General features: G+C 66.2%; 50 protein-coding genes (2 of these 50 running past the window's edge). 28 read left to right on the forward strand and 22 right to left on the reverse strand.

All coding sequences use genetic code 11. The features are described from left to right. Positions 1-787, reverse strand: partial view of a magnesium transporter MgtE N-terminal domain-containing protein gene (locus ABD088_RS04820; protein WP_343900460.1) — the 5' portion only. Its footprint begins 503 nt before the window's first position; the window shows 787 of its 1,290 coding nt (coding positions 1-787); its start codon is at positions 785-787; the stop codon falls past the left edge of the window. Positions 788-914: 127 nt separating this feature from the next. Between ABD088_RS04820 and ABD088_RS04825 the strand changes: the two genes are divergently transcribed. After that, the gene (locus tag ABD088_RS04825; protein ID WP_343900462.1) at positions 915-1,799 is read left to right on the forward strand and encodes a general stress protein; all 885 of its coding nucleotides are present in this window, start codon (positions 915-917) and stop codon (positions 1,797-1,799) included. Here ABD088_RS04825 and ABD088_RS04830 read toward each other — a convergent pair. Then, the gene (locus tag ABD088_RS04830) at positions 1,796-2,464 is read right to left on the reverse strand and encodes a phosphoribosyltransferase (RefSeq protein ID WP_343900463.1); all 669 of its coding nucleotides are present in this window, start codon (positions 2,462-2,464) and stop codon (positions 1,796-1,798) included. The two genes, ABD088_RS04825 and ABD088_RS04830, sit on opposite strands and share 4 nt — an antisense overlap. Positions 2,465-2,513: 49 nt before the next feature. Then, a complete protein-coding gene (locus tag ABD088_RS04835; RefSeq protein WP_343900465.1) occupies positions 2,514-3,317 on the reverse strand; it encodes a hypothetical protein in 804 nt (267 codons plus the stop codon). A 123-nt stretch (positions 3,318-3,440) separates the two neighbouring features. Between ABD088_RS04835 and ABD088_RS04840 the strand changes: the two genes are divergently transcribed. After that, positions 3,441-4,985: an MFS transporter gene (locus ABD088_RS04840; RefSeq protein ID WP_372710665.1), complete on the forward strand. Its 1,545-nt coding sequence runs from the start codon at positions 3,441-3,443 to the stop codon at positions 4,983-4,985. 19 nt (positions 4,986-5,004) lie between these two features. Here the strand turns inward: ABD088_RS04840 and ABD088_RS04845 are convergent, their stop codons facing one another. Both ABD088_RS04845 and ABD088_RS04850 read right to left on the reverse strand, forming a co-directional pair. Next, a complete protein-coding gene (locus ABD088_RS04845) occupies positions 5,005-6,036 on the reverse strand; it encodes a zinc-binding dehydrogenase (RefSeq protein ID WP_343900466.1) in 1,032 nt (343 codons plus the stop codon). Positions 6,037-6,062: 26 nt separating this feature from the next. Then, positions 6,063-7,514 carry an MFS transporter gene (locus ABD088_RS04850; RefSeq protein ID WP_343900468.1) on the reverse strand — a complete coding sequence of 484 codons (1,452 nt, stop codon included), beginning with the start codon at positions 7,512-7,514 and terminating at the stop codon, positions 6,063-6,065. A gap of 102 nt (positions 7,515-7,616) precedes the next feature. Between ABD088_RS04850 and ABD088_RS04855 the strand changes: the two genes are divergently transcribed. From ABD088_RS04855 to ABD088_RS04870, 4 genes are all read left to right on the forward strand, one after another. Further along, a complete protein-coding gene (locus ABD088_RS04855; protein ID WP_343900469.1) occupies positions 7,617-8,537 on the forward strand; it encodes a helix-turn-helix transcriptional regulator in 921 nt (306 codons plus the stop codon). A gap of 206 nt (positions 8,538-8,743) precedes the next feature. After that, positions 8,744-9,547, forward strand: a complete 804-nt coding sequence (locus ABD088_RS04860; protein ID WP_343900470.1) for an SDR family oxidoreductase — start codon at positions 8,744-8,746, stop codon at positions 9,545-9,547. A gap of 45 nt (positions 9,548-9,592) precedes the next feature. Next, positions 9,593-10,024, forward strand: coding sequence for a cupin domain-containing protein (locus ABD088_RS04865; protein WP_343900472.1), 432 nt, complete (start codon positions 9,593-9,595; stop codon positions 10,022-10,024). 82 nt (positions 10,025-10,106) lie between these two features. After that, positions 10,107-11,102, forward strand: a complete 996-nt coding sequence (locus ABD088_RS04870) for a quinone oxidoreductase family protein (RefSeq protein ID WP_343900473.1) — start codon at positions 10,107-10,109, stop codon at positions 11,100-11,102. 92 nt (positions 11,103-11,194) lie between these two features. Here the strand turns inward: ABD088_RS04870 and hpaD are convergent, their stop codons facing one another. From hpaD to ABD088_RS04890, 4 genes are read right to left on the reverse strand one after another with little or no spacing between them, the layout of a single operon-like run. Then, complete coding sequence (gene hpaD / locus ABD088_RS04875) at positions 11,195-12,292, reverse strand: 3,4-dihydroxyphenylacetate 2,3-dioxygenase (protein WP_343900474.1); 1,098 nt, start codon at positions 12,290-12,292, stop codon at positions 11,195-11,197. A 35-nt stretch (positions 12,293-12,327) separates the two neighbouring features. Then, on the reverse strand, positions 12,328-13,830 hold the full coding sequence (gene hpaE, locus ABD088_RS04880) for a 5-carboxymethyl-2-hydroxymuconate semialdehyde dehydrogenase (protein ID WP_343900475.1): 1,503 nt from the start codon (positions 13,828-13,830) through the stop codon (positions 12,328-12,330). Positions 13,831-13,874: 44 nt separating this feature from the next. Continuing rightward, positions 13,875-14,534 (reverse strand): GntR family transcriptional regulator, encoded by a 660-nt coding sequence (locus tag ABD088_RS04885; RefSeq protein WP_343900745.1) that lies wholly within the window; start codon positions 14,532-14,534, stop codon positions 13,875-13,877. 10 nt (positions 14,535-14,544) lie between these two features. Further along, positions 14,545-16,086: a fumarylacetoacetate hydrolase family protein gene (locus ABD088_RS04890; protein WP_343900476.1), complete on the reverse strand. Its 1,542-nt coding sequence runs from the start codon at positions 16,084-16,086 to the stop codon at positions 14,545-14,547. Positions 16,087-16,238: 152 nt separating this feature from the next. Here ABD088_RS04890 and ABD088_RS04895 point away from each other — a divergent pair, with 152 nt between their 5' ends. From ABD088_RS04895 to ABD088_RS04905, 3 genes are all read left to right on the forward strand, one after another. Next, positions 16,239-17,504, forward strand: a complete 1,266-nt coding sequence (locus tag ABD088_RS04895) for an amidase family protein (protein ID WP_343900478.1) — start codon at positions 16,239-16,241, stop codon at positions 17,502-17,504. 71 nt (positions 17,505-17,575) lie between these two features. After that, the gene (locus ABD088_RS04900; protein WP_343900480.1) at positions 17,576-18,178 is read left to right on the forward strand and encodes a hypothetical protein; all 603 of its coding nucleotides are present in this window, start codon (positions 17,576-17,578) and stop codon (positions 18,176-18,178) included. Next, complete coding sequence (locus tag ABD088_RS04905) at positions 18,175-18,798, forward strand: RES family NAD+ phosphorylase (RefSeq protein ID WP_343900481.1); 624 nt, start codon at positions 18,175-18,177, stop codon at positions 18,796-18,798. The genes ABD088_RS04900 and ABD088_RS04905 overlap by 4 nt, the downstream gene beginning before the upstream one ends. 90 nt (positions 18,799-18,888) lie before the next feature. On the opposite strand, the gene ABD088_RS04910 is transcribed toward ABD088_RS04905, so the two are convergent. Genes ABD088_RS04910 through ABD088_RS04925 form a run of 4 tightly spaced genes read right to left on the reverse strand, consistent with a single transcriptional unit; the run spans position 18,889 to position 22,171 of the window. Further along, a complete protein-coding gene (locus ABD088_RS04910) occupies positions 18,889-19,728 on the reverse strand; it encodes an alpha/beta fold hydrolase (protein ID WP_343900483.1) in 840 nt (279 codons plus the stop codon). 2 nt (positions 19,729-19,730) lie between these two features. Further along, the gene (locus tag ABD088_RS04915) at positions 19,731-20,060 is read right to left on the reverse strand and encodes a biotin/lipoyl-containing protein (RefSeq protein ID WP_343900484.1); all 330 of its coding nucleotides are present in this window, start codon (positions 20,058-20,060) and stop codon (positions 19,731-19,733) included. After that, positions 20,053-21,123, reverse strand: coding sequence for an alpha-ketoacid dehydrogenase subunit beta (locus ABD088_RS04920; RefSeq protein ID WP_372710657.1), 1,071 nt, complete (start codon positions 21,121-21,123; stop codon positions 20,053-20,055). Before ABD088_RS04920 ends, ABD088_RS04915 begins: the two co-directional genes overlap by 8 nt. Next, positions 21,116-22,171 (reverse strand): thiamine pyrophosphate-dependent enzyme, encoded by a 1,056-nt coding sequence (locus tag ABD088_RS04925; RefSeq protein WP_343900485.1) that lies wholly within the window; start codon positions 22,169-22,171, stop codon positions 21,116-21,118. Before ABD088_RS04925 ends, ABD088_RS04920 begins: the two co-directional genes overlap by 8 nt. A 155-nt stretch (positions 22,172-22,326) precedes the next feature. Here ABD088_RS04925 and ABD088_RS04930 point away from each other — a divergent pair, with 155 nt between their 5' ends. Then, entirely contained in the window at positions 22,327-22,800 is a 474-nt protein-coding gene (locus tag ABD088_RS04930) for an Lrp/AsnC family transcriptional regulator (protein ID WP_343900487.1), read from the forward strand. 75 nt (positions 22,801-22,875) lie between these two features. Here ABD088_RS04930 and ABD088_RS04935 read toward each other — a convergent pair whose 3' ends face one another. Beyond that, the gene (locus ABD088_RS04935; protein WP_343900489.1) at positions 22,876-23,277 is read right to left on the reverse strand and encodes a VOC family protein; all 402 of its coding nucleotides are present in this window, start codon (positions 23,275-23,277) and stop codon (positions 22,876-22,878) included. Between the two features lie 340 nt (positions 23,278-23,617). Between ABD088_RS04935 and ABD088_RS04940 the strand changes: the two genes are divergently transcribed. The 13 genes from ABD088_RS04940 to ABD088_RS05000 all read left to right on the forward strand — a co-directional run bounded on the left by ABD088_RS04940 (position 23,618) and on the right by ABD088_RS05000 (position 40,940). After that, positions 23,618-25,009 carry an IS1182 family transposase gene (locus tag ABD088_RS04940; RefSeq protein WP_343900748.1) on the forward strand — a complete coding sequence of 464 codons (1,392 nt, stop codon included), beginning with the start codon at positions 23,618-23,620 and terminating at the stop codon, positions 25,007-25,009. 246 nt (positions 25,010-25,255) lie between these two features. Next, on the forward strand, positions 25,256-26,299 hold the full coding sequence (locus tag ABD088_RS04945; RefSeq protein ID WP_343900491.1) for an NAD(P)-dependent alcohol dehydrogenase: 1,044 nt from the start codon (positions 25,256-25,258) through the stop codon (positions 26,297-26,299). Positions 26,300-26,410: 111 nt separating this feature from the next. After that, the gene (locus ABD088_RS04950; protein ID WP_343900493.1) at positions 26,411-27,712 is read left to right on the forward strand and encodes an MFS transporter; all 1,302 of its coding nucleotides are present in this window, start codon (positions 26,411-26,413) and stop codon (positions 27,710-27,712) included. Positions 27,713-27,867: 155 nt separating this feature from the next. Continuing rightward, on the forward strand, positions 27,868-28,821 hold the full coding sequence (locus ABD088_RS04955; protein ID WP_343900494.1) for an AraC-like ligand-binding domain-containing protein: 954 nt from the start codon (positions 27,868-27,870) through the stop codon (positions 28,819-28,821). Positions 28,822-29,007: 186 nt separating this feature from the next. After that, entirely contained in the window at positions 29,008-29,916 is a 909-nt protein-coding gene (locus ABD088_RS04960) for an alpha/beta hydrolase fold domain-containing protein (RefSeq protein WP_343900495.1), read from the forward strand. A gap of 11 nt (positions 29,917-29,927) precedes the next feature. Further along, on the forward strand, positions 29,928-31,556 hold the full coding sequence (locus ABD088_RS04965) for a flavin-containing monooxygenase (RefSeq protein WP_343900750.1): 1,629 nt from the start codon (positions 29,928-29,930) through the stop codon (positions 31,554-31,556). 55 nt (positions 31,557-31,611) lie between these two features. Continuing rightward, positions 31,612-33,042, forward strand: a complete 1,431-nt coding sequence (locus tag ABD088_RS04970) for an aldehyde dehydrogenase family protein (RefSeq protein WP_343900497.1) — start codon at positions 31,612-31,614, stop codon at positions 33,040-33,042. 35 nt (positions 33,043-33,077) lie between these two features. Further along, a complete protein-coding gene (locus tag ABD088_RS04975; protein ID WP_343900499.1) occupies positions 33,078-34,604 on the forward strand; it encodes a GMC family oxidoreductase in 1,527 nt (508 codons plus the stop codon). 326 nt (positions 34,605-34,930) lie between these two features. After that, positions 34,931-35,689: an NUDIX hydrolase gene (locus ABD088_RS04980; RefSeq protein WP_343900500.1), complete on the forward strand. Its 759-nt coding sequence runs from the start codon at positions 34,931-34,933 to the stop codon at positions 35,687-35,689. 52 nt (positions 35,690-35,741) lie between these two features. Further along, positions 35,742-37,037: a quinolinate synthase NadA gene (nadA, locus tag ABD088_RS04985; RefSeq protein WP_343900501.1), complete on the forward strand. Its 1,296-nt coding sequence runs from the start codon at positions 35,742-35,744 to the stop codon at positions 37,035-37,037. 41 nt (positions 37,038-37,078) lie between these two features. Beyond that, positions 37,079-38,764 (forward strand): L-aspartate oxidase, encoded by a 1,686-nt coding sequence (locus tag ABD088_RS04990; RefSeq protein ID WP_343900503.1) that lies wholly within the window; start codon positions 37,079-37,081, stop codon positions 38,762-38,764. A gap of 11 nt (positions 38,765-38,775) precedes the next feature. Next, entirely contained in the window at positions 38,776-39,774 is a 999-nt protein-coding gene (nadC, locus tag ABD088_RS04995; protein ID WP_343900504.1) for a carboxylating nicotinate-nucleotide diphosphorylase, read from the forward strand. Continuing rightward, entirely contained in the window at positions 39,771-40,940 is a 1,170-nt protein-coding gene (locus tag ABD088_RS05000; protein WP_343900505.1) for a cysteine desulfurase family protein, read from the forward strand. Before nadC ends, ABD088_RS05000 begins: the two co-directional genes overlap by 4 nt. A gap of 51 nt (positions 40,941-40,991) precedes the next feature. Here the strand turns inward: ABD088_RS05000 and ABD088_RS05005 are convergent, their stop codons facing one another. Next, entirely contained in the window at positions 40,992-41,654 is a 663-nt protein-coding gene (locus ABD088_RS05005) for an Ltp family lipoprotein (protein ID WP_343900506.1), read from the reverse strand. Positions 41,655-42,019: 365 nt separating this feature from the next. Here ABD088_RS05005 and ABD088_RS05010 point away from each other — a divergent pair, with 365 nt between their 5' ends. Together ABD088_RS05010 and ABD088_RS05015 are read left to right on the forward strand one after the other, a co-directional pair. Then, on the forward strand, positions 42,020-42,244 hold the full coding sequence (locus tag ABD088_RS05010) for a hypothetical protein (RefSeq protein ID WP_343900507.1): 225 nt from the start codon (positions 42,020-42,022) through the stop codon (positions 42,242-42,244). Between the two features lie 34 nt (positions 42,245-42,278). Next, the gene (locus ABD088_RS05015) at positions 42,279-43,445 is read left to right on the forward strand and encodes a sensor histidine kinase (RefSeq protein ID WP_343900509.1); all 1,167 of its coding nucleotides are present in this window, start codon (positions 42,279-42,281) and stop codon (positions 43,443-43,445) included. Between the two features lie 43 nt (positions 43,446-43,488). Here ABD088_RS05015 and ABD088_RS05020 read toward each other — a convergent pair whose 3' ends face one another. Continuing rightward, a complete protein-coding gene (locus ABD088_RS05020) occupies positions 43,489-44,202 on the reverse strand; it encodes a response regulator (RefSeq protein ID WP_343900510.1) in 714 nt (237 codons plus the stop codon). A 188-nt stretch (positions 44,203-44,390) separates the two neighbouring features. Here ABD088_RS05020 and ABD088_RS05025 point away from each other — a divergent pair, with 188 nt between their 5' ends. Both ABD088_RS05025 and ABD088_RS05030 read left to right on the forward strand, forming a co-directional pair. Continuing rightward, positions 44,391-44,747 (forward strand): SPW repeat domain-containing protein, encoded by a 357-nt coding sequence (locus ABD088_RS05025; RefSeq protein ID WP_343900511.1) that lies wholly within the window; start codon positions 44,391-44,393, stop codon positions 44,745-44,747. Positions 44,748-44,964: 217 nt separating this feature from the next. Further along, positions 44,965-46,212, forward strand: coding sequence for a hypothetical protein (locus ABD088_RS05030; protein WP_343900513.1), 1,248 nt, complete (start codon positions 44,965-44,967; stop codon positions 46,210-46,212). A gap of 350 nt (positions 46,213-46,562) precedes the next feature. On the opposite strand, the gene abc-f is transcribed toward ABD088_RS05030, so the two are convergent. Then, a complete protein-coding gene (gene abc-f / locus ABD088_RS05035; protein ID WP_343900515.1) occupies positions 46,563-48,209 on the reverse strand; it encodes a ribosomal protection-like ABC-F family protein in 1,647 nt (548 codons plus the stop codon). Between the two features lie 147 nt (positions 48,210-48,356). On the opposite strand from abc-f, the gene ABD088_RS05040 reads away from it, so the two are divergent. After that, positions 48,357-52,034 carry an NACHT domain-containing protein gene (locus ABD088_RS05040; protein WP_343900516.1) on the forward strand — a complete coding sequence of 1,226 codons (3,678 nt, stop codon included), beginning with the start codon at positions 48,357-48,359 and terminating at the stop codon, positions 52,032-52,034. Positions 52,035-52,043: 9 nt separating this feature from the next. Here ABD088_RS05040 and ABD088_RS05045 read toward each other — a convergent pair whose 3' ends face one another. From ABD088_RS05045 to ABD088_RS05065, 5 genes are all read right to left on the reverse strand, one after another. Continuing rightward, positions 52,044-52,280 carry a hypothetical protein gene (locus ABD088_RS05045; protein ID WP_343900517.1) on the reverse strand — a complete coding sequence of 79 codons (237 nt, stop codon included), beginning with the start codon at positions 52,278-52,280 and terminating at the stop codon, positions 52,044-52,046. 79 nt (positions 52,281-52,359) lie between these two features. Then, the gene (locus ABD088_RS05050; RefSeq protein WP_343900518.1) at positions 52,360-52,815 is read right to left on the reverse strand and encodes a MarR family winged helix-turn-helix transcriptional regulator; all 456 of its coding nucleotides are present in this window, start codon (positions 52,813-52,815) and stop codon (positions 52,360-52,362) included. Further along, positions 52,808-53,953 (reverse strand): LLM class flavin-dependent oxidoreductase, encoded by a 1,146-nt coding sequence (locus ABD088_RS05055; protein WP_343900519.1) that lies wholly within the window; start codon positions 53,951-53,953, stop codon positions 52,808-52,810. Before ABD088_RS05055 ends, ABD088_RS05050 begins: the two co-directional genes overlap by 8 nt. Positions 53,954-54,194: 241 nt before the next feature. Next, entirely contained in the window at positions 54,195-55,688 is a 1,494-nt protein-coding gene (locus tag ABD088_RS05060) for a malate:quinone oxidoreductase (RefSeq protein WP_343900521.1), read from the reverse strand. Between the two features lie 78 nt (positions 55,689-55,766). Further along, on the reverse strand, positions 55,767-57,265 hold the 3' portion of the coding sequence (locus tag ABD088_RS05065; RefSeq protein WP_343900522.1) for an ABC transporter substrate-binding protein. It continues 364 nt past the right edge of the window; the window shows 1,499 of its 1,863 coding nt (coding positions 365-1,863); its start codon lies beyond the right edge, outside the window; the stop codon is at positions 55,767-55,769.

Genomic DNA, 57,265 nt, shown 5'->3' on the forward strand with positions numbered 1-57,265 from the left:
ACAGGGCCTCCTGCTGGCCCTCGTCGAGCTCGTTGAGCAGGTCGGCTGCGTCGTCGGGGTCCATCTCCTCCAGCACGACGGCGGCACGTTCCATGTCCAGGGAGGAGAGGATCTGCACCTGTTCGTCGTCGGGCAGTTCCTGGAGCACGTCGGCCAGCCGGTCATCCTGCAGTTCGGTGGCGACCTCGACGCGGCGCTTGTCGCTCATCTCATGCAGCGCCTCGGCGAAGTCGGCCGGCTTGAGTTCCTCGTGGGCTGCGACGAATTGGGTGGCGGCCTGCGGGGCATCGCGGCTGTCGTGCTGGATCTCGTCCCAGGCGACCAGCACCCGGTGCCCGCGGGCCAGCCGGCGCAACGCCCGGAACCCACCTGCGGGTTCGCCACGGCGGATGTAGTAGTCGGAGAGCGCCCAGTCGCCATTGCGCAGCTGCTGCAGGCCGATGTCCTCCACGACCCCGGTGCCGGAGCCGTCGGTGAAGGCCACCGCGCGGTCGAAGAGCTCGGCCACGACCAGCGTCTCGGCGCCGCGTTGCTGGAAACGGCGCAGGTTCACCAGACCCGAGCAGATGATCTGGCTGGACTCCATGGCCTGGACGCGCGTCATGGGGACGAACACGCGTTTCTTCCCGGGCACCTCGACGACCAGGCCGACGCCCAGTGCCTGTTTTTGCGGTCCGCGATCGAACACGACGACATCCCGCAGTCGGCCGAGACGGTCGCCGAGGGGGTCGAAGACATCGAGGCCGAGCAGGCGGGCAATGAATACCTTGTTGGATGAGCTGCTCACCCTCCTAGGCTACTGCCTGCGGGGCCGCCGCGGACGGGCCGACGCGGGGAGACGCGAGCTGTGGTGGCGCGGTTCACCCGCAGCGATATGCACTACCTGGGGTGCCTCGACAAGGCAGAATGGGATCATGAGCTCTCCAACCGGCGCCACCCCGAACGCCTCCGCCCGCCTCGCGCTACCCCGTGGCGAGATCCTGGGCCGTTACGATTCCTACCTGGATGCCCAGAAGGTGGTCGACTACCTGGCCGACCACGACTTCCCCGTCGCCGGAGTGAGCATCATCGGCAACGACCTCAAGACCGTCGAACGCGTCACCGCGAAGCTGAGCTATCCGAAGGTCGCGCTGGCCGGCGCCGCACAGGGTGCCATGTTCGGCATCTTCGTCGGGCTGATCCTGAGCATCTTCGGCCCCAACGGCGGAGTGACGCAGATCCTCTCCTCCGTTGGCCTGGGCATGGCCATCTGGATGATCGTCGGCGTGGTGAGCTACTCGTTCCGCAAGGGCAAGCGCGACTTCTCCTCCTCCAGCCAGGTCATGGCCACCAATTACGACGTCGTCGTCGCCTTCGAACACGCGGCCGCGGCCCGCGACCTGGCCTCCAAGCTGCCCATGAGCCGGGGCGGCACCCAGCAGGTCAGTCCCGCCTGGGCACCCCCGCGCCAGCAGGGCCCGCAGCACGGTGCCGGCCAGCAGGGAACCCGTCCGGCCAACCCCGGGCACGACGCCGGCACCTCCTCGGCGCCGGCCCCCGGCTCCCAGCAGGGGCCGGCTTCCCAGCCCGCGGCAGCCGACCCGTCGGGCGAAGCCTCCACCGGTCCGTCGGCGCAGCAGGGCACCGGGGCAGCCTATTCCGACCTGCCCGATGGCCGGCCGCAGTACGGCATCCGGGTGGCCCCCGAGCAGCACCCCACGGTCCCGGCCCCCGAACAGGCCACCGGGCAGGCGCCCGAGGGCTCCGACGACGGGAACGAGGGGGACGCCCAGCGCGATGGCGACGGACCGCGCGGCTAACCGCCGAGCAGGCGCAGCACGTCCTCATCGGTGAGCTGCTCGTACCCCGCGTAGAACGCCCCGACCGCTCCGAAGTCAGCGGGTTGGCGTGGGCAGATGACCTCGTCGGCGACTGACGCCAGCTCCGCGCAGACCTCGGCCGGCCCGACGGGGGCGGCGACGATGACCCGCTCCGGATGGCTCTGGCGCACCACCTCGATCGCCGCGCGCATCGAGGCGCCGGTGGCCAGCCCGTCATCGCACAGGACCACCGTGCGTCCTGACAGGTCGATGCCGCGGCCGCGCAGGTAGGAACCCTGGCGCCGGATCAGTTCAGCGTGTTCCCGGTCCCTGACCTCATCGAGGGCTTCGCGGGTGCGCTCCTGCGGCGGAACCGAGGACAGGACGTTGTCCAGCCTGACTTCGGCCTGATGTGGACCGTGCGCCGCCAGCGCGCCGAAGGCCAATTCCTCCTGGCCCGGGACGCCGAGTTTGCGGACGATGAGTGCATCGAAAGGTGCACCGATGGACCGTGCCACCTCCGCGGCAATGGGCACCCCGCCGCGTGCCAGCCCCAGGACGACGACGTCCACTCGTCCCTGGTAGGAGACGAACTGGGTGGCCAGTTCCTGCCCCGCGTAGTGCCGGTCGGTGAAGGGCCGTGGTGCCCCGAATGAAGGTCCCATGCCACCAGTGTGGACGCGAATCAGACGGGTGGCCAGCCCCTGGCTATTGTCAGGACCAGAGCCCGATGCGCCGCCTGAAGTCGTCCACGACGGCCGGGACCACGCCGTCGCCCTCGAGGCATGCGCGCACGTCACTGGCCGCAGGAAGACTGATCCCCTCGGCCCAGGCGGCTAATTGGAGCAGTGGTGGAGCCAAGTCCGGACGGATCAGGCTCCACCGTTTGGCGCTGGTCATCCGGTCAGTCGTCCAGGTTGCATCGTGCACGCTGACCAAGCCGGCAACGGCCAGCAGCGTCTTGCGCGCGATGCGTCGCCCCAGGGATGCTGTGGCGCCTTCGGCCAGCAGCTGCCTCCAGCGCTCGAGGCAGCTGCCGATATCGCCGTTGAAGCCTCGCGCCGCCGCGAGGTCTCCCCGGAACGGCCCGACGTCTTCGGAAGTCTCCGCCCCGAGGAGTGGCAGGCAATAATGGCGCAGGAAGACACGGTTCCCGTAGGCGGCATCGCCGGTCCCCACGAAGTCCTCGGGCTGCGCGGCACCAATCTCCACAGCTCGACAGAGCCCGGCATGGCGCGAGGACAGCTGACGTGCCACCGCGGTGCTCACATCGGAGGGAAGCCCGATAGTGAACAGGTCGACATCCGAAACGCCGCTTACTGCCCGTCCCGTGGCCACCGACCCGTACAAGTAGAGTCCCGCACGTGCCTGGCCAGGCGCCACTGCGCTGGGCAGGGCAGACGACAGCCCGGCACACGCCTGGTCGAGGAGGGGTTCGAATGTCGGCGGTACCCGGTCCCGGCGCACACCGGTGGTGATGAAGCCGTGGGCATCGAGCCCTTCGAGTGGATCAAGCACCGACTACCTCCTGGGGATACAGCATGCGCGTGGAGTCCCCATCGTATGCAAGCCATCGCGGAACGGAGGTGAAACTCGTTAGCAACGGCAACTAAATGGTGGCTGCAGTGTTTGAATGGGCAGGTGACATCCACCGCTCCCACCCCCGAAACAGCCGACGCACCGGACCCCGGACGCTGGCGCATCCTGGCCGTCCTGCTCACCACCATGTTCATGTCCCTGGTGGGCGTGAGCATCGTCAATGTGGTGCTGCCCTCGATCCAAGCCGGGCTGCACGCCGATGACACCGACATCCAATGGGTGCTCTCGGGCTACGCGCTGACCTTCGGCGTGGTGCTGGTAGCCGCCGGGCGTGCCGGGGACATCGTGGGCCGTGCCCCGATCTTCCTGGCTGGCGTCGTCATCTTCACGCTCTCCTCCGTCGGCGCCGGGCTGGCCCCGGATCCGCTGACCCTGAACATTGCCCGCTTCATCCAGGGGCTGGGGTCGGGATTGCTGAATCCGCAGGTCGTGGGGATGATCCAGCACAACTTCCGCGGACGCGAACGGGGCCGGGCGTACGGTGCGCTAGGGAGCGTTGTCGGGGTCTCGGTGGCCATCGGTCCGTTGATCGGTGGACTGATCATCCAGCTATTCGGTGCCGAGACCGGCTGGCGGTGGACCTTCCTGGTCAACGTGCCCGTTGGCGTGGTCGTCATCATCCTGGCATTGCTGTGGTTTCCCCGGCCGCTGTTCACCCGCCGGCCGGAATCCCCGGCGTCCCACCCGGATGAGGGGGCCGAAACCCCGCCGTCCGTCGAGGCCGGACTGGTCGTGGAACCGGATGTGGCGATCACCGGCAGGGCGCGACGCCGTGGCCCAGGTGACCGTGACCTGGATCCGATCGGGGCCGTCCTGCTCGGGGTCGCGGTGCTGGCCCTGTTGTTGCCGTTCGTGCAGGGGGAGCCGACGCTTTTCACCTGGCTGCTGCTGCCGGCCGGCCTGCTGCTCATGGCCGCGTGGGTCGCATGGGAGAAGCGCTACCGGGCCCGCGGCCGCAGCCCCATGGTCGACCTGGATCTCTTCCGCACCGGGAGCTTCACCTACGGGACACTGATTGCCGGCCTGTATTTCCTCGGCGTGACCAGCGTCTGGGTGCTGGTGGCGCTGTACCTGCAGAACGGGTTGCACATGACCGCCCTGGACACCGGGCTGATGGGGCTACCGGCGGCGCTGACCTCGGCGGTGGTCTCCAACTGGGCCGGTAAGCGCGTCATGGACTACGGCCGCAAGATCGTCATCGGCGGCATCGTCGCCTCGTTCGTGGGCCTGGGGTTGAGCATCCTGGTCATCCAGCTGAACGCCCACACCGGCTTCGCCATCTGGTGGCTGGCGTTGGCGCTGCTGTTCATCGGCGTGGCCCAGGGGGCGGTCATCTCCCCGAACCAGACGTTGACGCTGACCGATGTGCCGCTGCGCTATTCCGGCAGTGCCGGCGGCGTGCTGCAGACCGGCCAGCGCATCGGTACAGCGGTGGGGCTGGCGCTGGTGACCGCGATCTTCTTCGCCACCCTTCAGGCCAGCGACTGGCAGGGGGCCTTCACCACAGGGTTCGCGGTGATTGCCGGCGTCGTGCTGATCACGCTGTTCGTCGCCCTGGCAGACCAGCGGCGGCGCAGCAGGAACTGACCTGCGGCGCCGCCGGTAGTCAGGGACGGACGAGGACCTTGAGCGCCTCGCGGTCGGCCATGGCCTGGTACCCAGTGGGGACGCCATCCAGTTCGACGGTCCGGTCGAAGACCTTGCCCGGTTCGATGCTGCCGTCGAGAACGAGGGGCAGCAGTTCCTCGATGTAGGCCCTGGCGGGGGCGACACCGCCGGTGAGTGTGATGTTGCGCATGAACTCGCCGAAACCGATCGGGACTTCCGAGAACTGCGGTGCGCCGACCCGGCTGATGACCCCGCCGTCACGGACGACGCCGATGGCCATCTCGAGGGCCGGTTTGAGGCCCACGGCTTCTAGCACGACGTGTGTTCCGTCTCCGTCGGTGAGTTCCTTGACCCGGGCGATACCCTCCTCACCACGCTCGGCCACGACGTCGGTGGCCCCGAATTCGCGACCGAGATCGGTGCGTGGCGCGTGCCGGCCCATGAGGATGATGCGCGAGGCGCCCATGAGGTTCGCGGCGATGACCGCGGAAAGGCCTACGGCCCCGTCGCCGATCACGGCCACCGTCTGGCCGGGGCGGATTCCTGCCTTCTGGGCCGCGTGGTATCCGGTGGACATGACGTCGGAGAGGCTCAGCAATGACGGGATCAGCTGCTCGTCGAATCCTGCAGGTACCACCACGAGGGTCCCCGATGCCTGCGGAACCCGGGCGAACTCACCCTGTCCGCCGTCGTTGGGGCCACCCCAGTGCGCTCCGTGGCGGCACGAGGTCTGCAGTCCTTCCCTGCAGAAGTCGCAGGTTCCATCGGAGGCGACGAAGGGTGCGATGACGAAGTCGCCGACGGCCAGGCCCGTGGTGCCGGAACCGAGTTCTTCGATGACGCCGACGAACTCATGGCCCATCCGGGAGCCTTCGGCCGAGTCCGGCATCGAGGCAAAGGGCCAGAGGTCGCTGCCGCAGATGCAACCGGCGACGATGCGAACGATCGCGTCGGTCGGTTCCTGGATGGTGGGGTGGGGGACGGTCTCGATGCGCACGTTTCCTGCGCCGTACATCAGTGCTGCTCGCATGGTGGGGTTCCTTACTGTGTTGGTGGTCAATGGGCGGGTTCGGCCTCGGGGGCTGGCACCGCGGCCCGGGAGGTCCCGCCGCGCCGTGCCGCCAGGTCCGCGGGCAGGATGAGAATGGCCGTCACGGCCAGGGCCAGGACAAGCAGGACGCTGCCCGTGGTGAGTGCGGCGCGGACCTGCGCGGCGAGGTGCACTGCCGGCGGACCGTCGGTGGTGACTGTCGTTGCGGCGGCGACGGCGATGCCCAATCCGAGGCAGGTCCCGACCTGGTGGAAGGTGTTGACCAGTCCAGATGCAGCACCCGCGTCGGCAGCCGGGGCTCCGACGATTCCAAAGGACGTCAACGGGGCGAAGGCGAGACCCTGGCCGGCGCCGATGAGGACCATCGGCAGGGCCACCGAGCCCAGGTAATCGGCTCCGACCCCGACCCGGCTGAGCCAGAACATCCCGACCAACGTGATCAGCACGCCGGCCGTGAGCGGAAGGGATTCCGGGATATTGCGCAACAGACGTGGCACGCCCATGGCGACCGCGAAGTTCACTGCGGTCATGGGCAGGAAGCCCAGGCCCGCCTGCAGGGGGTTGAAGCCCAGCACCTCCTGCAGGAATTGGGTTGTGAAGAAGAAGAACGCAATCATCGCGCCCAGGTACAGGAAACGGGCGACATAGGCGCCGGATCGGCGTCGGCTGGCGAACAAACGCAGGGGCATGATCGGCTGCGTGGCCCGGCGCTCGATGAGCACGAACGCCACGACGAGGACGGCTCCTGCAATGAGAGTCGTCGTCGTGATCGGGGAAACCCAGCCGTGCTCTGCGGCATGGACGATGCCGAAGACGAGTCCGCCTACACCCAACGTTGCGCTCAGGGCACCGAACAGGTCGAAGCGGCCACGGAGACGTCCCGATGCGGGGAGGAAGCGCGGGGCGAGTGCGATCATGGCGATCCCGAGGGGGACGTTGACGAAGAATCCGGCCCGCCAGGAGATCCAATGGGCCAAGGCTCCGCCGATCACCAGACCCAGACTGGCACCGATCCCCGCCGTCGCACCGTAGAGCGCCACCGCCCGGGTGCGCTCGCGTCCTTCCGGGAAGCTCGCGGTGAGCAAGGACAGCGAGGCAGGCGCGACGATCGCAGCGCCCATGCCCTGGATAGCACGACCGGCGATGGCCCACCAGCCGGTCGGCGCCAGCCCAATCAGCAGTGAAGCGAGGGAGAAGACGACCAAACCGAAAACGAAGACCCGTCGGCGTCCGAGCAGGTCTCCGGCCCGGGCGCCGAGCAACAACAAGCCACCGAAGACCAGCGTGTAGGCATCCTGGACCCAGGCCAGCCCGCCGGCGCCCAAGTGGAGGTCTGCCTGAAGGCTCGGCAGGGCGGTGAAGATCACCGAGTTGTCCAGGAGGATCATGAAGTAACTGGCGAGGATGATCGCCAGGATCGCGGCAGGGTGCGACGCAGTGGTGGGTTCGGTTTTCATGTTTTCCATCGAACCGCGCATCGACGGCTGCCGGGAGTCACGGCCGTTCCGGGTACTGACAGTGCCTCCCACGTTCCGAGGTGGCCGAGTAGCGTGGAAGCCATGACACACCGTGATGACGTGCGGAAGTTCCTGACATCCCGCCGTGCAAGGATCACCCCGGAGGAGGCCGGACTGCCCGCCTACGGGGGAAACCGGCGCGTGAGCGGACTGCGCCGCGAGGAAGTGGCGATGCTCGCCGGGATGAGCATCGAATACTACATACGCCTGGAACGCGGCAACCTCTCCGGAGCCTCGGATAGCGTGCTGGAATCCCTCGGGCGCGCCCTGAAACTCGACGATGCCGAAACGGCGCATCTGTTCGACCTGGCCCGCGCCGCCACCGCTTCGCCGCGTGTGCGTCGCAAGCGCAGTCCACAGACAGTACGACCGAGTGTCCAGCGGGTCATTGACGCGATCACCACCGCGCCGGCCTGGGCCCGCAACGACCGCGGCGATGTGCTCGCCTCCAATGAATTGGGCCGCGCGCTCTATTTGGATTTGATGGCCGAAGAGGTCAAACCGCCGAACAGTGCGCGGTTCACCTTCCTGAACCCAAAGGCGAAGGTGTTCTTTGCCGACTGGGAGCGTGCCGCCGATGACATCGTCGCCGTCTTGCGGTCCACGGCCGGGAAGAACCCGTATGACAAGGACCTCACGGACCTGATCGGCGAACTCTCAACGCGGAGCGAGGAGTTCAGGACGCGGTGGGCCAAACACGATGTGAAATACCACCGCGCGGGCAGCAAACGGCTCCACCACTCGATCGTCGGGGATCTGGAACTGAGCTTCGAGGCCATGGAACTCCCGGCCGATCCGGGCTTGCGCCTGAACGTGTACACGGCAGAGCCCGGCACGCCCTCCGAGGACGCACTGAAAGTGCTCGCCAGTTGGGCCGCGACGCAGCAGCAAGCCGCGGCATCCGGGGCGGGGAAGACGGAGGCGGCGACTGCCAGATCGACGCCGAATGATGGTCCTACCTGACAGCCACTCGTGAAGGCGTCGTCATCATCAGCGGGGGACGGCAGGCCGCCGTCTTGGCGATGTGAGGGGGCACTTGCCCCGCGGCGGCAGGGGGACAGCGTGATCCGGATCCGACGCTCCCTGTGCAGGCAACGGACCACACAGCCAATCAGAGACGGAGCTTCGGCCCCCACGGGCCCGAGTCATCCTGCGAAAAGGGGAACATCATGAAAACGAGTCCACAGAAACCGCTCACCGTACTCGTAGTCGGTGCCACGGGGAGCGTCGGCCGCCACGTCGTCGCCGAATCGGTACGTCAGGGCTACGCGACGCGGGCGCTGGTGCGCAATCCATCGCGCGCCGGTCGGCTGGATCCCGGTGCCCAGCTCGTCATCGGCGAGTTGACGCGTCCCGAGACCCTCGCCGAGGCCGTCGCCGACATCGATGCAGTAGTCTTCACCCAAGGATCTTCCTATGGGGATGCGGCAGCGGCTGAAGCCGTCGATTACGGCGCCGTCAGAAATGTGCTCCAGGCCCTCGGCGGACGGCCCGTACGCATCGCGCTGATGACTTCCATCGGGGTGACGGTTCCCGGCAGCACGCACGATTGGAAGCGCCGCGGTGAGCGACTCGTCCGAGGCAGCGGAAACGCCTACACGATCGTGCGCCCCAGCTGGTTCGACTACAACGACGCAGACCAACTGGAAATCACGCTGCTGCAAGGAGACGAGCGCCGCGCAGGGAGCCCCGCTGACGGGGTCATTGCCCGTCACCAGATCGCCCGCGTATTGGTCGACAGCCTCGCCTCCGACGCTGCCGAGCACCTGACCTTTGAACTCGTGGCCGAGCATGGACCCGCCCAGGACGACCTCGAACCGGTTTTCGGGGCGTTGGATCCGGACGTGCCCGGTTCACTCGACGGGGTACGGGACCAGGCAAATATGCCGGTCGACGATGAACCCGAATCCGTGCGCCGGGATCTTGGGGAGTTGGGCGACAGCCAGTCCGATGAACCGATCCCCGCCACCTGAAGGCTGCAACCCAGAATCCACCACTCACGACCAGGAGAAACAGACATGAGCGAAAACACCTTCGACAGCATCTTCCCGCGCGGGGAAAAGAACGCCGCCTACGCCCAATACTTCATCGGGCAGAGCTACCTGAACATGCTCACCACCGAAGGCGTCGCCCTGGGGAACGTCACCTTCGAGCCCGGGTGTCGGAACAACTGGCACATTCACCACGCCTCATCGGGCGGTGGCCAGATACTGCTCGCGACGGCCGGCAGCGGCTGGTACCAGGCCGAGGGCGAGGAGCCCGTCAGCCTGGAGCCGGGCATGGTGATCCAGGTTCCGGCGGGGACCAAGCACTGGCATGGCGCCAAGGCGGGCTCCTGGTTCGCCCATATTGCCGTGGAGGTTCCGGGCACGGACACCCGAAACGAGTGGCTGGAACCGGTCACCGATGAGGAGTACGGCAAGCTGAACGAGAAGGCGAGCAACGCATAGTCCTTGACGAGAACGGATCAGCGCCTCCGACCAGCTGGCGCTGCAGACAAAAACCTCGATCGACGAACGAAGGAATCACCACATGACGGATACGATGCGCGCCCTCGTGTCAGGACGCGGGCCCGAGTGGGTGCTCGCGGAAGTGCCAGTGCCGCGCCCCGGCCCCGGAGAGGTGCTGATCCGCAACCGCGCCGCCGCGACCAACAACGCAGACCTCCCGATGCTTGCGGAAGCAGACCCCACGAACGACGGTCACGGGCAGGAGTTCATCGCCGGCTTCGAGTACGCCGGTGAAATCGCGGCGTTGGGCGTCGATACCGGGACCTGGCAGGTCGGGGACCCCGTCATGGGGTCGGTCCCGCACGCCTTTGCCGAGTATGTGGTCGCGGACCACCGCTTCGTACTGCCCCGCCCCGAAGGGCTTGAACCAGACACCGCCTGTGCCTTGCCGACCGGGCTCCTCACCGAGCACGGCGCGCTGACCGCAGCCGGGTTCGCCGCGGGGCAGAGCGTGCTGATCACGGGTGCCTCGACCAGCATCGGGTTCATCGGCGTGCAGCTGGCGAAGGCGCTCGGTGCGTCGACGGTCATCGGTACCACCCGCAGCGCTGACAAGCGGGATCTCCTCACGTCGGCCGGCGTCGACACGGTCATCATCACCGGGGAGCACGACCTGGCGGAGGCAACTCTCGCCGCGACCGGGGGGAGGGGCGCCGACGTCGTCCTCGACCACCTCGCGGGTCAGGCTTTCGCCGAGTGCCTGCCGGCGACAGCGGAGGACGGGCACATCGTGAACATCGGCCGCCTCGCCGGCCCGGCGTCGACGATCGACCTCGATGCCCTCTCCTACCGGCACCTCACGGCCCACGGCGTGTCTTTCGGGTTCACCCGCGACACGGAGATGGCTGGCATCATCGCCGGTCTGCTGCCCGCAGTGGTCCCGGCCGTTGCCCGTGGCGAAATCCGGCCCATGATCGACCGCACGGTGGACGTCGCGGAGTCCCGGGAGGCCGCGGAGCGGCTCCGCTCGGGACAGGCAGTCGGCAAGGTCGTCTTCAGGCTTCCGGAAGAGGCCTGACCACCGGTCCCAGACGACAGGCGGCGCCGCAGGCAATGACCTGCGGCGCCGCCGTCGTACCCGGGAACCGGGATGCTGCATCGTGCCGGGGACTAGAGCTGGTGGCCCATCTTGAAGCCGATCTCTTCGCCCGGCTCGTCCTCGACGGCGTCGCCCGGGGCGCGGGTGTAGGAGAAGCCGTCGGCGCCGACCGTGACCGCCATCTCCGACTTGTCCTCGCGGACCACGACGTCGCGCGGGTTGCCGTCCAGGTCCAGGACCAGGGAGGCCTCGGTGTACCAGGACGGGACCACGGGGTTGCCCCACCAGTCGCGGCGCTGGTTGTCGTGGACGTCCCAGGTGATCACGGGGTTGTCCGGATCGCCGGTGTAGTAGTCCTGGGTGTAGATCTCGATGCGGTGGTCGTCCGGATCCAGGATGTACAGGTAGAACGCGTTGGAGACGCCGTGGCGGCCGGGGCCGCGTTCGATCCTGTCGGAGATGCGCAGGGCGCCCATCTTGTCGCAGATCTGGATGATGTTGTGCTTCTCGTGGGTGGCGAACGCGACGTGGTGCATGCGGGGGCCGTCGCCGCCGGTCAGGGCGGTGTCGTGCACTGTCTGCTTACGGTGCATCCAGGCGGCGTAGGTGACGCCGTCGGAGTCCTGGATGTCCTCCGAGACGCGGAAGCCCAGGCCCTCGAGGTATTCGCGGCCGCGTGGCACGTCGGGGGTGACCTGGTTGAAGTGGTCCAGCCGGACGAGCTCGCCGGCACCGTAGAGGTCGTAGCGCTGGTGCAGGCGTTCGACGTGCTCGACGTCGTAGAAGAACTCATACGGGAAGCCCAGCGGGTCCTCCACGCGGACCGAGTCGCCGATGCCGCGCACGAACCCTTCCGTGCGGCGTTCGGTCCGGCAGCCGAGCTCCTTGAAGTACACCTCGGCGGCGTCGACCTCCTCGGGGGACCTGACCCGGTAGGAGAACGCGGCGACGGCGGCGACGGGGCCCTTGCGCAGCACCAGGTTGTGGTGGATGAACTCCTCGAAGGAGCGCAGGTAGATGGCGTCGTCGTCCTCGTAGGTCACGTGCAGGCCCAGCAGGTCCACGTAGAACTTCCGCGAGCGGGCCAGGTCGGTGACCACGATCTCCATGTAGGCGCAGCGGACGATGTCCGGCGCGGGGACCGAGGTGGTGGTGGTCTTGATGTCCATGATGTTTCCTTAGCGTGCGAGGGGGGGGAGGGGGCTCAGGCCTTGCCGAAGACGGGGTTGTGGACCTCGCCGAGGTTGATGTGCACTGCCTGCTGGTCGGTGTAGAAGTCGATGGAGCGGTAGCCGCCCTCGTGGCCCAGACCCGAGGCCTTCACGCCGCCGAACGGGGTGCGCAGGTCGCGGACGTTGTTGGAGTTCAGCCACACCATGCCGGCCTGGACGTCCTGCGAGAAGTTGTGCGCCCGCTTCAGGTCGTTGGTCCAGATGTAGGCGGCCAGGCCGTACTTGGTGTTGTTCGCCAGGGCGAGCGCCTCCTCGTCGGAGTCGAAGGGGGTGATCGCGACGACGGGGCCGAAGATCTCCTCCTGGAAGATCCGCGCGTCCGGGGCGACGTCGGCGAAGACGGTCGGCTGGACGAAGTTGCCTTCCGGGAACTCCTCCGGACGGCCGCCACCGGCGACCAGGCGGGCCTCGGACTTGCCGATTTCCACGTAGGACATGACCTTCTCGTAGTGCTCCGGGTGGACCAGGGCACCGACCTCGGTCTCCTTGTCGTGCGGCAGGCCGACCTTCACGCGCTTCGCCTGGGCGGCGTAGCGCTCGACGAACTCGTCGTAGATGCCGCGTTCAACCAGGATGCGCGAGCCTGCGGTGCAGCGTTCGCCGTTGAGGGAGAAGACGCCGAAGATGGTGGCGTCGATGGCGGCATCCAGGTCAGCATCGGCGAAGACGACGGCGGGGGACTTGCCGCCCAGTTCCATCGACAGGCCCTTGAGGTACGGTGCGGCGTTGGCGAAGATCAGCTGGCCGGTGCCCGATTCCCCGGTGAAGGAGATCAGCGGCACGTCCGGGTGCTTGACCAGCGAGTCGCCGGCGAAGCCTTCCTCGCCGTACCCGTGCACGATGTTGAACACGCCAGCCGGCAGGCCGGCCTCCTCGAAGATGCCCGGCCACAACGACGCGGACAGTGGGGTGAATTCGGCGGGCTTGAGCACCACCGTGTTGCCGGTGGCCAGCGCCGGCCCGAGCTTCCAGGACTCGAGCATGAACGGGGTGTTCCAGGGGGTGATGAGCCCGGCGACGCCGATCGGCTTGCGGTTGACGTAGTTGGCCTGGCGGCCCGGGACCTTGAAGGCGTCGTCGTGTTGGGCAACGATCAGGTCGGCGAAAAACCTGAAGTTCTCCGCCGCGCGGCGGGCCTGGCCGAGCGCCTGCGTGATGGGCAGGCCGGTGTCGTAGCACTCCATTTCGGCCAGTTCCTGGCCGCGGGACTCGACGATGTCGGCGATCTTGTGCAGCACGCGGGAGCGTTCGCGCGGCAGCATGGAGGGCCACGGGCCGTTCTCGAAGGCGTCCTTGGCGGCGGCCACGGCTGCATCGACGTCGGCGACCTTTCCGGAGGCAGCCTGGAGGTAGGCCTGGTTGGTGACCGGGTCCAGCACGTCGAAGGTGTCGCCGTCGATGGAGTCGACGAGCTGGCCTCCGATGTAGTGCTGCAGGTGGGTGGGCAGGTTCTCCGGCACGAAGTGCTTGCTCATGGTGGTCCTTTCGTGGTGGAACAGGGATTCCGGGAGTGGGGGTCTCAGATGGCCGAGGGCGGTTGTCCCGCGGCGGCCAGGTAGGCGTTCAGGGTGTTGGTGCGGTGGGTCCGGGCGGCGTGTTCGATCTCCGCTGCCGGGGCGCCGGCGGCCAGGAGGTCCAGCAGGCCGTCATGTTCGGCCACCGAGTGGTGGGCCCGGCCCGGGACGTGGTCGAACGAGGAGGTGCGCATGGCAGCCAGCCGCGCCCAGCCGCGGTGGACCAGGTCCAGGATGTGCGGGTTCGGGCAGTTCTCGTAGAGCACCGTGTGGAACTGGTTGTTCAGCTCGGTGAAGCGGCGCGGATCGAAATCCTTCAACGTGCGCCGCATCGATTCGTTGATGACCCGGGCCCGGCCCAGGTCCTCGGCGGTCAGCAGCGGTGCGGCCAGCGCGGTGGCGGCGCCCTCGATCACCGAGAGCGTCTGCATGGTGTGCAGATACAGCTCGGTGTCGACGGAGGCAACGGTGGCCCCGACGTTGCGTTCGAAGAGCACCAGCCCCTCGGCCTCGAGCTTGCGGATCGCCTCGCGCACCGGAACCACGCTGCAGCCCAGTTCGGCGGCAATGGTCCCGAGCACCAGCCGGTACCCCGGGACCAGGGCCCCGGAGGCGATCCGGTCGCTGAGCAGCGTGTAGGCCTGCTCGGATTTGCTGGTGGTCATCATCGGGTGCCTACTGGCCCACCGTCGAGTGGCCGGCCGCGAGCCATTCGGCGTACTTGGCCTTCCACCCGGCGTTCATCGGGAACAGCCCGTCGACGGCGTGGCCCTGGCGGACCTGCTCGAAGACGTATTCATCCATGCGCTCCTGCTCCAGCGCCTCGTCGGCGACCTGCGCGGCCATGACCGGCGGGATGACCAGGATGCCGTCGTCGTCGGCGACGATGATGTCGCCCGGTTGCACGGTGGTCCCGCCGCAGGCGACGGTGATATCGGTATCCCACGGCACATGCTTGCGGCCCAGCACCGCGGGGTGGGATCCGCTGTAGTAGGCGGGGATGTCCAGTGCGGAGACCGCCGTCAGGTCGCGCACTCCGCCGTCGGTGATGATGGCCGCTGCGCCGCGGACCTGGGCGCGCAGGCCCAGGATGTCGCCCAGGGTGCCGGAGCCCTTCTCGCCGCGGGCCTCCATGACCAGGATCTCGCCCTCGTTGATCGAGTCGATCGCCTGCTTCTGGGCGTTGAACCCGCCGCCGTGGGACGTGAAGAGGTCCTCGCGGTTGGGCACGAAGCGCAGCGTGCGGGCGGTGCCGATGACCTTGCGGCCGGACTTGGTGCCCCGCAGCCCGTCGATCGAGACGTTGTTCAGCCCGTGCTTGCGCAGCGTGGCGGAAATCGTCGCGGTGGCCACGGCGTTCAGCTTGGCCTTCAGTTCATCGGTGAGCACGACGGCGGTGCCCGGCTGGGCGGCATCGGCTGCCGAGGTGGGGGAGAGGGCGCCGGCGGCGGAGGCCGCCTCCTCGGAGCCGTAGGCGTCGATCAGGTCGGCGTCGGTCAGGCGGGGCTGGTTCCCGAAGGAGGCCATCGCCGTCGTGCCCTGGGTGACGGGGGTGGACAGACGACCGGTGGTCAGGCCGGAGGCGGGGTCGTCGACCTCGACCTCGACGGTGTCGCCGGGGACGATGACCGAGGAGCCCGCGGGGGTGCCGGTGAGGATGACGTCGCCGGGCTGCAGGGTCATCAGCTGGGACAGGTCGGCGACGATGCGCCCGAAGTCGAAGATCAACCCGGCGGTGGTGTCGTCCTGGACGAGTTCGCCGTTGACCCAGGTGCGCAGGCGCAGGGCCGCGGGGTCCACTGCGGAGGCCGGCAGCAGGGCGGGGCCCATCGGGGTGAAGCCGTCGCCTGACTTGGAGCGGATGTTCGATCCCTTGTCCGCGTACTTCAGGTCGTAGACGCCCAGGTCGTTGGAGGCGGTGACCCAGCCGACGTGGTGCCAGGCGTCCTCGGGGGAGACCCGGCGGGCGGTGGTGCCGATGACCAGGGCGACCTCGCCCTCGAAGGCCAGGGCGCGGGTTTCGGCGGGGCGCTCGACGGGGGTGCCGGAGACCGAGAGCGAGGAGGCGGCCTTCATGAAGTAGGACGGGTGCTCCGGGGTGCGGCCGCGCTGGGCGGCCCGGGACGCGTAGCTGAGGTGGACGGCCAGGACCTTTCCGGCGGCGTCCAGCACCGACTGGTCGACCGGTGTAGTGCTGGCTGCGTTGTTCGGCTCCATCGCCACGGTTCCTCCTGTGATGTACGAAATCGTATACGATCCATCATGCCGTGTGGAGCCGGTCACGTCAAGGGGTGCCACGAAGGGTCCCGGGTGGGCCGGTGCCATACTGGTGGCTACCCCGACCCGCAGTCCCCGCCAGGAGGTTCCCCATGCAGGAGATTGGCCCCATCGACCACCCGGAGCCCGGGGTCTGGACCCAGGTGGCCGACGCCTCGCAAGTGGAGGGGCAGCGGCCGGCCGGCGGGCAGTTCGCGCTCGCGGTGAAGTCCAACATCGCGGTAAGCGGGTTCCGCCGCTCGGCAGGCTGCCAGGGCCTGGATCTCGGTCCCGAGGACGCGGACGCCCCGGTCGTGGCCGCATTGCGGGAGGCCGGAGCCGTCGTCGTGGGCATCACCAACATGCACGAACTGGCCTTCGGCATCACCTCGAACAACGCGGCCTTCGGCCCGGTCCGGAACCCCGTCGATCCCACCCGCGCCGCCGGCGGCTCCTCGGGCGGCAGCGCAGCAGCCGTGGCGCGCGGAGATGTGCCGGTCGCACTGGGTACCGACACCGGTGGATCGGTGACGATTCCGGCCAGCCTGTGTGGTGTGGTCGGATTCCGTCCCAGTGCCGGCCGATGGCCCGGAGGCGGTCTGGTCGGCCTGTCGTGGACGCGGGACACCCCCGGCCTGTTCGCGCGCACAGTGGAGGAAATTGAACGTCTCGACGCGGTGATTGCACCTCAGAACGACGACGGCGCTGCCCCCTCCCGGCCACGGCTCGGCATTCCAGCAGAACTCGTGGAGGACCTGGACCCGGCCACTGAGGCCGCCTTCGCCGCTGCCCTGGAACGGTGGGGAGATGCCGTTGAGACAGTGGACCTGGAGCTCGGTCGCGTGCTGGACCTGACGCATGCCGCGGAGATGCCGATCGTGCTGTGGGAGTCGCACCGCCTGCTCGCCGACGTCGCCGCGAACGCCTTCGGCATGGCCCCCGATGCCGCGTTCGCACGCCTGGTCGAATCCGTGTCCAGTCCCGACGTACGTGCCGTCCTCGAGGCCGAACTGGTGCACCCGGTGACTTCGGAGGAATATGCGCGGGCCCAAAGCGAGGTGGCCCGGGCGCGCACGGCCTACGCCGGGTTGCTCGCCGGGCAGGGCCTGGACGGGCTCGTCTTTCCGGGGACTCCTGCGCCGGCCCCTCCGCTGGGCCAGGATGAGACGGTCGAACACCTCGGTGACCAGGTCTCCACCTTCGGCCTCTATACGCGCAACACCGGGCAGGGCACGATTCTGGGAGTGCCCATGCTCACGCTCCCGGGGCCAGTCCCGGACGGCGGACTCCCCGTGGGGATCACGCTGCAGGGGCCGCGCTTCGACGACCGCAGGTTGCTGTCCCTGGGGCGACGGCTCGAGGCAGCTGCGGCGCGGTGAGGTGGGTATGACTCAACCGTGATGCGTTGTGATGCGAGATGCCTGAGCGTATCATTGGAAGAATGGAAGCCATGGAGCGGAACACCAGCATGGACGTCGTGAGGGAACGAGTGTCGCGGGCGTTAGCGCATCGCCACTCCTCGATCTCCGCGGACGTCGTCCTAGACATTTTGGACGAAGCAGTCGGTACATCGGAGACGCTGACGGCCGGGGAACAGGAGTTCCTCACGGAGCACGCTGGGGCCACGAATGCCGACTTCATGCCGGAGGCAGGACGCCTCACGCGACTGGAGATCACCCAACGACAGTCAGAGGCCGCGGAACAGATGCGGAGCAGGGCGTTGACGACTTCGGACGTGGCTCGGCTCCTGGACCGGGCGCCGTCGAACGTGCGTCGTTCACTGTCGACCGGAAACCTCTATAGCGTAGGTTCCGAGTCGACGAGCAGGGAGCGGCTATTTCCGGAATGGCAGTTCACGCAGGACGCACGGATCATTCCAGGACTTCGGGAAGTCTTGGAGGCCCTTCCTGATGACTATCACCCCCTAGACGTCGAGGGTTTTATGGTGACTCCCCAAGAAAGTCTGCGGGGACGTTCCCCGGCCGCGTGGTTGTCCGGAGACGGGGATGTGGAAGCGGTGGTCAGGATCGCCGACGAGCAGGGTTGGGCGTGACAGCCAAGAATCCGCGTCGACCGGATCGGCCATTAACGTTGGACGTCGCCGATATCCACCGGTGCTCAGGGCCACTCTGGCGGATTCATCGCTCGGTCGGGACCCACCGGATGGAATGGAACGGACTTCGCGAGTTTGGCCCGCTTCCTCAGTTTCGATGGGAACCGCACCCCCTGCCGATGCAGAATCACCCCGGGGTGGGCGTTTCCTACACGGCCGCCAACTACGTCACGGCTTTCGCCGAGGTGTTTCAAGAACGCCGCGCCATCACCCTGACCGAACAGCACGTGTTGGCTGCTTGGTTGCCGTCCCGGACTTTGGAATTGCTCGATCTCAGCGGGAACTATTGGGCGCTGCATCATGGTGCGTCCGCTTCATTGCCCGGAGCGCCGAAAAGCACCTGCCGAAACTGGGCGGCAACCATCTTCGCCGAGTTGGGAAGCCAGATCGACGGACTGTATGTTCCGTCGACCGTGACCGGCGATCCCATGGCGGTGTTGTTCGCACGGGCGGCCACCGCCTTTCCCCCGGCTCCAGGCTTCTCGCGCCCCTTGACGCACGTCTCCGTGGAGAAATTGGCACTTCAGGCTGCAGACACCTTGAGGTGGCCAATCCGCTGAGGCCGTGGCCCTACCAGGGGTTGCTTTGACATGACGATGAAGACCGCCCCTCGAGGGACGGCCTTCAAGGAGCACCGGATCAAGGCCGCCTCAGCCGTTGATGAACTCCACGGCGGCCTGCTTGAACGCACGTGAGGTGACCGCGTTGGCGTGGGTGCGCGCCGGCAGGATGAGCTCGCGGACATGCGCGTCCGATCCCTGGTGCCCGCGGGCCAGTTCCATCAGCGTCGGCAGCGTCTCCGCCAGGTCATCGCGCTCGCCGGCAACCAACAACACAGGCATCGACGGGACGGCCTCCTCGGGGGAGAACGGTTCGGTCTTGATGGCCTCGACGAGGGAGAGCAGCGAGAACATGTTGTTGGTCGGCACCAGCTGAGCCATGCGCACCAGTTCCGCTGTGGTGGGATCGGCGATCGGCTCCCCTCCGGAGAGCTGGGTCTGGGCCGCCTCCAGGTCGAAGGTGGCCAGCGGGTCGGTGCTCGCCGGCCCGCCGAGGACCACCCGGTGCACCAGCTGTGGCTGTGTTCCTGCGAACTCCCAGCCGAGCCGGGCGCCCAGCGAGTAGCCCAGCACGTCCACCCCGGAGGACGCATCGCCCTCGGTGAGGGGGTGCACATGCTGGTCCTGCAGGATCTGCAGCAGCTCGGCACGGATCCGGCTTGGCGTGTACGCGTCCAGGTCATCCGGTGCAGGGCTCAGCCCGTGACCGGGGAGGTCGACGGCGATGACCTTCCGGCCGGCGTCGTTCAGTGCGGTGATCCAGCCGGTCGCCACCCAGTTCATCTCGGTGGAGGAGGCGAACCCGTGGATGAGCAACACAGGGCGCGCCCCGGCGTCGTCCTGCGGCGTGAAGATCCGTACGGCGAGCGAGTTGGCGGTGCCCTCGACCCGGTGTTCGGCCTCGTGGTGTGCGGTTTCGGCCCCGGCCATGATCAGTCGTCGTCCAGGTTGGCCGAGAGGCGCACGCGGCGCTTCGGGGCGGTGTCCTGCGGGACGGTGCCGACGATTCCGGCGCTGTCGTCGGCGACCTCGAAGACGATCAACTCGTCGCCCACGTTGATGGTCTCGCCCGGTTCGCCGTTGATGCGCAGCACCTTGCCGGCCTGCGGGGAGGGCAGTTCCAGCGAGCTCTTGGTCGTCTCGACCTCCACGAGCGGCTGGTTGCGCTCCACCTGGTCGCCGGGGGCGACGAGCCATTCGAGCACCGTCGCGTCGATCAGGCCCTCACCGAGGTCCGGAAGCGGGAAGGAAAGTTCAGCCACGGCGGTACTCCAATACTCGTTGAATCCCGAAGAGAATGCGGTCGATGTTCGGCAGGTACTCCGCCTCGAGGCTACCCGAGGGGAACGGCACATCGAAGCCCGTCACGCGCTCGACCGGCGCTTTCAGCGTGCCGAAGCAGGCCTCGGTGATGGTCTGCGCGACCTCGGCGCCGAGCCCTGCAGCGCGCGGTGCCTCATGCACGACGACGGCGCGGCGCGTCTTGGACACCGAAGCCGCCAAACCGGCGGCATCGATGGGCTTGAGCCAGCGCAGGTCCAGCACCTCGACGTCGATCCCGTCCTCGGCGGCCAGCTCGGCCACCTGCAGGCAGCGGGCGACCATGCCGCCCCAGGCCACCAGGGTCAGGTGCTTGCCGGGGCGCACGACCACTGAGCCCTCCAGCTCCCCGGGGGTGTCGAAGTCGACGGTGTCCTTCTGCCAATAGCGGGACTTCGGCTCCATGAAGACCACCGGGTCCGGGCGCGTCGCCGCGTGGCGCATCAGGTGGTACGCCTGGTGCGGGTTCGATGGGCAGACGACCTTCAGCCCGGCGACGTGGGCGAAGATGTACTCCAGTGATTCGGAGTGCAGTTCGGGGGACTGGATGCCTCCGAAGCTGGGGATGCGCAGGGTGATCGGCATCGGCAGGGCGCCGCGGGTGCGGAAGTTCATCCGGGCGATCTGGGTGACGATCTGGTTGATCGCCGGATAGGTGAAGCCGTCGAACTGCACCTCGGGGATCGGGTGGTAGCCGGCCATGGCCAGCCCGGCAGACATGCCCAGGATGCCGGACTCGGCAAGCGGGGTGTCGAAGACACGGTCGGCGCCGAAGCGCTTTTGCAGGCCGTCGGTGATGCGGAAGACGCCGCCAAGCTGGCCGACGTCCTCACCGAGGACCACTGCCTTCGGGTTTTCGGCCAGCACGTCGGCCAGAGCGGCGTTGATGGCCTTGTTCATCGACAGCGTCTCGCTGCCGGTGCGCTGCACGGTGTCCATGGCGTCCCCTGCGGTGGTGGCGGGCGCCGTGCCCGTCGGTTCGATGGTTGCTGTCGGGTTAGACATGCTCGGACTCCTCCCGCCACTGCGTGGCCTGCTGCTTCAGGGCCTCGGTCTGCTCCTGGTAGACGTACTCGAACATCTCGGCTCCCGGGCGAGGACCCTGCGCCTGGACGGCCAGACGCGTCGATTCCTCAAACTCGGCGGCCTCGGCCCAGATGGACTGCACGGCTGCCGTGTCCAGCGTGCCGTCGGCCAACAGGCGATCGCGCAACGACTCGATCGGGTCGGCGCCGGCATCGCGGCGCTCATCCTCGAGCGTGCGGTAGCGTCCCGGATCATCCGAGGTGGAGTGCGGTCCGCGGCGGTAGGTCATCGCCTCGACGATCGCCGGGCCCTTCCCGGAGCGGGCATGTTCGACGGCGGCGCGGGTCCCGCGGACCACTGCCTCGACGTCGTTTCCGTCCAACCGGATGGCGGGGATCCCGTAGCCGGCACCGCGGGCGGCGACGGAACCGCCGGCGACCTGGGCCTCGGTGGGCACCGAGATGGCCCAGCCGTTGTTCTGCACGAAGAACACGACGGGGGTCTTGAAGATCCCTGCGAAGTTCATGGCCTCGTGGATGTCGCCCTGCGAGGAGGCGCCATCGCCGAGGAAGATCAGAGCGGTGGGCAGGTCGGTTTCCGGACGGCCCTCGCGGATGGCGTCGAGCCGCTGGCCGTGGCCCCATCCGACGGCGTGCAGCGCCGAGCCGGCGATGACCGTCTGGATCGGGGTGAACCGGTACTTCGTCGCGTCGTACAGGCCGCCGTTCCAGGTGGCCTTGTGGGTCGCCATGAATTCTGGCATGTCCACGCCGGCTGCCAGGGCGGCGCCCATTTCGCGGTAGGTCGGGAAGACGAAGTCGCGGTCCATGTCCATGGCGCGGACGCTGCCGACCTGGGCCGCCTCCTGGCCCTGCATGGGGGCGTAGCCGGGCAGGATGCCCTGGCGCTGCCAGGCGATGGCGGAGGTGTCCAGGTGGCGGACCTTCGTCATGAGGCGGTACAGCTCGACCAGGTCGTCGGCGGCCAGCGCCTCCGGGTGTGGCTCAAGCCGGGGTGCTTCGGTCATGTTCGGCTCCCAGTAGTTCGGATGGATCTTCTGGGTGTGACGGTAGTTACCCGCCGGAATCTGTGCAATCTCCCGCCGAAGGGTGCTGCAATCTGCACATTGTGTCTATGCTGAACGACATAGCACCATACAAACTGTTAGGCATCGAGGACGGCATGAAGATCGACGAATTGGACGCCAGGATCCTGGATGAGTTCTCCTCGGACCCCCGGATGTCGGTTCTGGAGGCATCGCGGGTCCTCGGCGTGGCCCGGGCAACAGTGCAATCCCGTTTGGACAAAATGACGCGCGAGGGCGTGGTGACCGGTTGGGGGCCGCACCTATCGGCAGAGGGGCTGGGTTATCCGGTACGGGCGTACTGTGCCCTGGTCATCGACCAGGACGCCGGGCACGACGGCGTTGCCGCCGCTCTCTCGGAGGTGCCAGAGGTGCTCGAGCTTCATACGGTGTCGGGCGAGAGCGATCTGATGGCCTGCGTGGTCGCCAAGTCCAACGACGACCTACAACGCGTGCTGGATGCGGTCATTGCGACGCGGACTGTCTTGCGGACATCGTCCCTAGTGGTGCTGAACTCGCCGATTCCGTTGCGGCTACTGCCCCTGTCGCGGGCTTCCGCACAAAGGACCTAGATCTTGAGCGGTCGGCGCGAGCGTCCCCAGGGTCATCCGCCGGCTTCGAGGCGCGGTGGTGTGCCGGGGTGTCTCTCAAGAGGCCGGTTCGTAGCCGATCAACCAGTGCAGCCCGTACTGGTCGATGACTTGCCCGTCCGAGGCGCCCCAGGGCTTGGGCTCCAGCGGGGCGACGACCTGGCCACCGACGGCGAGCTTGTCGAACCACTCATGGAGAACCTGCGGTTCCGCAGTGCCCAGGAGGGAGAGCATGAGGCCCTCGAACTTAACGCTCTGACCGCCCGGCGACGTATCGGATCCTGCGACCGAAACCGTGCCGCGGAGCTCACCGTGGGCGATCGCCTCCGGGGGTGCTTCGACGTTCCCGAATTCTTTATTTGTGTAGACGGAGAGCTCCCCACCGAAGATTTCCGCGTAGAAGCCAAGGGCCTCCCGCGCCGTTCCGGGGAAGCTGACATAGATCATCGGTGAGGCCATGCGCTCACGGTACAGATAGGGCAGCGACATCGGTAGGGAAGGCCATCAGTAAGGTCGAAGTTGTCGCCTACGACCAAAGGCCCCACGCATATTGCATTGCGTAGGAGCGACGGAGCCACCCTCCGTTACGTGCCCGCGCTCTTGGGACTATGGTGTGGGCATGCCCACTAGGTGCGTGGGTCAGTAATGCCGAGCCCGAACTTTAAAACGCCGATGGAATAGCAAGGGTCCATAGGGTGCGGCTGGGAGAATTGGGGGTATGGATACCAGTTCTCCCGGCCCCGATGGTTTGTTCGATGAGTCCCTCGTCGAGCGCGTCGAACCCGGCCCCGATGACCGGATGGATGCCAACGGCGGTGCCAGGAAACGGTTCAAGGCATTCGAGCCCGACGCGGTGATGCTGGTGCCACCCTCGTTGGACGAATGGTTGCCGTCCAACCACCTGGCGAGGTTCATCGCCGAGCTCGTGGAGAACGAGCTGGACCTGGACCGCTTCCATGCCTCCTACCGCAAGGCCAAGGGCCAGCCACCGTATGATCCGCGGTTGATGCTGCGCATCGTGCTCTACGGCTACTGCGTCGGGGTGAGGTCCTCGCGTGAGTTGGAGAAGGCCTGCACCGACGTGGTGGCCTTCCGCTGGCTGGCCGCCCAGCAGGCCCCTGACTTCCGCTCCGTCGGGCGCTTCCGCGAACGCCACCTGGCCGCGTTGGCGAACGTGTTCCTCCAGGCCCTGGAACTGTGCCGGGCCGCGGGCATGGTCAAACTCGGCCAGGTCGCCCTGGACGGGACGAAGGTCCGCGCCAACGCCTCCCGGCACAAGGCGATGTCCTACGCCCGGCTCACGGCCAGGCAGAAGGTCCTCGCCGATGAGATCAGCGACCTCATGGCCGAAGCCAAGACCGTGGACGCCGAGGAGGATGCCCGGTTCGGGCCCGGCAAGCGCGGGGACGAGTTGCCCGCCGAACTGGCCGATCGCCAGCGTCGTGCGGCCGCGATGGCCACCGCGCGGGCATCGATCGAGGCCGAAGCCGCGGACAAGGCCCGCGCCGAGGCCGAAGCGAAGGCCCGGGACCGCGGGGACGATGATGACGACGTGACCGGGGCCGGGGACAAGGCCGCCGGCAAGGCGGTGCCGAAGCCGAAGGCCCAACGCAACTTCACGGATCCGGATGCGCGGATCATGAAGACCGCAGACGGGTCCTACCACTACTGCTTCAACGGCCAGGCCGTCGTCGATGCCGGCCACCAGGTCATCATCGCCGCCGAAATGAGCGCAGCCGCCAACGACTACGGGCAGCTGGCACCGATGGCCGAAAACGTCCACCGGAACCTGGGCCGGATGCCCGGGCAATTGTTGGCCGATGCCGGGTACTGCTCGAAGGCGAACCTCGAACACGCCCGCAACCTGGAAGCCGAGCATGGGACCGGGTTCCTGATTTCCACCCGCCGCATGAAGCACTCCACCCCGATCCCCGAGGCACCGCGGGGCAGGATCCCGGCTGCTGCGACCCTGGGCGAACGGATGGCCCGGAAGCTGAAGACGAAACCGGGCCGGAAGGCCTATGCCAGGCGCAAGGCCATCGTGGAACCGGTCTTCGGGCAGATCCACACCCGCCAGGGCAAGCACGTGCTGCTGCGCGGGCTGGAGAAGGCCACCCATGAGTGGAAGCTGCTCGCGGCCTGCCACAACCTCATGAAACTACACGCATACCAGGGGAATCCGGCCACCTGATTCGGAAGGGGCAGGACCGCCAAGCCCTGCCCGCTATCGAGGCCTTCGGGCAGCCGTGGAATGACCGACAGCGGCAACCGGCCTGGGAATCCGTGCCCTGGATCATTGGGCGCTGTCGTCGGTAGCCATTCCGCCGGAAACACTAGTCGGCATCAAAGCATTACCGACCCATACACCTAGGTACCACGGACGGCTGGCCGTGAGACATTGACGCCGTCAAGGACCACTACCCACAGGAGAGTCGCCATGCGCGCAGTTGTGTTCGAGAACTACCAGACCTTCCCTGAAATCAAAGAGGTCGACAAGCCGGTGCCAGGTCCCGGCGAAGTTCTGCTGAAGGTTGCCGGTGCGGGTGCTTGCCATTCCGACGTCGCAATCTTCCAGGACTTCGTGGATGGGGCCCCCGGAGCCGTGCCGCCGGCTTTCATCCTGGGCCACGAGAATTCAGGCTGGATCGAGGAGCTGGGTCCCGGCGTGGAGGGTTTCGCCCGAGGAGATGCCTATCTGGTCTACGGACCGATCGGCTGCCAGCGCTGCCGCGCTTGTTCACGCGGGCAGGATACCTACTGCGAAAACGCCGCGACGATGCCCTACATGGGAGTGGGCCTGGGACGAGATGGCGGCATGGCCGAGTACCTCCGGGTACCAGCCCGCAATCTCGTAGCCCTGGGCGACGCCGATCCCGTAGCCGCCGCAGCCCTGTCCGACGCCGGCCTCACGCCTTACCACGCTATCAAGCTGTCACTGCCGCACCTCAACGGCGGCGGCAAGTACGCCCTTGTGGTGGGGTTGGGTGGGTTGGGCCTGCTGGCGGTCCAGATCCTCAAGGCCTTAACGGGAGCCACCATCATCGCCACGGACATGAAGCCGGAGGCCATGGCCGAGGCCGAAAAGCTCGGTGCCGTCACCGTGTCCGGTGGCGAGGGCCAAGTCGAGCGGATTCGCGAGATCACCGGTGGCAAGGGCGTGGATGCCGCCTTTGATTTCGTCGGCGTAGCGCCGACTGTGATGACCGCCATGGGATCCACTGCTCGCCAAGGACGTTGCACCATCGTCGGCATCGCCGGCGGATCCTACGACTGGTCGTTCTTCACCGCGCCATATGAAGTTGAGCTGACCAGCACCTACTGGGGCACGATCGAGGAGCTGTACGAGGTCGTCGATCTGTTCAAGGCCGGACAGATCCAGCCGCTATACACGACGTACCCGATGGAGCGGGCGCTGGAGGCCTACCAGGCGCTGGTAGACGGGAAGATCGCCGGCCGAGCCGTCGTCGTACCGCATTCCTGAGCTGGATCCCTCGGGGGGACGGGGCAGGCGGGTGTTTCCGCCGGGTAGGAGCGGTGGCTGCGGGCCGCCCAAAGGAACTGGCTTGCCGGGGGCTCCAGTACGCTCGAACCCATGGGAGCCACGCGTGCGGCCGGCAAGTTGCGCCGCAATGCGCCCTTCGTCAGGTTCTGGGTCGCCTCGACGGTGTCCGACTTCGGCACCTACATCACCTCCGTCGCGCTCGCCGTTTTGGTGCTGGTCACCCTCGGCGGCACCGCCCAGGACCAGGGCCTGGTCAGCGCCGCACGATGGGCGCCCTACCTGCTGTTCGGCCTCGTCGCCGGCATCTGGGTCGACCGGTTCAGCCGGCGCGCCGTGTTGATTACCGCGGACCTGGGCCGCGGGCTGCTGCTCACGGCGCTCTGCGTGGGCGGGGTGGCCGGATGGCTGACGCTGCCCGGGGTCGTCGCCGCGATCTTCGCGTTCGGGCTGCTCTCGATGCTCGGGGACGCCGCCTACCAGTCGTTCATCCCGCAGCTGGTGCCCCGGCCGTTGCTGGTGCGGGCGAACGCGCGGCTGCAGCAGAGCGACACCGTGGCGCAGACCGTCGGCGGTGCCGTGGCCGGCGGGCTCGTCGCCCTGCTCACCGCGCCGTTCGCCCTGCTGCTCGACGCCGCCACCTTCTTCCTCTCCGGCGCCACCATCGCCAGCCTGCCCCGCCGTCGTGCTCCGGAACAGGTGGGCGGACGGCGGAAGCTCTCCACGCGGATCGGTGAATCGCTGCGCTGGATCTACGGCCACCGGTACCTGGGCCCGCTGGCGTGGGGCACCCACGTCTGGTTCATCGGCTCGGCCATGCTGGGGACCGTGCTGCCGGTGTTGGTGCTGCACGACGCCGGGCTGGGCGCGGTCGCGCTCGGAATCGTGCTCAGCTGCGCCGGGGTGGGGGCCGTCGTGGGCACCAGCGTGTCGGATCGCTGCGGGGAACGCTGGGGGACCGGCCGGGTGATCATCGTGGCCCGCGGCGCCGAGGCCGTGTCCGTGGCGCTGCTGGCCGGGGTTGCCGCGTTGCTGCCGTGGATGCACGACGCCGGGGCGGGGCCTGTATTGCTCGTCGCCTGCCTGGGCGCCGCCCAACTGGTGTGGGGGATGGCCATGGGGGCGGAGAGCCCGCTGGAAATGGGCTTTTGGCAGGCCCTGACACCGGAAACAATGATCGCCCGGATGAGCTCCGTGCGGCGCTCGGCCAATCGCGGGATGATCGTGCTCGGCGCGCCGCTGGGAGGGCTGATCGCGACCGGCGCCGGCGTCGCGGTCGCCCTGTGGGTGGCCGCCGGGTTCGTGGCGGTGGGAATGGTCTTGCTGGCGGTTTCCCCGTTCCGGAGCGTGCGGATCGAGGACGCGATGCTCGACGACGAGGCGGCTTCGGGATAGAGGACCGAACGCGAAACCACCTCTGGCGCCCTGGGTGGCGGCTGGTGTTGGATGGTGGCGAAGCGTGTCCCGGGTCATAACCACCCTCCGCTATCGTTGTGAGAACGGGCACAGCCAAACCAATCGTGGAAACGGCCGACGTTGAGGAGGTTCGCGTGTCAAAGTTAGCTCGAAGCAAGTCAGTTGTTTCTTTCGACGAGCAGGCTCCGGGAAGCTTCGCAAAGTGGCAGGCCCTGGTCGGCGGGGCGTTTCCGCCCCTGCGTATCAAGACCCGGGACCCGGGGCGCTTCCATGGGCACGTCAGCGCGGCAGGACGCGATCGTCTTTTCATCACCCGGTTGGATTCTTCCGGGCATGAGATTGCACGATTGCCTGAACTGATCTCGCGGCACGACGACGGATACCTCAAGTTGTCGCTCCATTTGGCAGGAAGCAGTCTGATGGTCCAGGACCAGCACGAACAGGTGCTTGGGTCCGGTGACATGACCCTTTACGACACTTCGCGGCCATATTCGATGATCCACGACGAGGACGTCTCCTTCCTGGTCGCCATGTTCCCCCGCGATGCCATCCAGGGAATTGCCCCTGATGCCCGGTCCCTGGCCGGCACCAAGATCGACGGGACGGCAGGCCTCGGGGCCGTCGTCGCATCGTATTTCCGCGGGCTGGCCTCCAATCTCGACGCGCTCGCTAATTCTTCTGGGGATCGCTTGTCCGGAGTGGGTTTGGACCTCATCGGGGCGATGATCGCCGAGGAATGGGGCGCCGAGTCACTGCAGCCGGCCTCGGTACTGCTCCACAAGGTCTACCGACACATCGAGCAACATCTAGCTGATCCCGGCCTGTCACCCGCGTCCATCGCGGAGGCGCATTTCATCTCCGTGCGGCATCTGCATGCGCTGTTCCAGTCCGAGCCCCAGACCGTCGCCGAATGGATTCGCCGGCAGCGCCTCCAGCGCTGTCGCGTGGCGCTCCGTGACCCACTCCAACTGCACCGGTCCGTGACGGAACTGGCCGCAGAATGGGGTTTCGCCGACTCGGGGTATTTCTCCAAGCTCTTCCGCAAGGCCTATGGCATCACGCCATCATCGATTCGTCCCCGGCTGTAACCCGGCACAGCCGTGGGCAGGCGGCACCAGACGCCCGGCGGGGGATGAGCACGCGATTCCCAGACCCTTGCACGGGATTACCGGTTGCGTGAGCGCCGTCACACCACACTGTTTACATAACGCCTGATGGGCGGCCCACTCCGGGATCCGATTGCAGGCCTGTACGAGCAGCGTGAGAGGACGATCATGACAACTTCCGAACTCGGTCAGATCATGGAAATGATGAAATCAGGGGGGCCTGATTTCAAGGACGACGCCGCGAAGGTCCGCAGCGACTTCGAAGCCCTATTGGCGTCACTGCCAGTTGAAGAAACCCTGGCCTTCGAAACACGTTCGTTGGGCGGCGTCGAGGGCGTGTGGCTCGGACCAGCGCCTGCATCCGATGGAGTTCTCCTCTACCTGCACGGCGGCGCGTATGTCGTCGGCACGGCGTTCGGCTACCGTTCGCTGGCCGCCGGAATCGCCAGGGCGGCCGGAGTTGCGCTCTTTGCCCCCGAATACCATTTGGCACCTGAGCATCCTTATCCCGCTGCCCTCGATGACGCGTTGGCCGCCTACCGCGGCCTCCTCGAAGACGGCTACACGCCCGGGCAGATCGTCGTGGCCGGTGACTCTGCCGGTGGCGGTCTCGCGGCGGCGCTCCTGGTCGCGATCAAGGAAGCCGGCCTGCTTCAGCCTGCCGGTGCGTGGCTGCTGTCGCCTTGGGCGGATCTCGCCGTCGAAGGTGGCTCCGCGGTCTCCAAGGCGGACGAGGACCGGCTGCTGGATCGGGAAGGGCTGCTGAAGCGGGCTGCTGACTACCTGGCGGGCAATGATGCCCGCACACCGCTGGCCTCACCCATCCACGCGGACCTGTCAGGGATCGCTCCGCTACTAGTCACCGTCGGTTCCGCCGAGATCCTCCTGGATGACGCCCTCCGCCTCGTAGGCCGCGCCGCAGCGGGCGGCACGAGCGTCCGGTTGGAAGTCGGGCCGCAAATGTTCCACGACTTCCCGCTATTCGCCTTCATGCTCAGCGAGGGTCGCGACGCGATCGCCACGGCCGGGGAATTCCTTGCCGCACGCCTTGTGGCCCAGCAGCCGGCAGCGGTCTAGGAGGATTCGTGATGGAACGCAACATGGAAACGGACGTCGTCATCGTCGGAGCCGGCTGGGCCGGCATGTACGCCCTGCACCGCATCCGCAACTTGGGCCTGGCCGCGGTCGTCCTTGAAGCCGGGGATGACGTTGGTGGAACCTGGTACTGGAACCGGTACCCGGGGGCACGGTGCGACGTCGAGAGCTTGCACTACTCGTATTCCTTCGACGACGAGCTGCAGCAGGAATGGAACTGGACCGAGCGTTACGCTGCCCAGCCGGAACTACTGGCCTATGCCCGCCACGTCGCGGAACGCTATGACTTACGCAAGGACATCCGCTTCGGAGTCCGCGTGGCCGCCGCCGACTTCAACGAACAGCAATCGCGCTGGACGTTGACCAGCACGGACGGAGCCACGTACACGGCCCGCTTCTGCATCATGGCCACTGGCGCGCTCTCCACCCCGAAGACCCCCGAGATCCAGGGCCTTGAAGGATTTGAAGGCAACGTCATCAATACCTTCGATTGGCCCGAGGGGCACGCCGACTTCACCGGACAGCGCGTCGCGGTGGTCGGCACCGGCTCCTCGGGGATCCAGGTGATCCCGGAAATTGCCAAGACCGCCCGGGAGCTTTTGGTCCTGCAGCGAACACCCAGCTACAGCCTGCCGGCCAGGAACCGTCCACTGCGTCCCGAGGAGGTCGACGCAGCAAAGGGCGACTACGCAGCCCTGCGCGAGGCCGCACGCAACTCACTGGACGGACTGGCGTTGGAAAACACCGGAAAATCCGCGCTCGACGTTGACGCCGGGGAACGGGAGCGTGTCTTCTCCGAGGTCTACGAGGAAGGGTCCCCCTTCAAGTTCCAGGGTATCTTCACCGACCAGATGACCAACCTCGAGGCGAATGCCACGGCCGCGGAATTTGCGGCCAGGAAAATTGCAGAACGCGTCGAGGACCCGGCGACCGCGAAGACACTCACGCCGTCGGGCTACCCGATTGCCACCCGCCGCCTGTGCATCGACACCGGCTATTACGAGGCCTACAACCGACCGAACGTCACGTTGGTCGACCTGCTGAACGACCCCCTGGAACGTATTGCGGGATCGGCCGTCCAGACCGCCAACCAGAGGTACGAGGTCGACACCATCGTCCTGGCGACAGGATTCGACGCGATTACCGGCGCTCTGACCAGCATGGATATCCGCGGGAGCGACGGGGTCCTGCTACGTGAAAAGTGGCATCACAAGATCTCCAGCTACTTGGGCCTCATGGTCCATGGCTTCCCCAACCTCTTCACGGTCACCGGGCCGCTGAGTCCATCGGTGCTCAGCAACATGATGGTGTCCATCGAGCACCATATCGAATGGATCACCGAGTGCATCAGGTTCCTCGACGAGCGGCAAGTCGAGCGGATCGAGGCCACGGCGGAGGCCGAGGAGGCCTGGGGTGAGCACGTGAACGAGGTCGCCGACTTCACGTTGTTCCCGCTGGCCAACTCCTGGTACCTCGGCGCCAACGTCCCCGGGAAGAGCAGACAAATACTGCCCTACGTCGGCGGCGTCGGGAACTACCGGAAGCACACCCTGGAAATCGCAGCGGACGGGTACCGGGGCTTTGCCCTCGGCAGCCTGGCCGCAGCCAGTCCAGCGGTCTAACCAGTGGCTCCCTGAAAACGGCAACCCCAGCGACTCCCACCCGAGAAGAGACACCATGACAACGCAAACAACCCACAAAACGTTCACCACCGATGACTTGCTCACCGCGATCGAGCCCGTCACGGGCGGCCGTCAGATCAAGGACCCCGCCACCGGAGGGCCGGTGGGTCGGGCTCCGGAGCACACGGACGCCGACCTTGAGGGGCTCGTCGCGGAGGCGGCTGCCGCCCAGCCCGGATGGGCCGCCCTCGGCCACGCAGAGCGCAGCGCCTACCTCAACCGGGCGGCGGATGCCATCGAGGCCAATGCGGAGGCCCTGGCCGTCCTGCTCTCACGAGAGCAGGGCAAACCACTGAACGGACCGAACGCCCGCTTTGAGGTCGGTGCCTGCTCGACCTGGCTACGTGCGAACGCCGGTTTCGAGCTCGAGCCGGAGTTCGTGGTCGACGACGACGGCGGCCGTGCAGAACTGCACTACCGCCCACTCGGCGTCGTCGGTGCGATCGGCCCGTGGAACTGGCCCATGATGATCGGCATCTGGCAGCTCGCTCCGGGCCTGCGCATGGGTAACACGGTGGTCATGAAGCCCTCCAGCTCCACCCCGCTATCCGTGCTGGCCCTGGTTCACGTGCTGAACACCGTCCTGCCCGACGGTGTGCTGCAGGCCATCTCGGGGGACCGCACGGTGGGCAACCGCCTCGTGGAGCACCCCGACGTCGCGAAGATCATGTTCACGGGGTCCACCAACGCCGGCAAGACAATCATCCGCAACTCGGCAGAGACCGTGAAGCGCCTGACCCTGGAACTCGGCGGAAACGACGCCGGAATCGTGTTGCCGGACGCCGACCCGACCGCGATCGCCCAGGATCTGTTCTGGGGTGCCTTCATCAACACCGGCCAGACGTGCGCCGCACTGAAACGCCTGTACGTTCACGAGGACATCTACGAACAGGTCATTTCCGAACTGGAGCAAACTGCGTCCCAAATGCCGATGGGCGTTGGCCTGGACGAGGGCAACGTGCTGGGCCCGCTGCAGAACAAAAACCAGTTCGACATCGTCGCCGGCCTGGTGCAGGCAGCCAAGGACGCCGGTGCACGCATCGTCATCGGCGGAGACCCCGATCGGGACCAACCCGGCTACTTCTACCCGGCCACCCTCGTCGCGGACATCGCCAACGACAACCCACTCGTCGCCCAGGAACAGTTCGGCCCCGCCTTGCCGATCATCAAGTACTCCACGGTCGACGAGGCAGTAGCGATGGCTAATGGGCTGGACGTCGGCCTCGGTGCGTCTGTCTGGTCCTCCGACATCCAAGCCGCCCGGCAGGTCGCCGCCCAAATCCAGGCCGGGAGCGTCTGGATCAACAAACACGGCACGGTCGACCCGCGCGTCCCCTTCGGCGGGGCCAAGCAATCAGGTTACGGCCTCGAATTCGGCATCGAAGGCCTCAAGCACCTCGGGCAACCTCAAATCATCAGCTACTAGGCGCTGGCCGCCACAATCACGAGAGAAGACCACCCATGGAGTTCGACTACATCATCGTCGGTGCCGGTTCGGCCGGCTGCGTCATCGCCCGCCGACTGGTCGATGCCGGCAAGCGCGTCGCCGTCCTGGAGGCCGGTGGCGAGGACACCAATCCCGTCATCGCCAACGTCGCCGAGGCCGGGGCCCTGTGGCACGGCCCGGAGGACTGGGACTACCACACCACCGAACAGCCCGGCTGCGACGGCCGCAGGATGCACCTGCCACGCGGCAAGGTCATGGGCGGATCCCACGCCCTCAATGCCACCATTTGGGTTCGGGGTGCCAAACAGGACTACGACACCTGGAACTACCTCGGATGCCCCGGGTGGGGATGGGACGACGTCCTGCCGGTCTTCACGGGCATCGAAAACTATGACGGCGGTGCTGCCGACAGCCGTGGCATCTCCGGGCCGCTGGACGTCGTCAAGGACTACCCGATGAACCCGGTCCAGGAGTCCATCCTCGAAGGCGCCGTGGAGATGGGGTTGAAGCTCAACGAGGACTACAACTCCGGGGACGTCGAGGGGGTCTCCAAGATGCAGCTCAACGTCCGCAACGGCAAGCGGTTCAACACGTGGCACGCCTACCTCAAACCGGTGGCGGAGAGCGAGAACCTGGAAATCCTCACCGGCGCCCACGTCCAGCGGCTGCTGACCGAGGGAGAGAAGGTTATCGGAGTGGAGTTCCTCCAGAATGGAGAAAAGAAGTCCCTGCGCGCAGGCGAAACCATCCTGACGGCCGGCGCAATCTCCTCGCCCGAGTTGCTGCTCCGCTCCGGGATCGGACCCGCCGGGGAACTGCGAGAGGTGGGTGTTGAACCGCTCAAGGACCTTCCTGGCGTCGGGAAGAATCTTCATGACCACCTGTTGTCACCGGTCATCTTCACCACCACGAAGAAGGAAGTCCCGGCCCCGGAGGTCGCCGCGGCGGAAACGCACCTCTTCTGGAGGAGCAGCCCCGACCTTGCCGTGCCGGACACCCAGCCCATCAACTTCTCCCTGCCCATGTACTTCCTCGATTCGATGTCCGGGCCGGAAAACGGGTTCTCACTTGTGGCGGGCATTGTGCGCCCACTGAGCCGTGGCGAAATCACGCTCACCGGGCCGGAGCCCAGCGATCCGCTGCAGATCGATCTCGGAGCCCTGAGGGACCAGGCAGACGTTGATTCGCTGGTTGCATCCGTTCGCCAGTGCCGCGAGCTGGGGCGGACCCAGGCACTGTCCGAGTGGGGACCGGAAGAGGTCTACCCGGGAGTCGATGTCCCCGACGAGGATGCGGATCTTGAGCGCTACGTGCGCGAGACCGCGGTGACGTACCACCACCAGGTCGGCACCTGCAAGATGGGTCTGGACGACATGGCAGTGGTAGATCCTCGCACCTTCGAGGTCCACGGGCTCACCGGTGTACGCATCGCCGATGCTTCCATCATGCCGCTCATTCCCACCGGCAACACCAACGCGCCAACCGTCATGATCGCCGAGCGTGCCGCCGCAGTTCTAGTTGGCTCGACGCCGGGTGAGTAGAGGTCTGACGGCCACGCTGGCTTGAGCCAATCCGACGACGGGTGAACCCGCCTCGTTCCTTTCCTCGCGCAGGTGAACGGGGCGGGTTCCGCTCGTTTAGGAAATGTGGAACCAGCAATAGCAAGATGTTTCTCCAATCCGTTCTCGGGAGTCGGCCCCGGGGATTTCCTTGCAAAAGTAACCCGTAGTCCGGATAGGCCGCGCAACTGTCGGCAATCCGGACGGGGCAGGGCCCGACACATGCTTGGAATCCTGCAGGGGTGAGGAGTAGCATCAGTTCTTGTCGAAGTGACAATAACTAATTCGTTCGGTTGGAAGGAGTCGCCATGGAGTTCGCCAATGTCTCCGAACGCCAGGCGCTGAGCCCCGAACTGGCGGTCTCCACCGTGATCTTCTCGCTGCGCGATGAGCTGGCCGACGGGGAGCCGACCGGACGCAAATCGCTGTGGGTGCCGCTGGTGCGCAGAACCCGCCAGCCCTTCCGCGGCCAATGGGCGCTTCCCGGCGGTCCGCTGGCCGCCCGGCAGACGTTGCAGGGTGCTGCCGCCGCGAACCTGCGGGCCACCACCGGGCTGGCGCCGAGCCACCTGGAACAGCTCTATGCCTTCGGCGGGCTGGACCGCTCGCCGTCCCAACGCGTGGTCTCGATCGTCTACTGGGCGCTGGTCCGCGAGGAACACCCCGGCGCGGCCCGGCTGATCGAGGACCCAAACGTGGCCTGGTTCCCTGCCCGCGACGATGCGGTGCTCGACGCGCTGGCGTTCGATCATGCGGAAATCGTCCGGTACGCACTGTGGCGCCTGGGCAACAAGGTCGAATACGGGTCGATCGCCCACCGGTTCCTCGGCGAGCGCTTCACCCTGGCCCAGGTGCAGGAAGTCTACGAGGCAGTGCTGGACCGCCGCCTCGATGCCGCGAACTTCCGCCGCCACCTGCGCGGCACCGCAGACATCGAGCCGACCGACGAGTACCTGCTCGGAGGCAAGCACCGCCCACCACGCCTGTACCGGTACACGGGGGACACCGCCGTCGTACCGGTTCCAGCCAGCTCGACCCACAAGGCACCAGCTGGCAACACCGCCTAGCAAGACCCGCCCGCAACGCAGCCACCCCCACGGAAGAACAACGGAGATCCTCATGACCAGTGTCAGCAACACGATCGCCCGCCTCACGCTCACCCCGGTGGGAGAGGCATCTGCCGGCGGGTCCGCCGACGGGGTCTGCACCACTGACCTGGTGAAGTCCCCGTGGGACCTGGATACCGGGCTGCCCTCCTACGGGCCCGGTTCCTCGATGGACGACGTCGCGCCGGCCACCACGCCGCAACAGGGGGTCATCCCCGAGGAATACCGGCTGGCCTCCGACGCCGAACTGGATGGGCGCATCCGTGCGGCGAAGAAGACGCTCGGCGAGCGCGTGGTGGTGCTGGGGCACTTCTACCAGCGCGACGAGGTGGTGCAGTATGCCGACTTCGTGGGCGATTCGTTCCAGCTGGCCAATGCGGCGCAGACCCGTCATGAGGCCGAATACATCGTCTTCTGCGGGGTGCACTTCATGGCCGAGACCGCGGACATCCTCTCCCGCGACAACCAGGCGGTCATCCTGCCCAACCTGGCCGCGGGTTGCTCGATGGCCGACATGGCGGATGAATCCTCCGTGGAGGAGTGCTGGGAGCAGCTGATGGAGCTCTATGGCACCGAGGCCGACGCCGAGGGCCGGGTCCCGGTCATCCCGGTGACCTACATGAACTCCTCGGCCGCGCTGAAGTCGTTCGTGGGGCGCAACGGGGGGATCGTGTGCACGTCGTCGAACGCGGCCACCGTGTTGGAGTGGGCGTTCGAGCGCGGACAGCGGGTGCTCTTCTTCCCCGACCAGCACCTGGGGCGCAACACCGCCAAGGCGATGGGGATCAGTGTGGAGCAGATGCCGATGTGGTCCCCGAACCAGCCCCTGGGCGGCAACACCGCCGAGGCGCTCGCCGACGCGAAGGTCATCCTGTGGCACGGGTTCTGCTCCGTGCACCGCCGGTTCACCACCGCCCAGATCGATAAGGCCCGGGCCGAGTACCCGGGGGTGAACGTGATCGTGCACCCCGAATGCCCGATGGAGGTGGTGGACGCCGCGGATTCCGCAGGGTCCACCGACTTCATCCAGAAGGCCATTGCGGCGGCCACCGAACCGACCACGTTCGCGATCGGCACCGAGATCAACATGGTCAACCGGCTCGCCGCCCAGTACCCGCAGCACACCATCTTCTGCCTGGATCCGGTGATCTGCCCGTGCTCCACCATGTACCGGATCCACCCGGGCTACTTGGCGTGGGTGTTGGAGGAACTGGTCGCCGGCCGGGTGGTCAACCAGATTTCCGTTCCCGCGACCGACGCCGCGCAGGCCAAGGTGGCGTTGGAGCGCATGCTGGCGGCCCGGCCGTGAGTGCCGCGACGCAGGGTGTGCCGACACCGGAAACTCCGAGGGTGACCCGCGACCTGGTCATCGTCGGCTCAGGGGTGGCGGGGCTCTATGCGGCGATCACCGCCGTCGAGCACGGGCACCGGGTCACCCTGCTGACCAAGGACGCGCTCGCCGACTCGAACAGCTGGTACGCCCAGGGTGGGATCTGCGCGGTGGGCCCCGCGGGTGAGGTTGCCGGGGATTCGGTCGCCAGTCATATCGAGGACACGCTCATCGCCGGTGCCCGGCTGAACACCGTGGAAGCGGTGCGCGCTGTCTGCTCCTCAGCGTGGGGGCATATCGAGGCGCTCGCCGACCTGGGTGCCGCGTTCGACCGCGACGCCACCGGGGCCCTGGCCCGGGGGCTGGAGGCAGCCCACGCGTACCCGCGGATCGTCCACGCCGGGGGAGACTCCACCGGACGCATCGTCGCCTCCGCCCTGATCGCCGTGGTGCGCCGGCTCGCCGCCGCGGGACGACTGCGCGTGCACGAACACTCCTTCGTCACCGACCTGGTGGTGGAGGACGGAGTCGTCACCGGGGTCGGCTACCTCCCCGCGGGAGGTGGGCGGCCCGCCCGCCTGCGTGCCGACGTCGTGCTCCTGGCCACCGGGGGCATCGGCTCCCTGTATACGTGGACCACCAACCCCGCAGGCGCCACCGCCGACGGCGCCGCGCTCGCCTGGCGGGCCGGGGCGCTGATCGCCGACGCCGAGTTCATCCAATTCCACCCCACGCTGGTGCCCTCCGGGCGCTTCATGATCTCCGAAGCGGTCCGCGGGGAGGGCGCCGTGCTCATCGACTCCACGGGCCGGCGGTTCATGCCCGACGTGCACCCCGACGCCGAACTGGCGCCACGCGACGTGGTTGCCCGCGCCATCCACCGCATCCGCGCCACCGGCTCCGAGGTGTACCTCGACGCCCGGGCAGTGGAAGCACGCCGGGGCGCAGGATTCCTCGCCCGGAGGTTCCCGGCCATCACCGAACACCTGGCCGCCGACGGCATGGACCTGGCCACCGCCCCGGTCCCCGTCGCCCCGGCCCAGCACTACTGGATGGGCGGGGTATTCGCCGACGCATGCGGGCGCACCACCGTCCCCGGACTGCGCGTGGCGGGGGAGACCGCCTGCACCGGCACCCACGGGGCCAACCGGCTGGCGTCCAACTCGCTGCTCGAGGCGCTGGTGCACGGCTTTCATGCCGCCACCACCCTGCACGACGGCGATGCCCTCCTCGCGGGGGAATCCACCGAACTCGAACATGTGTTCGAATTGCCTGTGAGTGGGGATGGTACGCAGGCAACGACTGCGGGGGAGGGATCCCGCGGATCGGCGGGGGTGGTGTTGACCCTGGACGCTGTCCGCGACCTGGCCACCGCCCACCTGGGGGTGGAGCGGACCGGCGAGGGGCTGGCGCTGGCTGCTGCGGCGCTCGCCGGCGCCCTGGCTGCCGGGGAGGGGAAGACACCCACCACCCGCGCCGACGCCGAACTGCGCAACCTCACCATGGTGGGACGCATCATTGCCGAAGCGGCCCTGTCCCGTACCGGGTCCCTCGGCGCCCACTACCGGCTCGACGCACCCGCCGATCCCGCAGGTGGGGTGGGCGGCCGCACCGGCTTCGTCCGCGCCGCCACCCGGGCGGCTGCCCCCGACCCGGCCACCGCACGAGCACAGGCCGACCGTCTCCTGATGGGGAGCACCCACTGATGAGGACCGAGATGAGTACGCAGACCATAGGGACCCTTGACGGAGAGACACCTACCGGAGAGAGCTGGGCCCCGGCACGCGACGACGCCGTGGCGCTCGCCGTGGACCCGCTGCCCGTTCCATACCGGGTCATCCGCGACATCGTCGAGGCGGGCCTGGCGGAGGACAACCCCACCGGGGACCTCACGGGCAACGTGTTGCTGCCCGCCGACGCCACCGCCACCGCAGATGTGATCGCCCGTGAACCGGGAATCCTGGCGGGGCTTGGCGTCTTCGAGGCCGCCATGACCCTGACCGACCCGGCCGCCGCCGTGACCACCGCGCTCGCCGATGGCCAACGATTTGCCGCCGGGGACGTGCTCGCCACGGTCACCGGCCCGGCCCGTGCGGTGCTGGCCGGGGAACGCGTGGGACTGAACCTGCTCCAGCGGCTCTCCGGCATCGCCACGGCCACCCGCGCCTTCGTCGACGCCGCGGCTGGCACCGGCACCCGCATCGCCGACACCCGCAAGACCACTCCCGGGCTGCGCGCGCTGGAACGCTATGCCGTGCGCTGCGGCGGCGGGCACAACCACCGCGGCACGCTCTCCGAAGCCGTGATGGCCAAGGACAACCACCTGGCCCTGCTGGGGACCGGCGACGACCTGACCCGCGCCCTGCGTGCGGCCCGCGCCCGGCTCGGACACACCGTGCACTTCGAAGTCGAGATCGACTCACTCGACCAGCTCGACGCCGTGCTCGCCGCCGGGGTCGACACCATCATGCTGGACAACTTCTCCCTGGCCGACCTGGCCGAGGGCGTCCGCCGCATCGCGGGTGCCGCCCTGGTGGAGGCGTCGGGCAACGTCCGGCTGGACACCGTTGCCGACATTGCAGCCACCGGCGTGGACGTCATCTCCTCCGGGAGCCTGACCCACTCAGTCCGCGCCCTGGACTTGGGGCTCGACGTGCGCATCACCGATGGCCGGGCTCCCGTCGGTGGACGGTCCGGCACCGGGGACCCGCAATGATCTACCTCGATGCCGCAGCCACGACGCCGGTCAAGCAGGAGGTGCTGGATCTCATCTGGCCGCTGATGGCCAGGGACTTCGGCAACCCCTCCAGCCACCACGGCCCCGGCGAGACAGCGGCCCGCGCACTGGACTATGCCCGGACCGCCGCGGCGTCCACCCTGCGCGTGCGCACCGGTGACATCGTCTTCACCTCCGGCGGCACCGAAGCGAACAACCTGGCCATCATCGGCCTGGCCCTGGCCACCCCGCGCGGCAAGCACCTGGTCCGCTCCGCCGCCGAGCATTCATCGGTCCGCGAGGCCTGCGACTACCTCGCCCGCCACCACGGGTTCGCGGTCGACGTCGCCGGCGTGGACCGCGCCGGCCGGGTGGACCCCGCCGAGCTGGCAGCTCTGCTGCGCCCGGACACCACGCTGGTCTCCGTCATGGCCGTGAACAACGAAGTCGGCACCATCGAACCCGTGGCCGAGATCGCCGCGGCGGCGCGCACGGTCGGCGCGCTGATGCACACCGACGCGGTGCAGGCCGCCGGCTGGCTGGACGTGGCCGAGCTGGCCTCCCATGTCGACGCGCTGTCCGTCTCCGGACACAAACTCGGCGGTATGAAGGGCGCCGGACTGGCGATGATCCGGGGCCGGCTGCCGCTGGAACCGCTGCTGCACGGTGGCGGACAGGAACGCGGACGCCGTTCCGGCACCGAAAATGTTGCCGGCGCCGTCTCCACGGCCACCGCCCTGCGCCTGGCCGCGACCGGCACCGGGGAATTCGACGCCGCCCAGCGCCGGGCCGCCTATCTCATCGACACGGTCCTCACCGGGCTGGAGGGCCGCCGCGGGCAGGGCACGACGGCGGCGCTGCTCACCGGGGATCCGGTGCACCGGGTGCCGGGCATCGTCTCCTTCGTCTTCCCGGGCACGCACGGGGAGGCCATCCTGCTCGAACTCGAACGCCGGGGAATCGTGTGTTCCTCGGGGTCGGCCTGCGCCGCCGGGTCCACCGATCCCTCGCCGGTCCTGCTGGCCATGGGATACGAACCCGACGTCGCCCTGACGGCGCTCCGGCTGAGCTTCACCGCCGAGGCGACCGAGGTCCAGCTGACGACGGCGGCGCGCGCGGTGGTGGCCGCGGTCCAGGCCGTAGCCACGGAGGTCGGTTCGGCGTAGGTTGGCCCACCGTCGATGACCGGCCGATGTGGGGCGTATGGCTCGGCGGAGCTACAGGCCCGTCTTGCTCACCCCGTATTCGGCCTGCGATCGGCTGAAGCCCTCGAAAACCAGCTGGTTGATGAGGCCGGAACGGGAAAAGGCGGTGAAGTCCAAGTAGTTCGCGGCCGACTTGGCTGCCTGCTCTTTCCAATTGACCTTCACCCGGTCGACAGCCCACGTGGCGTCGGCGTTTGAGTACTTTTCGAAGACGAGTTGTTTGATCAGCCCGCTGCGCGAGAAAGCCGTGAATTCGAGGTAGCTGCCTGCAGCGCGGAGAGCGTTCTGCTGGCTGATGGTCCCGGCCTCGGCCTTGGCTTTCGCCGCCGCCTTGGCTTTCGCTGCGGCAGCTGCTTTGGCTTTGGCCTGGGCCGCGGCTTCTGCCTTGGCGGAGGCCTTGGCCGCTGCCTGGGACTGGGCCGCGGCCTCGGATTCGGCAGCGGCTTCTTCTGCAGCGGCTTGGGACGATGCGGCAGCTTCGTCGACGGCAGCTTGGCTGGCTGCCTTCGCCTCCGACGACCGATCCGCATCGGTTTTTTGGGCGGTGGAGGGGGCCGCCTTCGTTGCCGAAGCCGAAGGTAGTGAGGTTGCCGTTCCGCCTCCGCAGCCTGCCAGGCCCAGCGTCGTCGCTAGCGCGATGGCGATCACCAGTGAATTGTTCTTCTGGGAAATCATGGTCGTGATCCTTTGGCTCACAGGAACGCCCGACGGAACTGGCGGGCGAGGACTGCGGCGCCCGTCAGGGCGGTCCGCAGTTGCTACATGGGATATGTATATCCCGCCCTGGGGACAGTTTGACCCCGCATTCGGTAACGATCGTGTCAATCGTTCGATGATTCACGATCTGTTGGACGAGTGTCCGGGCCCGTTCCTTGACGGAGTAGTCCGTTCCCGCTGTGACTGCCGTTGCCACGGCGGTTGGCTGGGCGTAGCTTGAAGGGAGTAGCGGTCCTCGGTGGTGCCGGGGCATTGCCGCTGCGCAGCATGACGGGGCGAGCCGCGAGAACGACCCACACCCGCTCGAGTGATGGGAGTCGGACATGGCACGCACAAAATCCACCCAGGAGCACCACGATCACACCGGGGTCGCCTGGTTCTCCCTCGGCATCGCGATGGTTGCCGTCTATTTGTTCTTCATCCTCATGGGCACGCACCAGGATGTGGATACCCACTCGCCGATTTGGTTCGGCGTCCTCATCGGCGGCGTCATGATCATTTTCGGGCTCGTCGGCATGACCAAGCGCCGCCACCCCGGACACGTCTGACCGGTCGGCCCAGCTCGGGAAATGGACACCGACGATGGCTGAGGACAAGGCCCTCGGCCGATGGCTACGCGCCTGCGCCCGGGTCGGCAGCCTGTTGGGTGACGCGGAACCGGATGACGACGGGTACGATGCGATCGCCCGCGAGGCACTCGAGGCCGCCGACGCGGCGCTGGCCCTCGTCCTGGTTCCGGTGGGCGAAGACCACCACCGTGTGGTCGGGGCCGCTGGCGGGCTTGCCGCGGCCCTGCACGGTGACGTCTTCCCGACCCCCACGACCCGGGAGCCAGGATTCTTCGACACGTCCCGGGGAGCTCCCCGCGTGCAGGTCCTGACGGGTGCCCGGCTGGCCGCTGCCCTCGACACTGCCGAACCGGGGCAACCCTCCCATGTGGGACACGCGGAGACGATCCGTGCCGCGCAGCTGCTGGTGGCAGGACTGGGACACGAAGCGGGACATGCCTCCGGGAACCAACGCTTCCTGGTGCTGGCACGGTTCGCCGGGGCAGCCGGGTTCACCGCCATCGACCAGCAACTTGCCGGCCTGCTGGCGGCCCAGATCGAACAAGGCATCGGCAGGGCACATATCGGTGCCCTGCACGAACAGCTCGCGGTGTTCTCCGAACGGGACCGGATCGCCCGGGACCTGCACGACGTCGTCATCCAGCGGCTCTTTGCCGCGGGGCTGGGCATCCGTTCGCTGTCGCGCAAGATCACCGACCCCGCCGGCCGGGCGAGGGCCGAGGAGATCACCGGCGAGCTCGACGCCACCATTGTCGAGCTGCGGGACACCATCTACGCCTTGCGCCGCGGCGTGGGGGAGGACGAACAACTGGGCACCTCGATCCTGCGGGCCGTGCGGACCGCCAGCGAGCCGCTCACCTTTACCCCGAGGCTTCGGCTGGCCGGACCGCTGGAGCAAGTGCACGACGAGAACACGATCGCCCATCTGTTGGCCGTGCTGAGCGAATCGCTGAGCAACGCCGTCCGCCACGCCCAGGCCAGCCGCATCTCGATCACGGTCGCCGTGACCGACCACCAGCTCAGCCTGCGGGTGAAGGACAACGGGCACGGCATACCGCATCAGGTCCTGCGCAGCGGGCTGGCCAACATGGACCAGCGTGCCGCGGAACTGGGCGGCACCTGCCACGTGGACAGCAACCGCCGGGGCACCCGCGTGCAATGGAGCGTGCCGGTTCGGTGAGCCCTCCCCGGTGGCCGCGCATGCCCCGGGGTGCCCCGGAATCTCAGGTACCGCCGTCGTGCCCCGAAGCGGCGGGGCGCGAAATGTAGACGGCCGCCTGGGTACGGCGTTCGAAACCGAGCTTGGCCAGCACCGCGGAGACGTAGTTCTTCACGGTCTTCTCGGCCAGGTGCAGCCGCGTGCCGATCTGGCGGTTGCTCAGCCCCTCACCGATGAGTTCGAGCACCCGGCGCTCCTGCGTGGTGAGCGAGGAAATGCGTGGATCCGAGCGCGTGGGATTCGCCAGCCCGTGCAGGATCGCGGCCTTCAGCCCCGGGGTGAACAATGATTCCCCGCGGGCCGCCCGGCGCAGGGCCTCGAGCAGTTCGGAGCCCTTGATCTGCTTGAGCACGTAGCCCAGCGCCCCGGCGAGCACCGCCCCGCGGACGGCTGCCTCGTCGTCGTAGCTGGTCAGGATCAGGCAGTTCAGTGACGGGTCCACGGATCGCACGTCGCGGCAGACTTCGATCCCGGTGCCGTCGGGCAGGCGCGCGTCGAGCACCGAGACGTCGGGGCGCAGCGCGGGGATCCTGCGGCGGGCCTCCCCGGCGGTGCCCGAATCGCCGATCACGTCGAACCCCTCGCCCTCGAGCAGCTCGCGCAGGCCGCGCCGGACCAGCTCGTGGTCGTCCACGATGTAGACCGTGATCGGCGGATCCACGCCCGAGGCCTTTTGAGCGTCACGGGGCACTACCGCGGGGCTGGTGGGAGTGCTCATGCCCCCAGCATGGACCCGCCCGGCGGAGCGGACAAGGGTCCTTCGGCCCGGTGTGGACAGCGCCCAGCGGCGCACCCAACGGGACCTTCGGCCCTAGTGGCCCCGTGGCGGCGGGTGCACGCTGGAGGCAGGGCGGATCGCGGAGACACCGCGGACACCCCGCAGGACAAGACATAAGGAGAAGTGCCATGAAGAAATGGACTCGCTGGCAGGACTGGGTGGCCGTGGTCGCCGGTCTCTATGTCGCGCTCTCCACGAGCTGGACCGAGCCCGCGGGAGCATCGATGTCGCTGATGGTCATCGGGGGCATCCTGCTGATCGTCGTGGGGCTGGTCAACCTGTCGATGCCGGGCATACCGGTCGCGGAATGGGTGCAGGCCCTGATCGCCTTGCTGGTGGTCGCTGCCCCGTGGATGGGCGGCTACTACGACACCATGGGCGTGGCCTGGAGCAGCTGGATCCCGGGCATCGTCGCCCTGGTGGTCACCGCGCTGGCCATCAAGCCGAGCACCGTGGAGCACCACCATCACGCGGTAGCCCACTAACCGGTTCCCACCGGTACGACGCCGGGGCACGCCACCTGAAGCAGGCGGCTGGCCCCGGCGTCTCACTGTGTTGGTTGCCAACCGACGAACTTTTGGCGAAGGCTTCTTCTGAACGCCGACCGATCGACGGTTTTCTTGAGTCGTGGGCAACAATATGGGGAGACACTGGGAATCAGTTCCCCGGCAAAGCCGCGCCCACTCGAGCCAGGAGCAAACGATGGACAACGAGATTCAGCTGATCAGTGATGGGGAGGGCCTGGCTGTGATCGGCGAACCATCAGCAGTCGACCGCTTTCTCGCTGTAGAGGGTTTGCCGTCGAGGGATCTTGGCCTGCAGCGGCTCAATCACGTTTTCGGCGCCAGCGCGGGGATCGCGCAGGCGGGTTCGGAAATTGCCGCCAATTCGGGGCGTTGGGTGAAACTGACCGAAAAGTCCGCCCAGCAGATGAAGAAATACAACATGATGAAAGGTTCCAGCGGCGATGTCAGCCGTGCCATCGTGATGGATGACGGCAAGATCAAGGGGATCCTGGAATTTTCCAAGGGCGCGGGTTCGCTGGTATCCAATCCGGCGGTGCTGGCGGGCGCCGCGGGCATCATGGCACAGGTCGCGATGCAGCAGACCATGGACGAAATCACTGACTACCTGGCCGCGATCGACGAGAAGATTGACGATGTTCTGCGCGCGCAGAAAGACGCCGTCTTCGCCGATTTGATTGGAGTGGGCGAGATGATCGATGAAACCATGACCATCCGTGAACAGGTGGGCTGGGTTTCGGAAGTCACCTGGTCAAAGGTCCAGACCTCCTCGATGACCATCGCACGTACCCAGGGCTACGCATTGCGCCAGCTGGATGCGCTGGCAGAGAAGCTGGAAGGCAAGACAAAAATGGGGGAGATTGCCAAGGCGTCGCACGAGGCGGAGACCAAGGTCCAGGATTGGCTCGCCGTCTTGGCCCGTAGTTTCCAGTTGCAGGAGGCGATCACGATTCTTGAACTCGATCGGGTTCTGGAAGTTTCGCCGAACGATGTCCAACGACACCGGGAGGCGTTGCGGACGGCGCGACAAAACCGACTGGAACGCATCGCGCGAAGTACTGAACAGTTGATGGTCCGCATGGATGCAGCTGCCGGCACCGCGAATGCACGAGTGCTCCTTCACCCGACGATGTCTCGGGCGGTGGTGAACTCCAGCAACTTCGTGGCGACAGGCGTCGTTGAGTTCCACGAACATCTGGGTATTGAACGTGGCCGCGAGTCGCTGGACGCGAAACGTTGGACTGAGGCTGCTGTTGAAGTGCGCGATCGGGCATTGGAAACTGGAGCAGACGGGGTGGACGCGGCGCGGCAGATCGGGAGTGATGCTTTCAGTCGAGCCAAGTCGGCGACTGACAAATTGTCCAGCAAATTCACCGAGCGGGCACTTCGCCGTCGCGGCACTGAGGATCCGGCAGAAGACGAATAGGCCACCTTTGGCGTCTACTGAGTCCGACCATTGTTGGCTCGACATGCCAGCACAGCGTTCTTTCAACGGTTGCCGAGCGGCTGCTTTGGTGTCGGGGGATCGGCGCCTTCGGGGCAGGTTACTGAGGACATTTGCCGCCTGCGACTCGTCCAGGACTCAACGCTCATTTTTGGGGTGGTTCGGATAGGCCCGGCGGAGATAGTCCCTGACCACTTTGCCCGGTCGTGATTCGTCGTGATGGCCGAGTAAACGTGCGAGTTCCGCGGGGTCATCAGGTGCCATGAAGCAGTGTCTAGTGGGACGTGGCCGCCACCGTTGCCGGCACAGGATTCAGTGGGCGCCGAGCTGGGTTAGCGCACCACGTCGACGGCGATCCGCCCGGCGTCCACGCTCCAGCGTTGGTCCAGCCTGACGTTTTCCAGCAACCGCCGGTCGTGGGTGACCAGCAACAGGGCGCCCGTGTAGGACTCCAGCGCCTCCTCGAGCTGTTCGATCGCCGTCAGGTCCAGGTGGTTGGTCGGTTCGTCCAGGACCAGCAGGTTCACCCCACGGGCCTGCAGCAGTGCCAGCCCGGCACGCGTGCGTTCACCGGGTGAGAGGTCCCCGACCCGGCTCGCCGTCTGGTCGGCCTTCAACCCGAACTTCGCCAGCAACGTGCGCACCTCCCCGGAGGCCAGCTCGGGGACCACCGCCTCGAACGCGTCACCCAGCGGCATGTCCGCGGCCAGCTGCCCGCGGGCCTGGTCGATCTCCCCGACCGCCACGCTGGTGCCCATCGACGCGGTCCCTGCCTCGGGGGTGGCCCGGCCCAGCAACAGCCGCAGCAGGGTGGACTTGCCCGCGCCGTTGGGCCCGGTGATCCCGATCCGATCCCCGGCGTTGACCTGCACGGAGACCGGCCCCAGCGTGAAGGAGCCCTGCCGCAGTACGGCCTCGTTCAACGTCGCCACCACGGACGACGACCGCGGCGCCGAACCGATGGAGAACTGCAGCACCCACTCCTTGCGCGGCTCCTCCACCTCATCCAACCGGGCGATCCGCGACTCCATCTGGCGCACCTTCTGCGCCTGCTTCTCCGAGGACTCCGAACTGGCCTTGCGGCGGATCTTGTCGTTGTCCGGCGCCTTCTTCATCGCATTGCGCACCCCCTGCGAGGACCACTCACGTTGCGTGCGGGCGCGCGAGACCAGATCGGCCTTCTTGTCGGCGAACTCGTCATACGCCTCCCGGGCATGCCGCCGCGCGACATCGCGCTCGGCCAGATAGGCGTCGTACCCGCCGTCGTACACGGCCACCTTTTTCTGCGGCAGATCCAGCTCCACGATCCGCGTCACGCAGCGGGCCAGGAACTCGCGGTCATGGGACACCAACACGACGCCGGTGCGCAGCCCCCGCACGAAGGTCTCCAAACGCTCCAAACCCGCCAGATCCAGATCGTTCGTCGGCTCGTCGAGCAGCACCAGGTCGAACCGGCTCAGCAGCAGCGCCGCCAGGGCCACCCGCGCGGCCTGCCCACCGGAGAGGGCAGTCATCTCCGTCTCGGCATCCAGCTGAAGGCCCAGTTCGGCCAGCGTCGCGGGGATCTGGTCCTCCAGATCGGCAGCGCCGGAGGCCATCCAGTGCTCGAACGCATCGGCGTAGGCATCATCGGCCCCGGGCGCACCGGACCCCAGCGCCTCGGCGCTCGATTCCATCGCGGTCGTCGCCGCAGCGCAGCCGGTGCGCCGCGCGAGGTAGGCGTTGATCGTCTCGCCGGCGACGCGCTCATGTTCCTGCGGCAACCAGCCGATGAACGCGCCCTGCGGTGAGGCTGTGACCGTTCCACCCTGCGGGGTGTCTATCCCGGCCAGCAACTTCAGCAACGTGGATTTTCCGGCCCCGTTGATGCCGACCACGCCGACCACGTCGCCCGGGGCGACGGTGAAGCTCAGATGCGAAAACAGGGTGCGGTGGGCATGGCCTCCGGAGAGGTCCTTGGCCACGAGGTGGGCGCTCATCCTCCCATTCTAGGGAAGCAAACAGGTCCACCTCGGACACTGAAACCGACATAGTTGAGAGAATCAAAATATTGTCACCATGAACCCCCATGAATCGACGCGCTATGCGATCATCCTCTTATGGGATCTGACCTTACGCGGGTACTCATGAAGTCGGCCTCAAACTTCCTGGGACGGGCATTGGGCTATGAAGCCGTGTTTGGGACTGTCAATGACGCGATAGATATCTCAGGTGCATTCTCGTCAGCACCGAAAAGCTACCAGACATTCTTTTCAGCTAAATCACTTCAAGCAATGAGCAACTCCGTGAGGTCCTATTGGTGTGCAGAATATACCGATTTGACTACCAATGACCTGGACAATTCGTGTCGGCTCATAGCCAAAACGTTTGACGACTGCGTAACTGATGAAATGGCGCTGTCAGCCGTATTGAACCCTAATGAATTGGCCCGGACGTTAATTTCGACTGTCTCCTGGCAGGACGAAGTGCTAACTATGTCGGAGGTTGCGGAACAAGCGTCTGTAGCGCTTTTGCAGTTCAGCTGCTTTGAACTTGCCATGAACGTAGAAAAAGACCCTGCATTTGAAAAGTTGGTATCCAAACGCATCATGGGTCGGATTGATGAAATGGCAGAGGCCGCCGAACGGGCTGAAGCTCGAAATCATACAGCCGCAACTGGGTTGCGAAAGCAGATATATGAGTACACGCAATCTTACAACGCTGCTGCCGTTGAATTACTCAACCATTCCGAGTTGCAAGGTATCGACGTAGATTTTAGTCGCCGGTTCTACCCTCTAGGTCAGGTTTTCGTGCAGCCAATGCTGTGGGTTGCTTCGCCGGGCAAAGCGCCGAGGCAGCGAACTATCGAGGAATCGTTAGATTCCTGTGAATCCATGGTGATCGTCGGAAACGTTGGAGAAGGAAAAAGCACGCTGGCAAGATGGATCGCGATCCAGCAGGCTAAGACAAACCTAAAGTTTTCAGCGGTCTCCAGGATGCGGATTCCGTTCCTTCTGGAGCTGGAAAACAGACGGTCACTTCCGTCGTTAGAAGACCTAGGGGAAGCCCTGACCGAAGGAATACCTCGCACGAAGCCGCAGAACTGGGCAGCTGACATCATTGGTGCAGGAAGAGCTCTTATTATCGTCGATGGTCTTGATGACCTTGACGTTGCCAAACGTCGCACCTTGGTTCACTGGTTGAAGAACCTTGAGCATGGTTCCTCGTTGCCAGCTTCGAAGACGATTGTCATGACCCGGCCGGGTTCCGAGGAATTACTGAGTGGATACCAAGAAAATGTTCATCATTTGGTGGCAACTGATGACGTCGATTTTGTTGGTGGAGTCGTATCACGATGGTTTAGAACCGCTATTCCGACTGGTCACGTGCGTGGCTCCACCGCGCGAAAGTTTTTGGAACGAATAGAAGAGGACCCGGCGCTGCGCCGTTTGGCACAAAACCCCATGCTCTGTACGACGATGTGCGCTGCGATAGTCGAAATTGGTACCCCGAGTTCTGTGCAGACGGGGCAAGTTCTGGAGGCGATAGTAGCCATGCTATTACAGCGGCGGCATTTGGTTAGTGGCCTACCCCCAACTCTCATTCCAAAATATGCTCTCCAGGATCTCGTTGGGTTCCTTGCATTCAGCTTCTTCTCGTCGGGAGGAAGCACGAAAAGTCGGCGGGAAGTTCGAGACCTAGTGGGAGAGTTCTCCCTAAAGCCGGAGTATGGAATGCTTCGCGGCTTCTCGGAGGCGGAAATATTTGATTCCTTGGTGACAAGAAGCGGTCTCCTTGATATCGATGTATCTGGGAGGGCTTACTTCAAATCATCGACGCTATTCGCATACTTAGCTGGTCGCTTTTATTCGAGGCACGACTTGAAATCCGATTTGTTCGCTGCCACGGATAATCCAATCTGGCATGAGGTATTCCGTTGGTACTTGTTCGATCAATCGAACATGGCGCGACAGGAGAGCTTGACGGAGCTTTGGCACCACGTCGAATCTCGTGCTGGAAGTGGCTGGCAAAAGAAACGTCTTGCTGCAGCATTTCATAGCGCAAGCTATAAATATCTGGATCCGGGATTGCCGCTGGCCGAGAACGGGGCTGGAATATTGCGGGCTCTGATTGATCCGCTCGATGTGAACAACTACCCGCTAATCATCGAGACGGGTGAAGCAGCAGTCGAATTGCTCTATTCGGCTTTGTCTCGTGCGACAAAAAACGGGCAGCGAGCTGTGCTTGTTGAGCTGCTGGCAAGGATTTCCGGACCAGAGTCGTATCATGCTCTGAGAAGTCTTTCGCCCCTTGAATTGGCCAGCTACATGCCGGTGCTGGTTCCTGCCTGGCAGAAGCGAAATATCGAGCTTTACGGGGAGCGACTGTTCGCTCCTCGGGGGGTGCCATCCGCCACCAACTTCGGCCCCGTGTTAACACTTCGTTATCTACGCCAACTTGCGGTAATCGACGAGCTTGCGGAGTCTATGACAATCAACATTGACTTGAATCGAAAGAGATTTGATTGGTCACTCGTTCCGCGAACGACGAGACGGATTGCCTTGGCCACACTACGGGGCTTTTCAGGGCAAGATATTTCGGAATTTCTGAGTCGATTCCGCTCGATACAGAAGCTGAAGCTAGTTGATGCAAAAAACCTACACGATGTTCACATCGATGAGTCGACTGAAGTAAGACACCTCTGGATCTCAGCGGAAGGGAGCATTGCGACAGAAGTAAGTGACAGCTTCTTCAATACTTTTGAGCGCGTGCAGTCCCTTTCATTGGCTGGGAAAGTGAAATTGGAACTTGGTTCGTCGTTAGCATCACTTCCGCAGCTGCGCGCTCTTAGGCTATGGGATTTAGATGAAGAACCGGATGGATCATTTTGGACACGCGGCATAGAAGAGTTGCTGCTATTCGAATGGCCCGGGGACACGCTTTTGAATATAAGTCCGGTATCTTCATTGCGCTACTTGGAAATTTCGGATTCTCCGAATTTAGACGATGTCCGGGCCGCAAGACTACTTCCGGAACTGGAGAGACTTACTTTCGTAGACTGCCCGAATGTCGGTACCTCGGCTTCGTTAAACGACATCCTTGATGTACCAAGGATAAGCATTGACGGCGAGTGGATAAGCGATTTCGGTCCCCTGGCAGCAGCCGCAGACGCCGACCTGCGGGCGAGCGAAGCGGACATGGACTTTTGGGATGACGATGTAAGTGACACTGAGGTGCCACCTGCATCGCCATCAGAGATGCTGATCAGTGAGTACGGCCGTCAGACAAAAAGCCCCTTCGGAGAAGGGCTGGTCCTCGACCCGAATAGTTTCATAATCGAGGACGGTGATCAGTGGGAAACATTGCCGGACCGTGAAGCTATAGCGGACGAGGAGCGAACAGCTCCGCTTCGGCGTTTGACCACCGTTCGGCGAGCAATTTGGCTTCAGGCAAAGGCCCCCGAAACGAAGCACCTCATAAGTAATCCCGTCGAGTTTTTCGAGTTCTTCCAGATGGTTTCATTGTTGAGTGCAGCCTTCGGCGGTGGTGACGACGCGACGCGGGTAAGCCATGCGGCGGACGACGTGCTGAACACCATGCGAACCTTCGACGTGCTGGATGAAGGAGACCTGTCCATTGACCTCAACGAATTTTTCGAGGCCGTTGGAAAGGCCGCTCCTCGTCAGGCAAATGCGGTCCGCAGACTAGCCGAAGGCCTACACCAAGAAGTGGTCGCCAAATGGTTAGTTTCTCAGATGTGGGTTACCGCAAATGGTAGCCAGCAAGGGGAAACCCAACATAACAGTACGGTGCACAAAGAATGACTGGATTGGCTAGCTGCAATCCTTTCCAACTATCGAGAAGTTGCACCTATGTACATCCAGAGCAAAGGACGTCTTCGAAGTTCTTTTGGATCGTGGGGAATGCATTGCTAATGGCAGCATAGCGGTACAGATCGCCAGATTGACGCCGACCACATCGCCCGGGGCGACGGTGAAGCTCAGATCCGAAAACAGGGTGCGGTGGGCATGGCCTCCGGAGAGGTCCTTGGCCACGAGGTGGGCGCTCATCCTCCCATTCTAGGGAGGCAAACGGACCGCCCCGAACCGCCGGCGGGCGGAACGGGGCGGTCCGGGGGAGTGCGGGGCGTCAGCCCTGGGCCTGCACCGCACTCCCGAGCTTGCGGGTGAGCCGGGTGAGTTCGGCGAACTCCTCCGCGTCCAGCCCCGAGCCGATCAGCTCGTGGATGTGGCGGACGTGTTCGCGGCCGATCTCGCGCTGGATCGCACGGCCCTCATCGGTCAGCGTGAGCAGCACGGCGCGCTGGTCCAGCGGATCGCCGCACCGGCTGATGAAGCCCTTGGCCTCCAGCCGGTCCACCATGCGGCTCAGGCTCGGCTGGCTCAACAGCACGTTCTCGTTGAGGGCGCCGAGGCGGATCCCCTGGTTCGGGCACTTGCCCAGGGTCACCAGCACGTCGTACTCGCGCATGGTCAGTTTCTTGAACGCCGGGTGGCGTTGCAAGCGGCGCATGATCGTCACCTGGGCGTTGAACAAGGACTCCCAGGCCTGTGTCGTTTCGCGGAGCGAGGCCGGCTTAGGCATGGGACACCTCGGCGGCATCCAGCGGTACCGGGACCTCGTTGCGGGCCGTGGCCGGCTTGATGCCTGCCCGGCGGGCGGCGACCAGGTTGGCGTGGGTCGGCGGCTCGGGGTGGTCGGCCGGCTTGCGCTTGGCGTACTCGGCACGCAGTTCCGGCAGGACCAGCTCGCCGAACATGTCCAGCTGGTTCAGCACGGTCTTCAGCGGCAGCCCCGCATGGTCCACGAGGAACAGCTGGCGGTGGTAGTCGCCGAAGAACTCCTGGAACGAGAGCGTCTTCTCGATCACCTGCTGCGGGCTGCCGACGGTCAACGGGGTCTGGGAGGTGAAGTCCTCCATCGACGGCCCGTGTCCGTAGACCGGGGCGTTGTCGAAGTATGGGCGGAACTCGTTGACCGCGTCCTGGGAGTTCTTGGCCAGGTAGAACTGTCCGCCCAGGCCCACGTACGCCTGGTCGGCACGACCGTGGCCGTAGTGCTCGAAGCGCTGGCGATAGAGGTTGATCAGCTGCTGGTAGTGCTCCTTGGGCCAGAAGATGTTGTTGGCGAAGAATCCGTCACCGTAGTAGGCCGCGATCTCGGCGACCTGTGGGGTGCGGATGGAGCCGTGCCAGACGAAGGGGGCGACGTCGTCGAGCGGGCGCGGGGTGGACGTGAAATTCTGCAGCGGGGTGCGGTGCTTGCCCTGCCAGGTCACGGAGTCCTCGTCCCAAAGGCGGCGCAGCAGGTTGTAGTTCTCGACGGTCAACTCCACCGAGTCCTGCTGGTTCTTGCCGAACCACGGGTAGACCGGCGCGGTGTTGCCGCGGCCGAGCACCAGATCCGCGCGTCCGTCGGAGACATGCTGGAGCATCGCGAAGTCCTCGGCGATCTTCACCGGGTCGTTCGTGGTGATCAGCGTGGTCGCCGTCGAGAGCGTGATGTGCTCCGTCTGGGCGGCGATGTAGGCCAGCGTCGTGGTGGGGGATGACGAGAAGAAGGGCCGGTTGTGGTGCTCGCCGATGGCGAAGACGTCCATGCCGATCTCTTCGACCTTCTGGGCGATGGCGATTTCCGCCTTGATGCGCTCGTTCTCGCTGGGGGTGTGCCCGGTGGTGGGGTCGGTGGTGATGTCACTGACCGAAAAGACGCCGATTTCCATGCTGTGCTCCTTCGTTCTCTTGGCTCCCATTGTGCCAGAGATTATATGCATTTGCATATAAGAGCGTCGGTGTGGCGGCGATCATTCCCCGGAGGCCATGTGAAGTCACTCACGACGACGGCGTCGGCGGGCACTCGAGGTGAGCCCCGCCGTCGTACATGAAACAGGGATGGCCCCCGACCTGAGCGGTCGGGAGCCATCCCTGGGGTCCGCGGGGTGCCGCGAGGGGCCGCCAGCGGGGTTACTTCAGGCCGAGCGCCTGGTTGGTGGCCGCGGTGACCTCGGCCAGCAAGTCGGGGTTCTCGTTGAGCTTGGTGCCGAAGCTCGGGACGATCTCGGTCAGCTTGGCTTCCCAGCCGGCGAAGTTCTGCGGGAAGCAGCGGCGCAGGACCTCGATCATGATCGGTGCTGCCGTCGAGGCGCCCGGGGAGGCGCCGAGCAGCCCGGAGATGGAACCGTCGGCGCTGGTGATGACCTCGGTGCCGAACTGCAGGACGCCTCCGCGCTTCTTGTCCTTCTTGATGACCTGGACGCGCTGGCCGGCGGTGATGAGCTCGAAGTCGGCGCCGTCGGCGTTCGGGTAGTAGTCGCGCATGGCGGAGTTCTTGCCCTCGCGGGACTTCAGGACCTCGGTGACCAGGTACTTGACCAGGCCCAGGTTGTCCTTGGCGACGGCCAGCATCGGGATGAGGTTGTTGGGACGGACCGAAGCCACGAGGTCCAGGTAGGAACCGGACTTCAGGAACTTGGGGGAGAAGCCGCCGTACGGGCCGAACATCAGGGAGCGCTTGCCGTTGACGAAGCGCGTATCCAGGTGGGGGACCGACATGGGCGGGGCGCCCACCGACGCCTGGCCGTAGACCTTGGCGTGGTGGCGGGCGATGACGTCCTCGTTGGTGCTGCGCAGGAACTGGCCGGAGACGGGGAAGCCGCCGAAGCCCTTGGCCTCGGGGATGCCCGCAGCCTGCAGCAGGTGCAGGGCGCCGCCGCCGGCGCCGACGAAGACGAACTTGGCGTTGACGGTGCGCTGGTCGCCGGTGGCGTTGTTCTTCACCGACAGGGTCCAGCCGGTGCCGTTGCGGTCCAGGCCGGTGACCTTGTGGCCGAAGTTCAGGTCCACGCCGTCCTCGCCCAGGTTGTTGGTCAGCTGGCGGGTCAGGGAACCGAAGTCGACGTCCGTGCCGCCGACCACGCGGGAGGCTGCCACGCGCTGGCCGGGGTTGCGGCCCTCGGCGACGAGTGGCGCCCACTCGGCAATGGTGTCCAGGTCCTCGGTGTGCTCCATGGTCTCGAACAGCGGCTGGGTGCGGAGCGACTCGAAGCGGGTCTTGAGGTAGTCGGCGTGGTCATCGCCGATGACGAAGCTCATGTGGGGCAGCGGGTTGATGAACGAGCTGGGGTTCGTGATGCGCTTCTGGTTGACCAGGTGCGTGTAGAACTGGCGGGAAACCTGCCACTGCTCGTTGATGCCCACGGCCTTGGCGGGGTTGACCTTGCCGTCGGCGCCCAGGGGGGAGTAGTTCAGCTCGCAGAGGGCGGAGTGCCCGGTGCCCGCGTTGTTCCAGGGGTCGGAGGACTCGGTGCCTGCCTGGTCGAGGTTCTCGAACAGGGCAATGGACCAGCTGGGCTCCAGTTCCTTGATGAGCGTTCCCAGCGTTGCACTCATGACCCCACCGCCGATCAGTGCGACATCGACATTTGTTGAGGGGGTTTGGCTCGGCACAGGATTCTCCATCCGACGACTCTGGTGGCTTATGCCAAGGTTAGCGCGGTGGGTTCACCCCGATGAAATCAGCGGGGCCTTCCAGCGGGCTCAGGTGGTGAGCGTCACGCGATCGAAGGGTTCGTCCAGGGTCGGGCTGGTGGGGTAGCGCAGCACCGAATCGTCGGCGGCGACCGCGGAAATCGGGTACGCCAGCGGCAGCGCGGGGATGTCCTGGGTGAGCTGTTCGCCGATCTCCTGGTAGACAGCGGCCCGCGCGTCGCCATTGGGCATGGAGCGGGCGGTGACGATCTTGGCCCGCAATGCCGGCGCCTCGTAGGTGAACTCCGAGGACGTGGTGCCGAAGAGCGTCCCGATGAAGTTGTCGGGGTCCCGGTAGCCGCCGTTCCAACCCAGCAGGTGGAACCCGGGATCGCGTCCCTTCGTGACGCTCTCCAGGTAGCCGTCCTCCCAATCGATGGGATGCGGTTCGATGTTGAATCCGACGGCGGTGAGCTGGGCGCTGAGGGTCGCGTAGATCTGCTCGGGGAGCGGGAGATACGCGCGGGTGACGTTCAGCGGGTATGAGAAGGGGATCGATTCGCCGTCGTACGTCGATTCCTTCAGCAGTTCGGTCGCCTTGCTGGGGTCGTACCCGTAATAGGTGGGCCCGTTGGGCACGCCCAGGCTGGGCGGCACGAAGCTCTTGGCTTCCTTGGTTCCGGCGATGAAGTACGTGTCGATGAGCTTCTGCCGGTCAATGGCGTGGGCCATGGCCCGGCGGATCTTGTCCTGCTTGAGCAGTGGATTCGCCCGGTTCACCCCCAGATACAGCACGGAGAACGGATCGCGTTGCAGGACCTGCTGTCCCTCGCGGACCAGATCGCGCAGTTCCCCGACGGTGACCATGTCGTAGGCGGCGACCGTGCCCTGGCGCAGCGCCAACAGGCGGGAGAGGGGATCGCGCAGGACGTGGAAGCTGGCCTTGCCGATCTGGGTGCGGTGCCGCCAGTGCTTGGTGTTGGCCACCAGCTCCGAGGAGCTGCCATCGCCCGAGCGGTATTTGTAGGGGCCCGTGCCCACGGGATGCTTGCCGAACCGGGTGACGATCCGCCCGGCCTTGTCGTGGCTGGCCTCATCCGCTTTGAACTTGCGCAGGGCCGAGGGGGATGCGATGCCGAAACCTGGCAGCGTCAGCGCCTGGATCAGCGCGGTGATCGGCTTCGTGAGGGTCAGCACGAACGTATACGTGTCGGCTGCCCGGCAGGTCTGGTAGTAGCTGGCGCTGACGGTCTCGACCTTCTTGCCCGCATCGGGTGCGTCGGCCGTATCGGCCTTTTTGCCGGTGCTCGGCGCGTCCGATGCCGGAGCGTCGGATGCGGTGGCCGACTTCGTGTCCGGTGCCACGCTGCTGTCTTCGGCCGGCTGCACCTCATGGTGGTGGAAGACCGCCTCGAAGGCCCGGCCGGGTTGTCCGCCGAGGTCAGGCGGCAGATCGGCCCAGCGCTTGAAGTTGTACACCACGGCATGGGCGTTGAATTCCGTGCCGTCGTGGAAGGTCACGCCCTGGCGCAGGGTGAAGGTGTAGACCAGACCGTCATCGCTGGTCT

This window comes from Arthrobacter rhombi, from assembly GCF_039526245.1.
GTDB lineage: Bacteria > Actinomycetota > Actinomycetes > Actinomycetales > Micrococcaceae > Arthrobacter_H > Arthrobacter_H rhombi.

Excerpts from the sequence above, each read along its gene's own strand:
- ABD088_RS04885 (WP_343900745.1), bottom strand. The coding sequence starts at position 14,534 with ATGACCACCAGCAAATCCGAGCAGGCCTACACGCTGCTCAGCGACCGG.
- ABD088_RS04925 (WP_343900485.1), bottom strand. The coding sequence starts at position 22,171 with ATGACCGAAGCACCCCGGCTTGAGCCACACCCGGAGGCGCTGGCCGCC.
- ABD088_RS05050 (WP_343900518.1), bottom strand. The coding sequence starts at position 52,815 with ATGCCTAAGCCGGCCTCGCTCCGCGAAACGACACAGGCCTGGGAGTCC.
- ABD088_RS04855 (WP_343900469.1), top strand. The coding sequence starts at position 7,617 with ATGACACACCGTGATGACGTGCGGAAGTTCCTGACATCCCGCCGTGCA.
- ABD088_RS05045 (WP_343900517.1), bottom strand. The coding sequence starts at position 52,280 with ATGAGCGCCCACCTCGTGGCCAAGGACCTCTCCGGAGGCCATGCCCAC.
- ABD088_RS05000 (WP_343900505.1), top strand. The coding sequence starts at position 39,771 with ATGATCTACCTCGATGCCGCAGCCACGACGCCGGTCAAGCAGGAGGTG.
- ABD088_RS04965 (WP_343900750.1), top strand. The coding sequence starts at position 29,928 with ATGGAACGCAACATGGAAACGGACGTCGTCATCGTCGGAGCCGGCTGG.
- ABD088_RS04845 (WP_343900466.1), bottom strand. The coding sequence starts at position 6,036 with ATGCGAGCAGCACTGATGTACGGCGCAGGAAACGTGCGCATCGAGACC.
- ABD088_RS04870 (WP_343900473.1), top strand. The coding sequence starts at position 10,107 with ATGACGGATACGATGCGCGCCCTCGTGTCAGGACGCGGGCCCGAGTGG.
- ABD088_RS04825 (WP_343900462.1), top strand. The coding sequence starts at position 915 with ATGAGCTCTCCAACCGGCGCCACCCCGAACGCCTCCGCCCGCCTCGCG.
- ABD088_RS04890 (WP_343900476.1), bottom strand. The coding sequence starts at position 16,086 with ATGGAGCCGAACAACGCAGCCAGCACTACACCGGTCGACCAGTCGGTG.
- ABD088_RS04960 (WP_343900495.1), top strand. The coding sequence starts at position 29,008 with ATGACAACTTCCGAACTCGGTCAGATCATGGAAATGATGAAATCAGGG.
- ABD088_RS05010 (WP_343900507.1), top strand. The coding sequence starts at position 42,020 with ATGGCACGCACAAAATCCACCCAGGAGCACCACGATCACACCGGGGTC.
- ABD088_RS04860 (WP_343900470.1), top strand. The coding sequence starts at position 8,744 with ATGAAAACGAGTCCACAGAAACCGCTCACCGTACTCGTAGTCGGTGCC.
- ABD088_RS04830 (WP_343900463.1), bottom strand. The coding sequence starts at position 2,464 with ATGGGACCTTCATTCGGGGCACCACGGCCCTTCACCGACCGGCACTAC.
- ABD088_RS04975 (WP_343900499.1), top strand. The coding sequence starts at position 33,078 with ATGGAGTTCGACTACATCATCGTCGGTGCCGGTTCGGCCGGCTGCGTC.
- abc-f (WP_343900515.1), bottom strand. The coding sequence starts at position 48,209 with ATGAGCGCCCACCTCGTGGCCAAGGACCTCTCCGGAGGCCATGCCCAC.
- ABD088_RS04910 (WP_343900483.1), bottom strand. The coding sequence starts at position 19,728 with ATGGCCGGGGCCGAAACCGCACACCACGAGGCCGAACACCGGGTCGAG.
- ABD088_RS05040 (WP_343900516.1), top strand. The coding sequence starts at position 48,357 with ATGAAGTCGGCCTCAAACTTCCTGGGACGGGCATTGGGCTATGAAGCC.
- ABD088_RS04895 (WP_343900478.1), top strand. The coding sequence starts at position 16,239 with ATGCAGGAGATTGGCCCCATCGACCACCCGGAGCCCGGGGTCTGGACC.
- ABD088_RS04900 (WP_343900480.1), top strand. The coding sequence starts at position 17,576 with ATGGAGCGGAACACCAGCATGGACGTCGTGAGGGAACGAGTGTCGCGG.
- ABD088_RS05055 (WP_343900519.1), bottom strand. The coding sequence starts at position 53,953 with ATGGAAATCGGCGTCTTTTCGGTCAGTGACATCACCACCGACCCCACC.
- ABD088_RS04850 (WP_343900468.1), bottom strand. The coding sequence starts at position 7,514 with ATGAAAACCGAACCCACCACTGCGTCGCACCCTGCCGCGATCCTGGCG.
- ABD088_RS04950 (WP_343900493.1), top strand. The coding sequence starts at position 26,411 with ATGGGAGCCACGCGTGCGGCCGGCAAGTTGCGCCGCAATGCGCCCTTC.
- ABD088_RS04920 (WP_372710657.1), bottom strand. The coding sequence starts at position 21,123 with ATGTCTAACCCGACAGCAACCATCGAACCGACGGGCACGGCGCCCGCC.
- ABD088_RS04865 (WP_343900472.1), top strand. The coding sequence starts at position 9,593 with ATGAGCGAAAACACCTTCGACAGCATCTTCCCGCGCGGGGAAAAGAAC.
- hpaE (WP_343900475.1), bottom strand. The coding sequence starts at position 13,830 with ATGAGCAAGCACTTCGTGCCGGAGAACCTGCCCACCCACCTGCAGCAC.
- ABD088_RS05015 (WP_343900509.1), top strand. The coding sequence starts at position 42,279 with ATGGCTGAGGACAAGGCCCTCGGCCGATGGCTACGCGCCTGCGCCCGG.
- ABD088_RS05060 (WP_343900521.1), bottom strand. The coding sequence starts at position 55,688 with ATGGAGAATCCTGTGCCGAGCCAAACCCCCTCAACAAATGTCGATGTC.
- ABD088_RS04930 (WP_343900487.1), top strand. The coding sequence starts at position 22,327 with ATGAAGATCGACGAATTGGACGCCAGGATCCTGGATGAGTTCTCCTCG.
- ABD088_RS04940 (WP_343900748.1), top strand. The coding sequence starts at position 23,618 with ATGGATGCCAACGGCGGTGCCAGGAAACGGTTCAAGGCATTCGAGCCC.
- ABD088_RS05005 (WP_343900506.1), bottom strand. The coding sequence starts at position 41,654 with ATGATTTCCCAGAAGAACAATTCACTGGTGATCGCCATCGCGCTAGCG.
- ABD088_RS05030 (WP_343900513.1), top strand. The coding sequence starts at position 44,965 with ATGGACAACGAGATTCAGCTGATCAGTGATGGGGAGGGCCTGGCTGTG.
- nadC (WP_343900504.1), top strand. The coding sequence starts at position 38,776 with ATGAGTACGCAGACCATAGGGACCCTTGACGGAGAGACACCTACCGGA.
- hpaD (WP_343900474.1), bottom strand. The coding sequence starts at position 12,292 with ATGGACATCAAGACCACCACCACCTCGGTCCCCGCGCCGGACATCGTC.
- ABD088_RS04980 (WP_343900500.1), top strand. The coding sequence starts at position 34,931 with ATGGAGTTCGCCAATGTCTCCGAACGCCAGGCGCTGAGCCCCGAACTG.
- ABD088_RS04970 (WP_343900497.1), top strand. The coding sequence starts at position 31,612 with ATGACAACGCAAACAACCCACAAAACGTTCACCACCGATGACTTGCTC.
- ABD088_RS04935 (WP_343900489.1), bottom strand. The coding sequence starts at position 23,277 with ATGGCCTCACCGATGATCTATGTCAGCTTCCCCGGAACGGCGCGGGAG.
- ABD088_RS05020 (WP_343900510.1), bottom strand. The coding sequence starts at position 44,202 with ATGAGCACTCCCACCAGCCCCGCGGTAGTGCCCCGTGACGCTCAAAAG.
- nadA (WP_343900501.1), top strand. The coding sequence starts at position 35,742 with ATGACCAGTGTCAGCAACACGATCGCCCGCCTCACGCTCACCCCGGTG.
- ABD088_RS04945 (WP_343900491.1), top strand. The coding sequence starts at position 25,256 with ATGCGCGCAGTTGTGTTCGAGAACTACCAGACCTTCCCTGAAATCAAA.
- ABD088_RS05025 (WP_343900511.1), top strand. The coding sequence starts at position 44,391 with ATGAAGAAATGGACTCGCTGGCAGGACTGGGTGGCCGTGGTCGCCGGT.